This is a genomic window from Hyunsoonleella aquatilis (assembly GCF_014270105.1).
Classification (GTDB): domain Bacteria; phylum Bacteroidota; class Bacteroidia; order Flavobacteriales; family Flavobacteriaceae; genus Jejuia; species Jejuia aquatilis.
Window position 1 is genome coordinate 692056 of the sequence record NZ_JACNMF010000001.1, and the last position, 55808, is coordinate 747863.

A 55808-nucleotide genomic window follows, 5' to 3' on the forward strand; every position below is an offset into this window, starting at 1 on the left:
ACTAATCAAGGATTTTAGGGTTAAACCAATCATCTACCTTATCAAATAGTAATTCATATAAACTTCTGCGTGTTATAAAATAGTGCGTGGTTAATGTCATACCTTTTGAAATATTGGTTTTATAACCATTTTTAAGTGTTAACTGTTTTGAGTTTAAGCTAGAGCGTACTTTAAAAAATGCGGAATTGTCTTGTATGGTTATATTTTTATCTATGTCTATGACCTTTCCCTCTAGCATTCCCCATTGGTTATAGTTAAAGGCATCCAGTTGAAATTTTACATCCTGACCAATTTTTAACAAACCAATGTCTGTTGGAGAAACTGTGTTTTCTACGATTAAATTACTGTTTGGAGAAATTGTTGCAATAATTTGTGAAGCGTTAACAAATGAGCCTACTTGCAAGCCTAACACATTTTCTAAAGTTCCAGATATAGGTGCAGTAAGCACGTAGTTGTTGCTCTCTGATATAAATTGCTCTTTTTTGCTCATAAGATTTCTTATTTGGGTTTCTATCTCACGTTTTTTAGATTGCCATTGTGCCCGTTGTTGTTTAATAAAGCTATTAAGCGCTTCCTTGGCGAATTTTAAACCGTACAAATAGGTTTCGTATTCTGATTGGGCAACAATTTGTTTTTTAAATAGCTGTTCGTAACGATTAAAGTTGATTTTTGCTTGTTGTACTTTGCTTACCAACTCTTGTTTCTGAAATAAATAGCGTTCATAGTCATCAATTATGATGTTATCCTTTATTAGTTTTGGTTTATTATTGATTAAATTTATGTAATCTATAAACTTTATTTCTGCTTGTTTTAACAAGGAATCATTAAGTGTTTTCTGTGCTTTTATATTATCTGTGGTAATGATTAATAAGGTGTCTCCCTTGTAAACCTGTTGGTTATTTTTTAAACGAACTTGGGTTAGCTTACCACTAACAATACTAATTAATGGGCTATTGTCTTGTTTTGCACGTATAATACCACGACTTTGTTTGCTAATATCTACTTTAATAATAGGCAAACATGCTAAAACACCAATAAGCGTTATAACTACCAGTAAATAAATAGAAATGCTTTTGGTTGTGTTTTTAGCAATAAGGTTTTCGAGGTTGTGTATTGGATCCGAACTGAAGTTCATAGTTTTTTAATGCAAATAAAGCGATAACAAGAAAAACTTTTTAGCTTTTATTTTTTAGCAATTTGATGTTGCATCTTAATATTATTAGATTTGTTTTAGTGTAATTTACTTAAAACTTATAACTGCGGTATCAGGTTGTATTAATTAAGAGAAATGATTAAAACAACATGCGCTCACTGATATAAACCATAAACGTCTGACTTTAGTAAATTTAATTACTTAAAAAAGTCAGACATTAGAAGCTTAATTCTTATGCTTAAGAAGTACGCGTATATATACTATAAGTCGAGTATAACAAGTGGACTCAAAGCAAGGATCCAAGCATGACTGTTAGGATCTGTCATTACACCCCAATAACTCTCCCAAAGTGACGGTTGTTCAGTACCACCAGATATTTCCATTAATTCCTCAGTTTGCATTTCTTGCAAATTTAATTTTTGTAAATTCATAAAATTTAAAATTTTTACGGCACCCAATATAAGTACCAAGTTATATAATATTATTTTGAACGAATATACATAAAACATATTGAAAGAATATACGTAATGTTATTTTTAAGCGAAATATAATAGAAAAAATCTCACTTCTTTTATGACGCAAGATCTAACATAGGTTTTTGAACCAATATTTATCTTTTTCGAAAAATGATATTTCATCAAAACTAGGGAAACTTTTATATTCAACGAATAAAATAATTAAGGCTTCATATAGCTAAATGATCCAAAGAAATATACTAGTAAGATTAATGCCTGATAAACTTAAATGCCAGAGGCCAAGCTTATTTATCTCTGTCATATTCATGACTACTAAATCTGTACGAAACCATATTTTGAAAAAGAAATCAAGTTGTATAAAAGCTATGAACAGAATACAAACTTCGTTTGAAATTATAAACAATAGGGATGAACCCGATTATTAGTTTGCAAACTAAATATAAAAGAGAATTGTAGGTAAACAATCAATCACTACTAAGGAAATATTAATGTTGAAGCTATTTTATACTCTTAGTGGAAGCTAAGTTTTAAAGTATCTATTTGTCTCTGATTACTTCAGTAAGTAATTTTTTCGCCCTAAGCAATTTCACCTTTACATTATTTATGGGCTCATCCAGTTCTTCCGAAATTTCCTTATAGCTTAACTCTTGAAAATAGCGCAGATTGATTACTTTCTGATAGTGCGGCTTTAGCTTCTTGATATCTCGCAGCAATTTGGCAAGATGTTGTTCCGTAATCAATTTATCTTCGGCGGATGGTGATTCGTCTAATATTTGAAGAACGGTTTTATCGTCTTTGGACATCACGTGTTTAATGGAATTTTTTTCCTTCCGCAATAAATCAATATGGATATTCTTTGAAATGGTAATCAGCCAGGTCTTGAAGGTATAATTTTCGTCAAAAGTTTCTATCCTGTCAAATGCCCGGGAAAAGGTTTGGATGGTTACGTCCTCGGCATCGTTTTCATTATGGATGCGCTTCAACTGAAACCCATAAACATGGTCCCAGTACAAATCCAGCAAGTAATTAAAGGCCTTTTGGTCGTTCTTTTTGGCGCGAGAGATCGCTTCGTTTATTTCCAATGGTTGGGCTTTGAAATGATATTTGTTATAAATATAGCCATTTGAAAGATAATTAGGAAGATTTCCAGAAATGGTAGCATCCAAAGGACATCTTTTTCGCCTAATTTTTTTGTTGAGCCTATGTAAATTAGATATTGGATACTTACTCTAAAAGCTATCAAGCCAATTACGAATTGCGGTAGATGGGATATGGCTAAAAGCAAAAAGGACAATACCCAAAATAGTACATTCGTGATATAGAAAAGTGCCAGTGCAAATTTGTGTTCTTTTTTGTAGTAAGGTGCCGTAGAAATGTGCCGTCGTTTTTGAAGCGCCCAGTCCTTGAACGAAGTTTTAGGAGGCGAGGTGGTAAAACTGTTTGTTGAAATACAAATGGCTGTATTCGTTTTTGTGGACGACTGATTTACGAAAAGATCATCATCACCAGACCGAATGTTCATATGCCCCATAAAACCTTTGGACTCAAAAAACTGGGTTTTGGTATAAGCCATATTTCTGCCTACCCCCATATAGGCGAATCCCATTTTGGCAAACGAAAAATAGGAAATGGCCGTGGCCAGTGTTTCAAAACGAATCAACTTATTCAATAATGAATTTTTGATTTTCGAATAGGCACCATAGCCTAGGACAATGGATTTTTCAGAGCTGAACTTGGAGGCCATTTCAGATATCCAGTGCTCTGAAACAGGTTGGCAATCCGCGTCGGTAAACAATAAAAGGCCGTGCTTTGAAGCTTTTATTCCTAATGTTAAAGGATATTTTTTATTGCCCCAAAAAGTTTCGACAGGTTTTACATCAACCACCTTAATTTTAGGATTGGAAGACGCAAAAGTTTTCATAACTTCTAGGGTGTCGTCCTTTGAGCCGTCATTTATTAAAACCACCTGAAAATCAGGATAGTTCTGCCTTAAAATAGATGGCAAAAATGTTTTAAGGTTATCCTCTTCGTTTTTGGCACAAATAATTACCGATACTGGAGTTTTTTGGGATGTTTTGTTGTTTTCAACTTTAAGGAAAGCAAACTTTCCGAAGACATACAGGTAATAAATGACTTGAATAAGTACAACGCCAATGAAGAAAAATAGCGCAAAATCCAGAAAAGTCATTTATTATTTTGAATGTTGTGGTTCGTTACATTCGCTAAATTGATCTGGGGTTTTGCCACAAAATCCACAGGCTTCCCCCTCTTGATTTAACATGGGATTTTGACTGGCACAGGTACCGGCAAATTTCCCGTCTTTTTTTGCCCAGATTTTGATGGCTATGCCAGCAACACCAAGGCCCAAAAGCAGTAAAGTGATTAAGAGAAGTTTCATGGAAAGTAATTTGTGCAAAGATACTGATTTTGTTAAAATTTATAAGAAATAGAATTCAATAATTATATTGTAGTGACCTTTATGTTTTTTAGGTGTCTCATTGTTAATGCCTTACATTTTTTAATACTAACCAATTAAATACATATCAATTATGAAAAAATTATTTGCTGAATTTTTTGGAACGTTTTGGCTTGTTTTTGGAGGTTGTGGAAGTGCTATTTTTGCAGCCGCTTTTCCTGAGGTGGGTATCGGTTTACTGGGAGTTTCCTTGGCGTTTGGACTTACTGTTTTAACCATGGCTTATGCCGTTGGACATGTTTCTGGAGCACATTTTAATCCAGCTGTATCCTTGGGACTTTGGGCTGGAGGGAAGTTTGAAGCCAAAGAGCTTGTCGGTTACATTATTGCCCAAGTTATTGGTGCCATTGCTGCGGCCGGAGTACTTTATTTGATAGTTTCTGGAAAAGGTGATTTTACAGGTATCGGCGGATTTGCCGCTAACGGCTACGGAGAATTGTCGCCTGGAGGTTATAGTTTGATGTCCGTGCTAATTACGGAGTTTGTACTCACGATGTTTTTTCTGTTGATAATTTTAGGGAGCACTTATCCAAAAGCACCAAAAGGTTTTGCAGGAATAGCCATTGGTTTGGCACTGACTTTAATTCACTTGATAAGCATCCCAATTTCAAATACTTCAGTGAATCCAGCCCGTTCCACAAGCCAAGCTTTGTTTGCAGGTGGTGATTTTACTGCACAATTATGGCTATTTTGGTTGGCGCCCATTGCCGGAGCAGTGGTGGCTGGCTTTATTCACAAAGCATTTTTCGATAAGACATAAAAAAATAACCTTGAATAAGAGTTATTAATAGCGACGAAAAAGCCTCTTCTATTACAGAAGAGGCTTTTCAATTTTTGGATGCTATTATTTATAATAACGTTTATTGCAAACTAATTTCTGCAACAGTATTTTCGACGGAAGCAATATGATTACCTCCTTTGGGCTCTATTGTGATATTCAATTTAAGCGCATTTTCCGTAAACGGAATTCTTCTCAACTGCCTGTCAGATTCCGTTAAAATTCCTAAACTCACCATACGGTCCTGAAGTTCGGCCCAAATTTGATAGCACTGTTCTTCAGGTAGTTGAGGTAGAGATACCACATCAATCATGGATGTTTTTTCCTTTGGATTGATATAGGCTACCGTTTTCAGGTTTCTGGCTCTATTGTTGCCCTGCATAATGTATTTATAAGTGTCAGGGTTATTTAGTTGCATAAACTGTTGCATCACCGCATCCAGCTTTTTATTGTTCATTTCAATATCACTTCTTAAATCAAATATTTCATCAACCACCACCTGATTTTCGTCGTTCAGCTTTTGGTTTTGATTGTAAAACAAATAAGAAGTTCCCGCAAAAATTAGCGCCGCAATACTGGCCGCCACACTAAATTGATACCATTTTTTATACCTTTTACTTGGCTTTAATGCTATTACAGGGGTGTCGTCCAACTCCTCTAAAATATTGTCTAGAATGTTTTTAGGGGCTTCCACAGCACTGCTTTTGGCAACAATTTCCAAATTGTGCTGCAGGGTGTTGTAGGCATTCTGAACCTCTGGATATTTTGAAATGTAAGCTTCAACTTCCTGGGTTTCCATAAAGTTGGTGTTGCCTATCAGATATTTTTCCAAAAGGCCAGAATTCAAAAAAGTAGTTATTTTCTCATTCATGACTTGGTTTAATTAAGGATCGTAAATCTTTTTCAATTCCCTCAATCCAATTTTTAATCTTGATTTTATTGTCCCCAACGGGATATCCAGTTCTTCACTAGCCTCCTGTTGTGTCATACCTTCAAAAAATAGTGCATTAATCACTATCTGATACTTCTCGTCCAAGCTGCCCAGATGCTTTTTTATATCCATCACATCTTGGTTCAAAGAGTTCGTGGTAATCTTATATACGCTAGAACTTTCAATTTGGACTTCCTTTTCGGTTTTATTTTTCAAGGAACGCACTTTGTCAATGGCCGTATTATAGGTGATACGATAAAGCCAGGTGAACAATTTTGCCTTTTCAGGGTCGTATTTTTTGGCGTACCTCCAGATTTTTACAAAACTTTCCTGAAGCACGTCCTGCGCCGTATCATCATCCACAATAATTTTTTTCACCACACCGTATAGCGCATCCGCATAATACTCATATAGCAAAGAAATAGCGCGTTTATCGCTATTTTTAAGTAGCCCTACAATTTCTTTTTCTATGTCTGAAATCAATTTAGTTGGTGTTTTTCTATCAATTGATACTCAATAGGGTCAAAAGTACATGAATTTTTTCATTTGAAAATTAACGAAAACCAAATGAAAAAATTACTTGGGCTTATAAAGCGCTTTCTGAAGTGGAACTAAATTTCTAATTTTTCTTTTTGAAAAAACTTAGTTTTCGCCGAAGAGATTTGCCGTTTTATTCTATTAAAGAATGTTTACCTCCGCCTCAATGGAAATATCGAATAGACGTTTGACGGTTTTTTGGATAAGCCGCGAAAGTTTCAAAATATCCGAACCCTTTGCGCCACCGTAGTTCACAAGTACCAGTGCCTGTTTTTTATGAACGCCGTAGTTCCCAAAGGTTTTGCCCTTAAATCCAGCTGTTTCGATTAGCCAACCCGCTGGGACTTTTACTTCACTATCAGAAACTGGATAGCTCGGAATCGCTTCAAAATTCAATTTTAGTTTTTCAAAATGCACTTTTGAAATCACCGGATTTTTGAAGAAACTACCGCTATTGCCAATTTCTTTTGGGTTGGGTAATTTACTTTCCCGGATATTGATAACTGCTTTTGAAATATCCTGAATCGTAGGGTTTAGAATGCCCATGTTTTGTAATTCAGAAGTGATGGCGCCGTATGAAGTATATAATCGATGATTCCGTTTGGTTAGCTTAAAAACCACACTTGTAATGATATATTTCCCCTTGACCTTTTGTTTGAATATGGAATTCCTATAACCAAATTGGCAATCTTCTTTAGTAAAAGTTTTTACCTTTTGCGAAGCAATTTCAATAGTATCACACGACACAAAGGTATCTTTAAGCTCCACCCCATAAGCTCCTATATTTTGAATAGGTGCGGTCCCCACATTTCCAGGAATCAGGGAAAGATTTTCCAATCCGCCATAATCACGCTCCAAACACCAAAGCACAAAATCATGCCAGTTTTCACCGGCACAGGCTTTTACCAGTACATAATCCTCAGTTTCACTTTCAACTGAAACTCCTTTTAAATTGACGTGAATCACCAATTTATCCTGATTTTTGGTCAACAGCATATTGCTCCCTCCACCTAAAATCAGTTTTTCAGGGTAATCTTCTTGAGCAAGAACATCCTTGAGTTCATCTTCGTCGGATACCGATACATAATGTTTCGCATTGATATCAATGCCAAAAGTGTTATATTTTTTTAAGGATATGTTTTCTGCAATTTGCATATTAGTCCTCCTTGTACACTTTTAGGGCTTCCTTGATGATTTGGACTGCCTTTTTAAGGCGTTCGCTATGAAGCACATAGGCAATCCTGATTTGGTTCAGTCCAATACCAGGAGTGGAATAAAATCCACCGGCTGGAGCAACCATCACAGTTTCATTTTCCACATGGAAAGATTCCAAAAGCCATTGTGCAAAACGGTCCGAATTTTTAACCGGCAACTCCGCGATGCAGTAAAACGCTCCTTTTGGGGTGGCAACCTTTACGCCTTCAATCTTATTGAGCTCTTCCATCAAGACATTCCTACGTTTTATATACTCATTTTTAATATTTACAAAATAAGAAGATGGAGTGTCAAGCGCGGCCTCACTGGCAATCTGTGCATAAGTGGGCGGGCTCAAGCGTGCTTGGGCAAATTTTAATACGGTCTGAATTAAGGTTTTGTTTCGAGAAACGAGGCAACCAATACGTGCACCACACATGCTGTAACGCTTGGATACCGAATCGATCATAATGGTATGCTCGTCAAGTCCCTCTAGTTCCATGACCGAATGGTGCGAATGCCCATCATATGTAAACTCACGATAGACTTCATCTGAAATCAAAAACAGGTCGTGTCTTTTAACCAAATCTGCCAATTGGTCAATCTCTTCTTTGGAATAAAGATATCCAGTGGGATTACCTGGATTACAAATCATAATAGCTTTAGTCTTTCCGGTAATCAGTTTTTCAAATTCCGAAATAGGTGGGAGAGCAAAATTATCTTCAATTCTGGAAATAATGGGTTTTACTTTGACGCTAGCCGCTGTAGCGAAAGCAATGTAGTTTGCGTAAAAAGGCTCACAGATTATCACCTCGTCATTAGGATCCATGATGCTTCCAAACAAAAAAGCAATGGCCTCGCTAGCCCCTGTTGTTACTATGATATCCGTATGGGATACTCTAATATCATGCTCTGCATAATAGTCTGCAATCTTTTTTCTATACGTATCGGAACCCTCGGAACGCGAGTAGGATAGTACTTCCACATCATTTTCGCGTACCGCACGAAGTGCCACTTCGGGGGTTTTAATATCGGGTTGTCCAATATTTAGGTAATAGATGTGTTTCCCTTCTGCCTCCGCTTGTTCAGCATAGGGCACCAGTTTGCGTATAGGCGATTCGGGCATATTGCGCCCTTTTTTTGATATTGACGGCATTTTAGTTTAAATGGTCTGCAAAGTTGAGAAAATTATCTTAAAATTATTTTAAAAAATAAGCTTAAATTCAAGGTGCTCAACAAAGATTTGTAAATTGAAAACTAGAATTCCCTTAGATTTCACAATGAAAAAACTCCTTTGTTTTGCTCTTTTTCTTTTGTCATTCATAAATATTTGCCTGGCCCAAAAGGATAGATTTATCATCCAAAATAAAAAAGGGGAAACAAAGGTAAGGTTTAAACTCATTAATAATTTGATAGTATTTCCAGTTGAGGTCAATGGTATTGAGCTGTCCTTCATATTGGACACAGGAATTACCAAGCCAATGATTTTTAACATCGTAAACATGTCCGATAGTTTAATGGTAAAAAATCCGGAAACTACCATATTAAGAGGGCTTGGTGAAGGTGAATCGGTTGAAGCATTGAAGTCCGATGGGAATGTGATAAAAATTGGTGATGCCCTAAAACTAGACCAGGATTTATATGCCATTTACGATTCTCGCTTGAATTTTGCTCCAAAGCTTGGCGTACCAATTAATGGCATCATCGGTTATGATATTTTAAAGGATTTTGTTGTGGAAATAAACTATTCCAGTAGGTTTTTGAAGTTTTACAATGCTGAAATTTACGAGTATAAAACCTGCAATTCTTGCGAGGTATTGGGTTTAGGGTTTTATAACAACAAACCCTTTATTCATGCCAACGTCACGGTAAACAAAAAAATATTTCCCGTAAAAATGCTTGTTGATTCCGGAGGAAGCGATGCCATTTGGTTGTTTGAAAATGATAGTTTGGGAATCAAATGTGGCATGAATTACTTTCGGGATTTCTTGGGATACGGGTTAAGCGGAAGTGTGTATGGGAGACGTTCCAAAATTGATTGTTTTAGTTTGAATAGTTTCATTATGAAAGATGTGAATGTGGCCTACCCCGATTCCACGTCGATTAGTTATGATAGGATAATGGAAGGCAGAAACGGCACTATAGCGGGTGAAATTTTAAAGCGTTTTAACATCATTCTTGATTATAAACAGCAACGTATCACTTTTAGGAAAAATGGGTATTTCCGAAATAAATTTTTCTATAATAAGTCCGGTATTGTTTTGGAATATGGGGGGTACAGGTATGTCAGGGAAAAAGATAATAACGACAATAGTGTAACATATGGCAATAACTCCAGGGCGAGTAGTGCCAAGGTTGTCCTTAACACCAAATATAAACTGAATTTAAAACCGGCTTATACCATTGTTGAATTGAGAGAGGGGTCCCCTGGAGCTTTGGCGGGTTTAAAGTTGGGTGATATTATCTTAAAAATTAATGGCAAATTAGCACATAACTATACTTTACAAGAAATTACCCAAATGTTTCACGATGACAACGGAAAGTTCATCAGGCTTCTGGTGGAACGCAAAGGGAAGAAGTTTGAGCACAGTTTTAAGTTAAAGGATATACTACTGAACTAAAAAAGCCCAAACACTTGGTCAGGGCTTTAATTTTGTCAAAGTATAAAAAGTGACTCTTATTTCTCCACCAAACTTTTGGTTTTCTTTTCTAAAACATTGTTTTTGCTGGGGTCAACCACCAAACCTTTAATTTTTAAGGCTACTGTTGGGGTTTCGGCGTTAGACATCACAGTGATGGTCTTTCTGATAGGATTTACTCTGTTCGTATCATATTTTACTTCAATTTGTCCTGTTTTGCCCGGCATAATGGGGTCTTCAGGTTTTTTGGGGATGGTACATCCACAACTTGAAGTTACTTTTGATATGATCAATGGTGCGTCCCCGGTATTGGTAAATTCAAATACTCTCACGCCATTTGATCCTTTTTCAATTGTGCCATAATCAATAGTAGTTTCCTTAAACTCAATCTTGGCAACCTTGCCTTGAGCATTAAAAGAAAAGCTAATTAACCCTACAAATAGAATAGTAATAAGATGTTTCATCTGCTTGTTTTTTGGTTATTATTTAATGTAAACATAGGTACTTTTTCCACAACCTGCAAAATTAATAGACAAACGGTATAAAACTTAACATTCTTAATAATACCATAACCAGCCATCAACTTTCACAGAAAAAGAAATATAAGTACTTTTGCACATCTAAAGTCAAAAACTGTTCCAAAGTATGCAAATCCCATCAAAATACGATGCTAGCAAGGTAGAAAGCAAGTGGTATGATTACTGGATGAAACACGATTATTTTCATTCTGAACCCGATGAAAGAGAGCCCTATACCATCGTGATTCCCCCACCAAATGTGACAGGGGTTTTGCACATGGGGCATATGCTGAATAATACCATTCAGGATGTATTGATTCGTCGTGCGCGTTTGCAGGGCAAAAACGCCTGCTGGGTGCCCGGAACGGACCATGCTTCTATTGCCACTGAGGCCAAAGTGGTAGCTAAATTAAAAGAACAGGGTATTGATAAAAACGACTTGACTCGAGAAGAGTTTTTAAAGCACGCTTGGGATTGGACGTACGAATACGGTGGCGTAATTTTAGAGCAGTTGAAGAAATTGGGCTGTTCCTGCGATTGGGACCGCACAAAATTCACGATGGATGACGATATGTCAGAAGCTGTCATCAAAGTTTTTGTGGATTTGCACAATAAAGGACTGATTTATAGAGGGTATCGCATGGTTAACTGGGATCCCGAAGCCAAAACCACCCTTTCTGATGAAGAAGTGGAATATGTGGATAAACAAGGGAAGTTATATCATGTTAAGTATCGAATCGAAGGTTCCGACCAGACTTTAACTATTGCCACCACCCGGCCTGAAACCATTTTAGGCGATACCGCGATTTGTATCAACCCAAATGATGACAGACATGTTAATCTAAAAGGGAAAAAAGCCATAGTTCCAATTGCCAATCGCGTTATTCCGATTATTGAAGATGAATATGTGGATTTGGAATTTGGGACGGGATGCCTAAAAGTGACGCCTGCCCATGATGAAAATGACAAGGTTTTAGGCGATAAGCATAATTTAGAGGTGATTGACATCTTTAATGAAGATGCCACATTGAATAGTTATGGCTTGCATTACAAAGGCAAAGACCGCTTTGAGGTGAGAAAAGCGATTGTAAAAGAACTTGAAAGTCTCGGATTGATTGCTAAAATCGAAGATTATAACAACCGTGTCGGTATTTCCGAACGCACCAAAGCGATTATTGAGCCTCGATTATCTGATCAATGGTTTTTAAAAATGGAGGATTTGGTAAAACCTGCCATTAATTCCGTATTGAAGGATGGCGATGTTAAATTGTTTCCAAAGAAATTTGAAAACACCTACCGCCATTGGATGGAAAATATCCGCGATTGGAATATTTCACGACAATTGTTGTGGGGGCAACAGATACCGGCCTATTTCTATGGTGATGGCAAAGACGATTTTGTGGTGGCTGAAACCCTTGAAGAAGCCTTGGAATTGGCAAATGAAAAACGAAATGTCACGCTGAGCGCTCCCGATAGCTATCGGGACGAAGCGCCTTTAACGTTGAAAGACTTACGCCAAGAATCCGACGTGGTCGATACCTGGTTTTCCTCATGGTTATGGCCCATGTCAGTGTTTGACGGCATTCGCAATCCTGAAAATGCGGATATAAAATACTATTATCCCACCAATGATTTAGTAACTGGGCCGGATATCTTGTTTTTCTGGGTGGCACGAATGATTATTGCGGGGTACGAATTTAAAGGTGAAAAGCCTTTTGAAAATGTATACCTCACTGGGTTGGTACGTGATAAGCAACGCCGAAAGATGGCTAAATCCTTGGGGAATTCACCTGATGCTTTGAAATTGATCGAGGAATATGGTGCCGATGGAATCCGCGTGGGTTTATTATTAAGTTCTGCGGCAGGGAATGATTTGTTGTTCGATGAAGCATTGTGCCAACAAGGCAAAGCGTTTGGAAATAAGATATGGAATACGTTTAGATTGGTGCAAGGTTGGGAAATCGACCAAAACTTAGAACAACCCGAAACGGCAAAAGTGGGGCTGGAATGGTACCAATCCAAATTCCAAAAAGCATTGGCCGAGATTGAAGACCATTTTAGCAAATACCGCTTAAGCGATGCTTTAATGACGATTTACAAGCTCATCATGGATGATTTTTCTTCATGGCTATTGGAAATTGTAAAGCCTGGCTATCAGCAACCGATTGATGCCAAAACCTACACTGCGGTAATCGATGCGTTGGAGAATAACCTAAAGATTTTACATCCTTTTATGCCGTTTTTAACGGAAGAAATTTGGCAGTTTATTGCAGAACGTACCACTGAAGGGGCTTTAATTATTGCCAAATGGCCCGAAGCTAAAGCCATAAATGAATCTTTGATTTCAGAATTTGAATTTGCCACCGAAGTCATTTCCGGTATCAGAAATATCAGAAAGCAAAAGAATATAGCCTTTAAAGATGCGATTGCGTTTTCAATGATTAACAATGAAAATACAGCTTCAACTTTTGATGCGGTAATAACGAAATTGGGGAATCTGGAAGCTATCGATTATGTCAATGAAACTGTGGATGGCGCATTAACCTTCCGTGTGAAATCCAACGAATATTTTATCCCAATGTCCGGAGCCATTGATGTAGAGGCCGAAATCAAAAAACTCACCGAGGAACTGAATTATACCGAAGGCTTCCTTAAATCCGTACAGAAAAAACTGTCCAACGAACGTTTTGTCAGCAACGCCCCCGAGCAGGTAGTAGCCAGCGAAAAGAAAAAGGAAAGTGATGCTTTGGCCAAGATTGAAACACTGAAGGCTAGTTTGGCTAGTTTGGGGTAGGTTTTTAGTTCTTGTTAGACGTCTATCTCCCATAATTTGTAGGGCGAAGGTTTTTCAAAAAGGACAGTTGGTTTGTGGATGTAGTTTCTGTTATTTGCTGTTTTTATTTAAAATCAAAGTTTTTTCAATATAAATTCCTTTTTATTTTCTTTAAAAGTGAATTTAGTATAATCTATTTCGCCGTCTTCGTTTCTTGGAAAAATTATCGAAATATTCATTGGTTTGAAACTAAACTTAGCATTATTTATTGGGATTAAGGGCAGTGGATTTTTTCCTTCTGCTTTAAAGTATAAGAGATTTCTTTTGCCTTCTAATATCATGGTATATGGAAGGTCTGAAGAGTAATACTTTCCTTCACATAATTTTAAGGAAGCATTATTGATTACAAAAGTCTCTTCTACTGGTCGAATGCCTAGGCTCTTGTTGGTATAATCAATCAACAAATTAAAGCGTTCCAATTCTTTTAAGCCAATATGTCCTTCTCTATACTTATCGCGAGAATGCCCAGTGGACGAAAACCTAACTGGCATTGCCCAATTTGTGAATCCAGCAATTTCCAAACTATGAACAGGCCATGAAGTGCCCATCATTGGTTTACCATCTATTCCCATGCCTATCACTTGTTCTTTACGCTTTACTGGGGCAGTTATGTTTTTGTTCTGATTAGTTTTTACCCACATATAGTTCATGTTTCCTAAATCAAAATGTACTTTTATTGGAATTTTTTCGTCTTCAGGCTTAATACGTAAATTGATATTGCAATAAGGCTTGTTGTTTATAAACTCAAAATCCGAATAGACCCAATCGTGTTGGGGAATATCCTCCTCTGGATTATGCAATGTCAAGGTTTTGCTTTCTTGGTTAATTTCTAACACCACAAACCTCAAAAGATCATAACCTATAATGCCGTCATATGGTACGTTATCATAAAAGGTGTTTTTGAAAAACATTTCTGGTGGCCACAACCCTACAGATAGATTTTTAAGAAAAATATTATCATTCAATTTAAGATGTAATCCATCAATAAATTTCACGGGTTTTTCCATATAGATTTGTGTATGTGAGCCAATTTTATCATGTTCACCCAAAGGGTCTTGAAATCCAATGGCTCTATCAGATTCAAAAATACAGGTGATGGGAGCGCCTGTATCTAAAACAAAGTTTAACTGTTTTGAATTATTTATTTGAAGTTTAATAACAATTAATCCGTTAATGATCTTGTAAGGAAGTGTTACTGGGCTTTCTAGTTTGTTGACCATAACTAACTCTTTAGTACTTTTCCCATTAGGATTGCAAGAGTAAAGTAATATTATGATCACTATGATTATGTGTAGTTTCATTCTCGATAAGAATTGTAGGTTTTTAATTTTCTTAATAACGTTCATCTTACGAATCTGAGGGAATGTGTTCTAATATATCTCCAGGTTGACATTCCAATATTTCACAAATACTATTCAAGGTGTTAAACCTTATACCTTTTACCTTGCCAGTTTTCAGTAAAGAAAGATTGGTTTCCGATATGCCAATAATCTCAGCTAATTCTTTTAGTTTCATTTTACGTTTGGCCAACATAACGTCTAGGTTTACAACTATACTCATATCATGGCATCCTTATCCTCCTGCAGGAGTTGTCCTTCTTTAAAAACTTCGCTCAAACTGAGACTAAATAGAGCAAAAACTAACTCGCTAAAAGGCAACCCTATTTCTAAACCAATACCATGCTGTCCCTCATCAATAAAATTTACCGTTCCAAAAACGGCAAGTACTAAGGTGTATTTGGCTATTTGTCTAAAATACAACGTGTTTTTGCTATGGAACGTTTTATAGTCTCTAACCGATTTCAAAATTTTAATCATTTTATGAATGCATAATATAATCAGAAATACTCTTGCAGATTCTCTGAGAAGAATCCATAGTTTCATTCCCGGGCCAATCTCGGTAAAGAGGGTACTGCTTGTTTTGATATCACATTCGGTGCATATGTGAAAGGTTGAGAGATTCCCATCATTCAATATTTTCAAATCAGAATAAGTTTCTGGAAAAATGTAAACATAACTTAGTCCAAAAACGAATACAGTTACTAAGGCTATCAAAAGCCAAAAAGTGAACCTGTTGATGGCTATCGTGGCTCCAATTATTTTATTTCGTTTCATGAATATTAAATTTTTATTTGATACAAACATAAAAAAATTTATGTAAAACATAAAATAATTTTCATAAAATATAATTTTTTAGATACACGTGGTATTCATAATATAATACAATTTTGGGGTAATGTGCTGTTTTAGTACTCAAGCAAATTCAGCCAATGTGACCCATATCTGATAGTACCGAATTAAGTCGATATTATTTACGAAGTCAAGAAAGAGGTTGCCAAATCTCCTCCCATAAGTTTTTGGGAAATGACATTAAGTTCATAGGTATCACCCGAAAAATGATACACACGATGCAAATGTGCTTAGGTGCTTTTAAGCTACTCCCGATACAAAAAGTAAGTATTCACCAAATCAATATAGGCTTGTTTGGCCTCTTCTTCGGTTACGTTTCTTACCTGGAATAGTGCATTGGTTTTAAAGGCGTTGATGATGGGCTTTTTGCCACGCGGTTTGCCATAGTCATTTGTGGCTTTTTTGTAGTAGGCGTAAAGTTTCAGAAGCACGTCAGCAGGAAAGGGGTCAGTGTAGGCATTAACGCGAGCTACCGCTTCCTCAAACTCCTTATCTAAAACCTCGTTACGCATTGCTTTCAGCTATCACACTTTCGCCTCCGCGAACTTTTTGGTTTAATTCCACTTTTATTTTGGTATCCAAAGGCAAAAATAAGTCCACTCTGGAACCAAATTTTATAAATCCAGAATCCGCCCCTTGTTGGGCTTTATCGTCTGCTTTCGCATAATTTACAATCCGTTTGGCCAAAGCGCCTGCAATTTGTCTATACAACACTTTGCCGTATGTAGAATTTTCAACCACCACCGTGGTTCTTTCGTTTTCCTCACTGGCCTTGGGGTGCCATGCTACCAAATATTTCCCCGGATGGTACTTGCTAAAAAGTACCTTGCCACCAATTGGGTATCGCGTCACATGGACATTTAAAGGCGACATAAATACACTCACCTGCAAGCGTTTGTCGTTAAAATATTCTTTTTCAAACACCTCTTCAATAACCACTACTTTGCCATCAACGGGCGACACAACTTGGTTGTCATTCGCTTGGGTATTGCGCTTTGGGTTCCTGAAGAATTGTAAAATAAGAATCAAAAACACCAATAGCGCTATTAAAATCAATGTCCTCAACCAATTAATTGCAATAAATTGATCCACCAGCAAAAAACAGGCAACGACTATTACCAAGGTGATGAATATGATTTTATGGCCTTCTTTATGAAACATACTGCAAAATTCTTAAAAATAAATAAATAAATGGTGATGCGAAAATCATACTGTCCAGACGGTCCAACAAACCGCCATGGCCTGGCATGATAGCACCGCTGTCTTTTACGCCGGCCTGCCTTTTGAATTTGGATTCAATCAAATCGCCCAAAGTCCCAAAAACACTGATGATAATGCTCAAAATCAACCAACTATTAAAGGTAAAATTGGGCGTATCCGTAAATCTCGAAATAAAATAACTGGCTATGCAGGCAAAAAATAGCCCGCCCAAAAAGCCTTCAACGGTCTTTTTCGGTGAAATTTTTTCAAACAGTTTCTGCTTTCCAAAGTTCTTTCCGATTAAATAGGCGAAGGTATCATTCACCCAAACCAAAATAAAGGACCCCAAAAGTATTTCGGGGTTATAGGGTTCGTGAAAATTCCCGATAAGCACCAAAAACACAAAGCCGCTGGATAGATAAAATGTGGTTATGATGTAGCGTTTTGTTATAAAAAGAGGGATGGTTTTATGGGAAAACAGGTCCTTAATCAAAAGCAACTCCACGAAAATTGTCAAAACCATCAATATTTGTGTAGCTTCTTTAAGGCCGGTAGTCGAATTTAATACGAGTTGCCAATACCCAAACACAAAATAAAGAATGGCAAAAATAAAATAAGGGGCAATACTATTAAATTGGATCAGTTTTTTAAATTCGATAAGAGATACTATACCGAAAACGAAGAAAAGGGCAAATAGTGCATGCTGAGATCCTGAGGTAAGCACAAAAATCAATAAAACTACATAGAGCAAACCCGACAAAGAGCGCAATAGTATATCCTTCATTTGCTACAAATGCTTAAATTATAAATCCTCTAACAGTAGCAAATATAAGTTTTTCGCACTACTTCCGTAGCTCAAAAAATCTTTTTCGTCTGAGGATTTGAAGTGTTTGATAGTAGTAATATTAGTGGGGATTTTTTGTCTGTTCTTTGATTTGATGCCTCTGAGGCCTTCACCAATGTTATCCGCAATTTGGCTTGTCGTTGCAAATACAATGAAGTTAAAGGGCAATTCAGGTAATTTTTTACCGGCAATTTGATTGGAACTGATTAAAAGCGATCCATCGGTTGCAATAAGGTTTTCGCAGGTGGTCAAAAAATAAGTTGCCTCGCTTAACCGCTTTGTGGGGAGTATATTGGTAGATTTAAACTTGTCGACCAAGTTGTCATCAATGATTAACACGGGTTTTTCTTCCCAATCGTTTTCCCGTAATATATGCTGAAAATTTTCAAAAACCTCGTTCAAGTTATCGCAATACAAAAACTTACCACCATTAGCCTTAAAATTTATAGTGAATTTTTCATCTATCGGTAGTTTCAGTTCGGGCATATATTTACCCCTGTCTTCAGATTTTATTTCCTTTTCGGAGCGATCAGATTTCGATCCGAAAATTTTCTTAAAAAGATTCATGCAGGTATTTGCTATTAACCTAGTTTTCGAGAGTTTTTCAAATATAGAAAATCTTAAATTATTACTTAATGCAATTCAGGTTTTTTACCAAAAGCTTAACGAAATCGGGCTATTTATCCAAATTTTCACGTTCTTCCTTCTCAAAAGGCCTTTTTCCAAAGATTTTTTCCAAATTATCCTTAAAGATGACTTCCTTCTCTAAAAGAACTTCGGCCAGTTCAGTTAATTTGTCCTTATTGTCTTCCAAAAGTTTTACGGCACGTTGGTATTGTTCTTCAACGATATCAGAGATTTCCCTGTCAATCAATTCTGCCGTTTTTTCGCTGTAAGGCTTCGTAAAACCATATTCACTTTGTCCGGAAGAATCGTAATAGGTCAAGTTGCCCACTTTATCACTCAAACCGTAAATAGTCACCATTGCCCGAGCTTGTTTGGTTACTTTTTCCAAATCACTCAAAGCACCTGTTGAAATCTTATCGAAAATCACTTTTTCGGCAGCACGGCCACCAAGAGCGGCGCACATTTCATCAAGCATTTGCTCGGGACGCACAATCAAGCGTTCTTCTGGCAAATACCAAGCCGCACCCAATGAACGGCCCCGTGGCACGATAGTTACTTTTACCAATGGTGCAGCATGTTCCAACATCCAACTTACGGTGGCATGGCCTGCTTCATGGTAGGCTACAGCTTTCTTTTCACTTGGGGTGATGATTTTATTTTTCTTTTCCAGTCCGCCAATAATTCTATCTACGGCATCAAGGAAATCCTGTTTGTCAACGGCTTTTTTCCCATTTCTTGCGGCAATCAGAGCAGCTTCGTTACACACATTGGCTATATCTGCACCCGAAAACCCTGGGGTTTGTTTGGCCAGAAAATCAGTGTCTAAGTCTTTAGACTTTTTTAGAGGTCTTAAATGCACCTCAAAAATTTCTTTGCGTTCACGTAAATCAGGAAGATCCACGAAAATCTGTCTATCAAACCGCCCAGCACGCATCAACGCCTTGTCCAAAATATCAGCGCGGTTGGTAGCTGCCATCACAATTACGTTAGTATTGGTGCCAAAACCGTCCATTTCGGTTAACAACTGATTCAGCGTATTTTCGCGCTCATCATTACTGCCAGACATGGCATTTTTTCCACGTGCCCGGCCGATGGCATCAATCTCGTCTATGAAAATAATTGATGGTGATTTTTCCTTGGCTTGCTTAAATAGGTCACGTACACGAGAAGCACCGACACCTACAAACATTTCCACAAAATCCGAACCGGATAGAGAGAAGAAAGGTACTTTTGCTTCACCTGCAACGGCCCTTGCTAAAAGGGTTTTTCCGGTTCCCGGAGGGCCTACCAATAGGGCGCCTTTCGGAATTTTTCCACCAAGTGTGGTATATTTTTCAGGGAACTTCAAAAAGTCCACAATTTCTTGAACTTCTTCTTTTGCACCTTCCAAGCCGGCAACATCCTTAAATGAAGTTTTTACCTCCGTATTTTGGTCGAAAAGCTTTGCCTTGGATTTTCCAATATTAAAAATTTGCCCTCCGGCACCACCACCAGCACCTCCGGACATACGACGCATGATAAAAATCCAAACACCAATCAACAGAACAAAAGGCAGAATACCTAACAGGAAATCTGCCAAATGATTTTCCTCCGTGACATAAATTGGCTCTAAATCAAGGTTTTGCTCCTCGATGATTTTATTCAGTTTATTTTGGAATATTTCCAACTCCCCAAACTCAAATTTGTAATTTGGAACGGGCGTGGTTGACGGCATAAAGCTCGTGGGCTTTGACTTTTTATGAATCTCCATTTGGGAGGCTTCTTTGGTCAAATACACCTTTGCCAGCCTTCTGTTTACGATTTCAACCTTTGCTACATCACCATTTTCCACAAACTTAAAAAACTGTGTGGGGTTGGTCATTTTTCCATCTTGATAGCCACTATTGTTGAATAATGTAAACACCAAAAAGAGGGACAGTATGATGCCATAAATCCAATACGGGCTGAACTTAGGCTTCTTTTCTTTTATGTTTTTCTTGTCGTTTGCCATGTGTTTTTTTTAGTAACTAGTTTCAATTACCGTAGTTTTCGCATCGCCCCAAAGGCTCTCGATGTCATAGTATTCCCTGATATGCTTTTGGAATACATGTACAGCAATGTTAACATAGTCCAGCAACACCCATTCTGCATTTTCGGCACCTTCAATATGCCATGGGTGATCCTTTAGTTCTTTACTTACTTTTTTTCTGATGGAGTTTACAATAGCGTTTACCTGTGTGTTTGAAGTCCCTTCACAAATAATAAAATAATCGCAAACCGTATTTTCAATTTCCCTTAAATCTAAAATGCTTATTTCTTTTCCTTTAACATCCTCAATCCCACTAATGATAACCGATATTAACTGATCTGCGCTTATTTTTTCTTTCGCCATTAATTTTATTTAATTTGTGCAAAGTTATTATTTTTTTGGTTCTTTATCCTTTAAAATTTTCACAACATTTCAAAGCCATAAAACAACTTCTAAATGCCTTTAATCAAACTTGATGCCATCAACTCAACCAATAGTTTTTTAAAGGAGCTTATCGGCAATCAGCAGGTTGAAAACTTTACGGTAGTCACGGCAAAGCATCAAACCAATGGGCGAGGGCAAATGGGGGCAACTTGGATGTCGGAACCTTCCAAAAACTTGATGTTTAGTGTCTTTGTAGATACTTCCGGCTATCCTTTGGAGTTTCCGTTTTACCTAAGCATCGCCACGTCACTAGCTTTAAGGAAGGCCCTTTTTGAGCTCACAATCCCCAAATTGATGGTAAAATGGCCAAACGACATTTTGTCACATAATTCGAAAATCTGTGGGGTTTTGATCGAAAATGTCATAAAGAATGGCAACGTCAACGCATCGATAATTGGGATTGGGATTAATGTTAATCAAACAGAATTCAAAGGTTTGCCTAAAGCATCTTCATTAAAATTGATAACTGGTAGAATTTACGATTTGGATGAAGTTCTGGATGCAGTATTGTCCAATTTGAAACACTATTTTTCACTTTTGAAACAGGGAGCGTTTGGAGCATTAAAAACGGAATACCAATCCTATTTATTTCGCAAAAATAAACCCTCGACTTTTAAGGATAGAGAAGGGAATTTATTTTCAGGATACATTCAAGATGTATTGGAAACAGGGGATTTGCAGGTGCTTTTAGAAGATGATGTTACTAAAGCTTTCGCCCTAAAAGATATCGAACTACTGTATTAAACGGTCTTTGGTAAATTGGTCGCCAAAGTCTCAATAAATTTATTGATGGGCCCTTTAATCATCATGCTCATCATAGGGTTAAAATCACCACTGAACACTAACTGTACACCACTTTCAGAGTCGTTTTCATCTGAAATATTTGCCACCAATGAAAAGTCAATTTTTCCGCCAGCAGCGCCAAACTCTATACGACTATGTGCCGTGGCGTCCTTTTTTTTCAATACGATTTCTGGCATGCCTTTTAATGCGAAAACGAAAGTGTCTTCACTCAATACCTCAAATTTACTCGTGTTTTCAGGCATTAAAGCCTCGAAATTATTGATGTCCGATAGGAAATCAAAAATCTCTTTCGAACTTTTGGGAGCGCTTACTTTTGGAGATTCTAAATTCATGTTTGTTGTTCGTTGTTAAGTTGTTGGTCGTTAAGTCGCACTTGGCGTTACATCTTAACGCCTTTACGTTCATATCAAATAACGTTCCATTCACTGGGGTTGATGTTCCATTCCTTCAAAGTTTTTAATTCCTTGCTGGAAATGTAATTGGTCTGTAAAGCCTGATCCAAAAGACTTTCGTAATTACTGAGGGTATAAAGGGTCACATTTTCCTTTTCAAAATTTTCTTTTGAAATTTCAAAACCGTAGGTAAAAATAGCAATCATTCCTTTTACATTTATTCCTCCATCTCGCAAGGCTTTAACTGCGTTTAAACTGCTTTTTCCGGTGCTAATCAAGTCTTCAACTACTACCGCATTCTGACCTCTTTCAATAAAACCTTCAATCTGGTTTTTTCGCCCATGACCTTTGGCATCCGGTCTCACGTAAATAAAGGGTAAATTCAAATATTCGGCAACCAACATACCTATACCGATGGCTCCTGTAGCAACACCAGCAATAGCGTCCGGTCTGCCATATTGCCTTTCAATATGTTTGGCCATTGTTTCCCGAACATAATTCCGAATAGGAGGGAAAGATAGGATAATTCGATTGTCACAATAAATTGGTGATTTCCAGCCCGATGCCCAAGTAAAAGGGGCCTGTGGACTGAGTTTTATTGCATTTACTTGCAACAAAACTTCGGCGGTTTTTTTGGCGGTGTGTTTATTGAAAATCATAATCGCAAAATTACACATATATTTATTTTTTTATGGCTGGAATCCACGTAATAAAATATTTTTTTCAACAATGAACAGTTTCAGCTTAAAAATGATATTTTTACCGCGTTGTATTCAGTAAATCATCCGTATGCATAAAATATTCGTAGGCGACAAACCCATCATTTTGACCACAACTTTTGAGGAAAAGGAAGGGCGCAAAAATTACAGATTAAACAGGGTGGTTTTAAGTAGGGTGATTCGAAAAATGAATGCTTCCAATTCCATAGCGGAAGTTTGCCTTGTCCATAAAAACGAAAAAAAACTCTTAAAAAAATTTCTGAAAAAATTGCCCAATGTTGAAGCCGGAGGTGGAAAAGTATATAATGACAAAGGTAAGATCCTATTTATTTTTCGAAACGGAAAGTGGGACTTGCCAAAGGGGAAGATTGAAAAAAAGGAAGGAATTGAAGAAGCTGCCATCCGGGAGGTAGAAGAAGAAACTGGGGTAGAAGGACTAAAAATAGTAAAGCCGCTAGAAACAACGTATCATATTTTTAAACGCAATGGACGCTATAAAATTAAGGTGACTTACTGGTTTGAAATGAAAACTTCTTACGATGGAGAACTAAGCCCCGAAAAAAAGGAAGGCATTACTAAAGCCAAGTGGTTAGGCAAAAAGAAAACGAAAAAAGCTCTTGAAAATTCTTATGCTAATATTAGGGCATTAATTTAAAAAATCACTAAATTAGTTTTAAATTGCTGTTATAGATAGTTGACTTTCTCTCAAAGTAAAACGTTTTGCTATGAAAGAATATAAACTGTCGTTTGGTACTATTATCATCTTAAAAGATAATTTGGCCGAGGTTATTATCAATGAAGGTGTTGTGATGAATGAAGTTATGGTAGATCTTTATCATGATTTTTTATTGAGCTATTTAAAAGCACCTTTCTCGTTATTGATCAATAAGAAAAATTCCTACTCCTATACATTTGAGGCACAAAAAATGATTGCTAACTTGAAGGAAATACATGTTATGGCGGTTGTTGTGGGTACAAGCGGTGCCTTGATGTCCACAAGAACTTTGATTAAAATTAACGAGGAAAACGACTGGAATATAAAGTTATTCCATACCAGGCCCGAAGCTTTGGAATGGATTGAAAGTCACTACGTTTATTCCATGGCGGAGTAATAGCAATTTGCTAAGCCACAATTTGTTCATTCTATATTTGCGCATCCCTTTTTAAACAGTAAATTTGCACCTTCAAAAACCAAACCATGACTGCATTTTTCAGAAAGCGCACCAAAAACGCCAAAAACGATATTTTAAGTGGATTAACCGTAGCCTTGGCCTTAGTGCCAGAGGCTGTCGCCTTTGCTTTTGTAGCAGGGGTTGACCCGTTAGTTGGGCTATATGCCGCGTTTATGATTGGTTTTATCACTGCCGTTTTCGGTGGACGTCCGGGAATGATTAGTGGCGCCACAGGTGCTTTGGCCGTAGTGATGGTAAGTTTAGTAGCTGAAGGAAATGCCATGGGAGAACCATCGGAGCAATTGGGTTTGTATTATCTCTTTGCAACTGTGATTTTGATGGGCATTATCCAAATGTTGGCGGGTATGTTTAAGCTAGGTAAGTTTGTACGCTTAATTCCGCACCCCGTGATGATGGGCTTTGTGAATGGTTTGGCGATTGTGATTTTCCTGTCGCAACTAAATATGTTTAAGGATGCCAATGGCGATTGGTTTACAGGACCACAAATGTGGATTATGCTCGGGCTAGTTGGACTTACCATGGGTATTATGTTTGGACTTCCTAAGCTGACAAAAAAATTGCCTGAAGCCTTAATAGCCATTTTGGTAGTCTCGGCCATTGTTATATTCGGAAATTTAGATGTGGCTACTGTTGGAAGTTTTATTCGTGATGGTGGAGGTGAAGGTTTAAAAGGCGGTTTACCAACATTTCAAACGGATATTTTTAGCAAAGTGCCTTTCAATTGGCAAACTATAAAGTTCATTGGCCCGTATGCGGTTATTCTGGCTGCTATTGGACTGATCGAGTCCCTGATGACGTTGAATTTGGTAGATGAAATTACCGAAACCCGAGGTAATGCCAACAGGGAATGTATGGCACAGGGTGGAGCCAATATCGTAACGGGGTTCTTTGGTGGTATGGGTGGTTGTGCCATGATTGGACAATCTTTGATCAATATTAAAAGTGGTGGCCGTGGGCGTTTATCAGGTATTGTGGCGGCCTCTGCATTATTGATGTTTATTTTGTTTGCTTCAAGTTATATCGAACAGGTACCTATCGCAGCATTGGTTGGTGTGATGTTTATGGTTGTAATTGGAACATTTGCATGGAGTAGTTTTAGGATTCTTAGAAAAATCCCTTTGAGCGATGCCATTGTTTTAATTGCTGTGTCGTTGATAACCGTTTGGAAAGATTTGGCCGTAGCCGTAATTGCAGGCGTAATTATAAGCGCATTGGTCTTTGCATGGGAAAATGCAAAAAGAATTAGAGCCAGAAAACGAATGAAAGATGACGGTACCAAGGTTTATGAAATTTGGGGGCCATTGTTTTTTGGTTCTATTATAGCGTTTAATGAAAAGTTTGATGTGAAAAATGATCCGGATAAGGTTGAGATTGATTTTGTAGAATCTCGCGTAAGTGACCATTCTGCACTGGAGGCTATTTTCAATTTAGTTGAAAAGTACGAAGCAGCAGGAAAGTCTATCAAACTAAAGCATTTAAGTGAAGATTGTAAAGTGTTGCTGTACAAGTCCAACCCCAAATTTAGGGAGGTCGTTGTTGAAGACATTGACGACCCCCGTTATCATTTGGCGGAAAACCCCGAGGCCTTTACAAAGCCACTTTCGGAGTACAAACTTTAGATTTTTGGAGATTTTTGTTTGGGCGTTACTACTCCCGATAGCTATCGGGAGGTCGGGCTTTCACTACTCAATCTTTTTAAAACCTCTTATTCAAACGTCATTGCGAACAAAGTGAAGCAATCTCCTAATCCAAGAAGATTACTTCGTCGCATACTCCTCGTAATGACGGTTCATTTGTTTAGGTTTTAAAAAGGATTTCAAACATGCCGTTCAATCCCTAACGCAGAACTACCGTATCGGTCGCTTCAATTGCTCCTTAACCCGCTCAAAAGACTTTTTGCTCGCCCTTTCCCAACGATAAATATTGTGTTTTTTGCCCTTGTTGGCTTCTTGTTTCTCAGCTTTATCACGAATTGCTTTTACCCAATTAAAGCGTTTACTGGTAATGGAAACTATCATGCTATCATCACAGCCCAAAGCCTCCAATGCATTTAATGCGGCAATGGACACGTTTTGAACTTTGTCGTTCATGGCATGCATTAAGGCAGGCACGGAGGAACATTTTCCAGCATGCTCCAAAGCCTCGGCAGCTAACTTTCTTATTTTGTAGTTGCCGTGCTTTAACGCATATTCCAATTTGGGTACATCTTTGGTGTCCATCCAAAAATCTATTGTGTTTTCGGAAGGCTGACACAAGTTCCATTTGAAGAAAAAGTATGTGAGGTGGTGTAACATGGTTGTAAGCGAACTATTTATATGTAGCTTATTTCAACAAAATGTTACATTGATTTATGGTTTGAATAGTTGGACGGTGTAGTCCAAAAGCTCTGGCTCTCCGCTTTTACCATGACCTGGAATTACAATTTTTAAATTGGGGTATGTTTCCTTGATTAATGCAACCGTATTTGACCATTCTGAAGTATTGGCATCGCCCAAATAGCCTTTACCTGCTTTAAGACTTTTTATGAGGCATCCTCCAAATAATGTTTTTTCATTCGGGATATAGCCCACCACATTGTCAACAGTGTGGCCTTCTCCAAAATGTTTTGTAATTGCGATTTGATTTCCAACCTTCAATTCCAATTTATTTTTGAAACCAATCTTAGGTAAAACTGCGCTATCGTTCTTTGCTAGTATGATAGTCTGTTCATTGGCATGGGAAGAGATGTTGTTTTTGTGAAATTCATTTAAACCACCCAAACAATCGTTATGGAAATGGGTGATGACAACGGCCATGATTTTCTTTCGATATGTTTTTGTGATCCATTCGATAAGTACTTTGGAAGCCTCATCATCCACTGGAGTGTCAAAAACAATAGCTTCATCTTCATTAAAGTAAACCATGCCATTACAGGCCACTTTTCCGAAATCATTCGTTTGGATATATGAAATATGACGGAATATATTGTCATTAATCTTTTCGATTTTCAAAATGTCGGATTCAAAACTTTGGATGTGTTTTGGGGCCGATTTACAGCTAATTAAAAAAAAGAGAAGAAAAAGGGCGATAAAAGTCCTCATGAAATAAAGTACGGGTTGCGGTTATTTTACCCTAACGCTATCGGGCACCAACAAGGTATAATCCCCATTATTTCTAATAACATCCCGTACGATAGAAGAAGCGATGTAGGAAGTTTGGGCAGAGGTCAATAAGAAAATGGTCTCTATTGGCGCCAAATCCCTATTGGTGTGGGCGATGGCCTTTTCGAATTCAAAATCTGCTGGATTTCGTAAACCTCTTAAAATAAATTCTACATCATTTTTTACACAAAAATCCACCGTTAAGCCTTCGTAGCTGACTACGGATACTTTAGGTTCGTCCTTAAAAGCCTCCACAATAAATTGTTTGCGCTCTTCAAGGGAAAACATGTATTTCTTTTCGGCATTGATACCAATGGCCACAATGATTTCATCAAAAAGGCGAACGCCACGTTTGATGATGTCATAGTGTCCTAAAGTCAGTGGGTCAAAAGACCCGGGGAAAATTGCGCGTTTCATTCTTGATGTGGACTCAAGATTATTTGAATCAAGAGACAAGATAGTCAATTATCCAATTTATCGATAAAGTTAGAGATTTTTTGTTGGATTTTTTTGATTCTTGTTTCAAATTCATCAAACTTATCTTCAGGGATGAATTTTAGATTTTTGCAAACGATGATTTGAGTTTCCCATTCAAAAGCTGACCCAAGACTATCTTCTAAAAACTTTATAAAATGTTTGTCACTTCTTTTGCTACTGCCCTCGGCGATATTTGACGCAATGGAAACACAACATCTGTTTAACTGACTTCGCAGACCGAATTTTTCATAGTCCGGTAGAGTAGAAGTGAATTTATAATTATCGGTAATTAATTCAACGCTTTCTTGCCAAATTTGCAGATTTTTAAAATTATGCCTTTTCATTCTTTTCGTTATATCTTGTTTCCTGTTTCCAAAAATCTTGTTTCAATTCATTTAAGTGCTTCTTGTATCGCATTATCAAACAATTCCGCCAGAGAAATTCCTGCCACTTGGGCTTGTTGTGGCAGGATACTTTCTTTGGTCAATCCAGGGACGGTATTGATTTCCAAAAGGTGCGGTTCGCCGTCCTTAAAAATATATTCGCTTCTGGAAAAGCCTTTCAATTTTAGAATTTCATATACTTTTTTTGCTAAAACAGTGACTTTTATTTCCTCTTCGGCAGTCAATCTGGCGGGGGTAATTTCTTGGGATTTTCCCAGATATTTGGCTTCATAATCGAAAAAATCATTCTCTGAAACGATTTCGGTGATGGGCAATACTTTGGTTTCGCCTTTGTAGGTGATGACTCCAACGGAAACTTCGGTGCCGTCTAAAAACGATTCGATAATAATTTCATCGTCTTCCTTGAATGCCACGTTAATGGCATTTTGTAAATCTTCTTTTTTGTGGACTTTGGTCACACCAAAACTGCTTCCGGCTTTATTGGCCTTTACAAAACAGGGTAAGCCAACTGTTTTTATAATTGCAGATTCATCGACTGTATCGCCCAAATTCAAATAATAGGATTCTGCGGTTTTGATGCCGTAGGGTTTTAAAATGCTTAAACAATCCCGCTTGTTGAATGTTACGGATGCTTGGTACATGGGGCAACTGGTGTGGGGAATGCCCAACAGTTCAAAATAGCCTTGCATAAAACCGTCTTCACCGGGGGAACCATGGATGGCGTTGAATACACAGTCAAAAGTGATGTTGAAGCTATCCACATTTATGGAAAAATCGTTTTTGTCAATAGGGTACTCCATATCATCCTCGTCCACATACACCCATTTATCCTTAAAAATATGGACGCGATAGGGGTTGTATTTATTTCTGTCGAGAGTTTGGTAAACCACGTTTCCGCTGGTTAATGAGATTTGGTATTCGCTGGAATAGCCTCCCATGATGATGGCTATGTTTTTTTTCATTTATAGTCGTTTAATACGCGTTAAAGCTTGAATGATTGTTCGGTGGCTTCTTGGAACGTTCTGCACCCGCGTTAGGGATTGAACGGTTTGTTTGAAATCCCCGACGCAGGAGGGATTGAGCAGTGAAAGCCCGACCTCCCGATAGCTATCGGGAGTAGTAACGCCCAAATAATTGACATTAAAAAAACGAATGTTGCTTGCTACAACCAAACTGGAACAATAACTCGTACTTATTTATAGTTAAGCTAAAGTATCATATAAATCGCAAAAGAAAAAACTGTTGTTTATATTTGCCTAATCCAAAAATCGACAAATGAGTTTCTTTAAGTTTTTGTTCAGTAAAACGTTTTTAAAGCAGTTAGGTTTGGCCATTGTGGCCTTGGTGGTGCTGTGTTTTATCATGTTGAAGTGGTTAAAATCTACGACCAATCATGGTGAGTTTGAGACTGTTCCGGATTTAACGGGGAAATCGTTGAGTGTGGCGGAAATAGAACTGGACGAGAATAATTTGGTGATGCAGATACAGGATTCGGCGAATTTTAATCCGGATTACCCGAAATTTTCTGTGATTGAACAGGAGCCTGTTGCCGGCACTAAAGTGAAGGAAGACCGGAAAATATACTTGACATTAAACCCGTCTGGCTATAGAAAAGTGGAGGTGCCTGATTTAAAGGAGCGCACCTTTAGACAGGCTAAACCGCACTTGGAAGCGCTTGGGTTTAGTGTTGGGAAAATCACCTATGTGGATAATTTGGGGAAGGACATTGTGTTGCAGTTAAAGTATGACGGGAAAACGCTGAACCCGGGTGAAAAACTGTCAAAAACTTCAAAAATTGATGTGGTTTTGGGTAACGGAAGGCGTCCGTAAAACCGTCTTTAAACTGATGCATTGCCATGGAAGATTTCGGCCCGCAATTACCTGAAGAGGATAACCTTCACGAACATTACACTTTTACAGTAGGTAAGGGGCAATCGCCTTTACGTGTTGATAAGTATTTGATTGATCGCATCGAAAACATGACGCGCAACAAAATCCAAAATACGGCCAAAAATGAAGGTGTTTTGGTGAACGGCACGCCCGTGAAATCTAATTATAAGGTGAGGCCGAATGACCAGATACAGGTCATGTTTGCGCACCCCACTTACGAAGGATTGTTGGTGGGCGAAGATATTCCTTTGGATATTGTTTATGAAGATGAGGAAGTGCTTGTGGTGAACAAACCTGCAGGCATGGTGGTGCATCCGGGGCATGGTAATTACTCGGGGACTTTAATTAATGCGTTGATTCATCGTTTTGAAAATTTGCCGAATAATTCTAGTGAACGCCCAGGTTTAGTGCATCGAATTGATAAAGATACTAGCGGACTTTTGGTGGTTGCCAAAACTGAACATGCGATGGCGCATTTGTCTTTACAATTTGCTGAAAAAACTAGTGAGCGCGAATATGTAGCCTTGGTTTGGGGTAATGTTGATGCCGATGAAGGCAGGGTAGAAGGCAATATTGGTCGCCACCCAAAAAACCGATTGCAAAACACCGTGTTTTCAGAGGATGACGCCGAAAAGGGCAAACCCGCTGTAACGCATTATAAAGTATTGGAGCGTTTGGGCTATGTTACTTTGGTGGCCTGTAAATTAGAAACGGGACGTACGCATCAAATCCGTGTTCATATGAAACATATTGGGCATACGCTTTTTAATGATGACCGGTATGGTGGCAATGCTATTCTTAAAGGCACTACGTTTACGAAGTACAAACAGTTTGTAGAGAATTGTTTTAAGGTTTTACCTCGACAAGCGCTTCACGCCAAAACTCTTGGTTTTGAGCATCCAAAAACTGGTGAGTTTATGCGTTTTGAAACACCTGTTCCTGAGGATATGGAAAGATGTATTGAGAAGTGGCGCAACTATTCCACGTATCAATCAAATACCTAACTACTTTTTAATTAACTCTTCAACGGTATAGGTAATTATAGGTTTAGATTTGCCTTTTACCATGGCAGGTTTCATTTTTTTAAGGATAAATCTTTCGTCAAGTTCTTTTTTGATGTCTTCCGTAATTAAAATATCAGATTGGAATTCTCGAGTGAGTGCCTCTACCCGTGCTGCCACATTTATAGGGTCGCCCACTACACCAAATTTGCTTAATTCATAATTGCCCATTACGCCTGCCAATACTTTTCCTTTGTGGATTCCTATGCCAAATGAAAGTTCGGGGAATGATTTGGCGCGAAGCTCTTTGTTATATTCTTTTAAGGCTTCTCTCATTTCCAAAGCAGCTTTAACAGCATCCTGACTTTGCCACGGATTGTTTTTAAGGGCTCCAAAAAGGGACAGAATGCCGTCTCCAATTAATTCGGTTACCTGCCCGTGATGTTTTGTTAGCACCTTGCTCATACATCTAAAATACCCGTTAAGGACAGTGACCACAACCGTGGGGTCCATTTCTTCACACATTTTTGTAAAACCTTTCAGGTCAGCGAAGAGGACCGTAACCGGTCTGTTGGTCGGCTTAAATACATCGTTGGAATCACTTAAATGCTCAATAACTTCTTCTGGGGTAAACCTGCCAAAATGAACTTGAAGCCTTTCCAATTTTTGATTGGTATGGTCCAACAGCTTTTCTAGCTTTTTGTTTTTTTTTCTCTGGCGTAATATTATGGAAATGAAAACGGCAATTAGTGCAGTCGGGATCAAGATGTAGTATAGCATATTCATTAGCCGAGTAATACTGCAAGTCTCACTGTTGAATTTGCTAGCGATGCCACACCGATGGCTTCCAGCATCTTGGTTTCTCCAACCTCATTGGCCAGCTCCCTCACCCGAGATTGCATTGGTCCATTTTGAAAGTGAATGGTCTCTCTGGTCCATGATAATATTTTTTCTTCATTTTCATCTAAATATGGTGATGATAAAGTGGATAAAGCCATATTAAATTCGTCCTCGGTAAAACCGCATGCCAATGCCATTGAGTGCGTTTCAGCCATGCAAAACTCACACTCCAAACTGTTGGCCACAACGGCAAACATTAAAACTTTTAGTTTGTCGGATAATACCTCTGAGTCGAGGGCGCCTTGTAACGCATCATTCATGGCTTTTGCCGCAGGTAGTCCAATTAATTTTTGCACCACCCCGGGAAAGGAATTTGGGTCACCATCAAGTTTGCCAGTTTCTGTCCATCCAATACTGCGTAGCTTCCAGCCAAAAAGGGGTCTTAGTAATTTGCCCAGAAAAGATGAAGGTAATCGCTCTAAGCCATTCATCGGAGGTATGGCAATGAAAGTAGAAACTCTGTTCATGAAGCAATGGTTGGTTATCAAATACGCCATTTCGGCCACTTGCAGTTTAGTATATCCCAAACGGAGCAATTCATCCCGGTCTTTTTTGGGCGGTTTGGGGTTGGACCTAGCGAGGTTTCTGCAAAACCGAATAAAAACCTTTTCCTTTTCATCAAGCTCCGCCATCTGGGCATTCCGTTCAATATTACTTATCATTTTTTCGGAATACCCCCAAAGGCGCAACCAAGATCTGGCAACGCCATAGCAGTATCTACAGGCATTCTCCTGAGCGGCAACCAATCCACATATGTCAGCAAGTTTTCTCGGAAAAGCCTGCGCTTCATACCGTGGCCATTTTAAAACTACCTCTCTTAGCCATGGGCTTCTGGAAGTGCGCATGTGAATGTCCATCACCCGGCCTAAATCAGCCTTTACTGCCTTTTCCCATTCGGTATCGCGAAAAACTGCTAAGGTAGGTTCGCTCCATTCAATGTCATCTAATACTTCTGCCATAGAGACGAATTTAGCCAAATTTTGTCATCAAATCAAACTGGGGACTTTTATGGCCAAAATTTATGGATGAGTTTATTATACCGTTAATAAGTCTGCTTAGTTTTTTAAAAGATGCATAACAGGGGCTGAACTTCTCTAATTATTTAGGTGTTTTAACAATGCTTTTATCCCAAATTCAGGACTCGTAAATACTCCTTTGTCAATATCTTTCAAATAGCCTTTTGCCCCGGCCATGGATGCCTGAGCTAAAAAAAACACATCGGCCTCCGCTACTTTGGCCTCAATAGTTTCCGCAATGCCTCTTTCATAGCTTTCTAAGTTTCCTTCCTCAAAATGTGTCCAGAATCTGGAGCAATCGCAGTTTACTATTTCAATGTCCTTGTGTTTTTCATTGGCAATTTTGATCATCAGGTCCTCGCTGACCGTTTTGGTGGAATTGGCAGTATAAACCAGCCCAATTTTTGTGTAATTATCCACCAAATATTCTATGATAGGCTTATCGATTCTAAAAACATCTGGGAATTTATCACTTTCGGCCCCATAGGTAGAGCAGGTGCAGATGATAATTGAGGGGTTGTCCTTTTTAATGGATTCAATTTCCTTTTCAAATTGTAAAGTATCTGTAATCCCAGTTTCCAAGGCGCTATCCAAAATATCTTTGTTTACATAATGCTTTATCTTCAACGATTTATCTTGAGCCCGAACTAAGGCTTCAAAGTTAGAAATATGAGCTTTATTGGTATGTAAAAATGCTATCATTTGCGAGTTTCAATTATTGAATAACAAATCTAATCCAAAACCTTCAAAGTATCAATTCAGCCTATAACTTCATTATAAATATTTTTGATGTTGCATTTATAAAATGAGCAGGTAATTGTAAATTTGAAAAAATGAAAAATAAAACTGCATGAAACTTGTTATTTCACCGGCTAAGTCCCTGGATTTTGAAACTGAGTTGCCCACAGAAAGATACACCGAACCTAGGTTTTTAAAACAATCGGAACGTTTAAATAAGCTGTTAAAGAAAAAATCGGCAAAAAGCTTATCAAAATTGATGAGCATTTCTGATGCATTGGGGCAGTTGAATTATGAGCGTAACCAATCCTGGGAATTGCCCTTTACCCAAAACAATGCGCGGCCTGCTATATTTGCATTTAACGGGGACGTATACCGTGGTTTGGATGCCTACACTATTCCTGAGGAGAAATTAGATGTGATGGAAGATAGTGTACGTATTCTGTCAGGTTTATATGGATTGCTAAAACCAACAGATTTAATTCAGCCCTATCGATTGGAAATGGGTACAAGAATGCCCGTTGGTGTAAAAAAGAATCTCTACGAATTCTGGAAAAAAGACATCACTACTGCTCTAAACGACGAATTGGAAGACGGCGAGCTATTTCTGAATCTTGCAAGTAACGAATACTTCAAGGCCATTGATGAAAAAGCACTTAAAGAGCCAGTGATTACTGCAAATTTTAAAGATTTTAAAAACGGACAGTATAAGGTCATCTCGTTCTTTGCTAAAGAAGCGCGCGGTGCCATGGCCAGATATATAATAGATACGAATGCCCAAACCATCGAAGATGTAAAAGGTTTTAATTATATGGGTTACGGGTTTAGTGCGGAGATGTCTTCAGATACCGATTTGGTTTTTATAAGATAGGTTTAAATTTAAGAAGCTCCCATGTCAACTAGGAAAGAAAAGACATCTGAAAATAAACAGTTTTCACTAAGTTTGATTTTAATCTAAGCTTGTTTATGTGGTATTACTTAATTATAGCTCTCCAAGGATTTTGTATTTATCACGCCATCAAAAATAGAAGTCCTTTCTACTGGATATTCATTATATTTTTCCTGTCCTTAATTGGATGTATAATATACATTATTACCCAAGTTTATAACAAACGGGATGCTGAAAAAATCACTTCGGAAATCACCCACATCATCAACCCCACGAAAAAGATTAAGGAATTAGAAAGGCAGTTGGCGTTTTCAGATTCCTATCAAAATAGGGTGAATCTTGCGGATGCACATTTAGAAAATAATGATTTTCAAAATGCCATAAAACATTATAAAGAAGCATTGGATGGTAACTTCCAAAATGATTTTTATGTGATCAAAAATATGATAGAAGCCTTTCATCAAATGGAAGATTATAAAAATGTGGTCAATTACGGTGAACAGATTGCATCACATCCAGAGTTTGCAAAATCGAGGACACAGTTTTTATATGGTTTGGCATTGGAAAAAGAAGGTGATTTAGCTGAAGCTGAAGAAAATCTTAGTGCCATCGATATTCGATTCTCTTTTTATAAGGAAAGGTTAGTTTATGCCAATTTTTTGTTGAAGCATAACAAAACAGAACAGGCAAAAGAAATCTTGGAGGACTTAATTTCAGAAGGCCAGCACATGACAAAACCCAATAAAAGGCTTTACGGTAATACCATTGCCGAGGCTTCTAAAGTGCTTAAGGAATTGTAGTTATTTAGGTTTTGCCTTGTTGCCAACACTTATTTTTTGTTCCACGCTTGGTTTCTTCTTAATTCGAGGTCGTCTTGCACCAAAAGTGCCCCTGTTAATTTTACCGCGCTTTGTTTTTTTATCACCTTTTCCCATAATTTCTTTTATTTTAGTCTGAAAAGAATATAATAATTTAAGCACTTAAAGTCAAGTTTTTTGTTTCTCCATCGGCACCCATATCCGCCTTTTATTCAGAATATTACCAAAAAGCTAATCGTTGGCACCTTACCACCACCAAGATTTTCAACAGGTGAACTTTTGGATAAGGATGTTGATTTTTGCTATGGGAGTTATTACAATTCACTTTGGCTGTATATTGATAAAATCCATGATTTGAATTTACGTTTTGACAATTCTATGGAGGCCGTTCAACAGCGAAAGGATTTTCTAATCCAACATAAAATAGGTGTTTGCGATATTGTTGAAAGTGCAGAACGTGATAAAATTGATGCCTCGGATTTGGGAATGACCAATATTACACTGCGTGATGTGATCGGTTACTTGAAACAATATCCAAGTATTGAAACGATTTTATTTACGGGAGGCAACAGTAAAAACGGACCCGAATATTTCTTTAGAAAACACATAAAAGATTACGGGATAAAACTAGAATTGTTGTCAAATGAAATTCCAAGAATTCATCAGTTTATAATTTGTCATTCAGAACGAAGTGAAGAATCTCGAATTATCAAAACCGTATCACTAACCTCTCCATCGGGTTCTGCAAATCGGGCTATAGGCAGTATTCCATTGTACAAACAATTAAAAGCTAAAAACCCAAAATTTACTACGTTTGATTTTAGGGTAATACAGTATCGTGAGTTTTTTTTGTAATTGTGAGCGCTACAACTACGCCTCTTAATTAGTAAACACCTCTTATATGTTCATGAACTTTTTCATTATAAAAATGCTTTAAATCTTGCACTAATTGCTCGGGAAGAGAAGGCAAACTACTTGTTTTTGAGTTTTGAATAACATGTTTTGTAGAGCTCGCCCCTGGAATAATGGTTGTTACTTCTTTATGATCCAAAATCCATCTAAGCGATAGTTCTGCTAAAGTCATACCATCCGGACAAAAGCTTTTTAGGTCTTCTGATAAGGTAACACCAGTTTCAAAAGGCAAACCGGCAAATGTTTCACCTACATTAAAAGCTTCTCCATTTTTGTTATAATTTCTATGATCATCTTTTGGGAATTGTGTGTTTGCATTAAACTTACCACTTAGCAAACCACTTGCCAATGGCAAGCGAACAATTATACCAACCCCTTTTTTGGAGGATTCTGGCAATAATTCTGTAACCAATTTTTGTCTGAAAATATTAAAGATAACCTGTAGCGATTGGAGTTCGTCTTGATCCAAACAAATCAGTCCTTGTTTAACACTTTCTACACTTGCGCCAAAATGAGCTATTTTGCCCTCTTTTTTTAATACTCTTAACCAATCAAAAATAGCACCATTTTCTAGAGCTTCGGTTGGTATACAATGTAGCTGTAGAAGATCTATGCACTCAATATTTAAACGTTTTAAGGCGTTTTCAACAGAGTTTCTCAGTGCCTTTTCTGTATAATTATTAGGAAAAACATTTGCACTTCGCCCAAATTTAGTTGCAATTTTTACATTTCTAGAAGATGATTTAAGAAATTCTCCAATCAAAGTTTCACTTCTTCCATCGCCATACACATCGGCAGTATCAAAAAAATTAACCCCATTATTTATGGCTTCATCCAGAATATCAAATGCTTTTGTTTTATCTATTGCAGTGCCCCAATCTGCACCTAATTGCCAGCATCCTAACCCGACTTCACTTACATTAAATCCATCATTTCCTAACTGTCTTTGTTTCATGAAGTGTTTTATCTTTTTTGCAAATTTAAGTATTCACAATTAATCTTAAAATTAGATGTACCTTTGCACCTTTAATTAGAAGGGGATAGAATGCACTATGTTTTGTTATCTCAAACGTCCATTTGGACCTTCGTAAACACAATATATGTCATTTCAATCTTTAGGCTTATCCGAAGCCTTGCTAAAAGCAGTTAGCAAAAAAGGATATACTGCCCCCAGTCCAATTCAACAAAAAGCAATTCCACCAGTTTTAGAAGGTAAAGATGTATTAGCATCAGCGCAAACAGGAACAGGAAAAACAGCAGGTTTTACTTTACCATTATTGCATTTGCTTTCTGAAAATCCTAAACAGAAATACAGACCCATTCGTGCTTTAATTTTAACACCAACGCGAGAATTGGCAGCGCAAGTTTATGCGAATGTTAAGGAATATAGTGAGTTTTTAAATTTACGTTCGGCGGTTATTTTTGGAGGTGTCAATCAAAAACCACAGGTAGCAACTATGCGAAGAGGCGTGGATGTTTTAGTGGCAACACCAGGACGTTTATTAGATTTACAAAATCAAGGATTGCTATCTATAAAACGCATAGAGATTTTTGTTTTGGATGAAGCCGATAGAATGTTGGATATGGGCTTTTTAAGAGATATTGAAAAGGTTATTAGTTTGATGCCCGATAGACGCCAAAACTTGATGTTTTCAGCAACCTTCTCAAGGGATATCAAGAAATTGGCCCATGGTATTTTAAACAGTCCTGTACAAGTTGAAGCAACTCCTGAGAATACTACGGTAGAAGCTATTGCCCAAAAAGTATATCGTGTTGCTAAAGGCAAAAAAACAGGATTGATTATTAAGTTGATTTCTGAAGGTAACTGGAAACAGGTTTTAGTGTTTACACGAACTAAACACGGTGCGAATAGACTGTGTGAGAAAATGGTAAAAGCGGGCATTACGGCGGCAGCCATCCATGGCAATAAAAGTCAGGGTGCAAGAACAAAGGCATTGGCTGGTTTTAAAAATGGGCACGTCCGTGTTTTGGTGGCTACTGATATTGCCGCTCGTGGACTGGATATTCCATTATTGCCACATGTTATAAATTTTGAATTGCCTAATATCTCCGAAGATTACGTACATAGAATTGGTAGAACGGGCAGGGCAGGAGCAAGTGGTGAAGCCTTATCGTTGGTGAGTGCCGATGAAACCACTTTCTTAAGGGATATTGAAAAGTTGATTGAAATGAAATTGCCAGTTCAAATTATTGAAGGATTTGAACCCGATCCTAATGCATCAACAGCACCAATAAAACAAGGACAAGGACGGCAAAACCGAAATCGTAGAAATTCAAATAATTCAAGGAATTCTAACAGGAATAACAAATCTAGACGCCCAAAACGTAACAACGATAGACGGAATTAAACTTTTATGCAGAAGGTTTTAAAAGATAAGATTATTGAAGTCTGTGATAAAAAGATAGCTTTAAAAGATGAAAATGTGGGCGTTTCATTTTATGCGTTTTTCAAAAACGAAAATGACAACCCCGAGTTATTAATGGAAGTAGCTACTTGGTGGATTAAGACCCATAAGTTAAATCATTTTGAAAAGGCTGTGAAGATTAAAGCACTTGTGGAAAAACTATAATGGAATCTCAACCGAATAATCCACTTCACGGTATTAAACTCGAACAAATTATTAATGATTTGGTGGAACGCTATGGTTGGGAATATATGGGCCATACCATAAAAATTAGATGCTTTACAGATAATCCCTCCGTTAAATCGAGTTTAAAGTTTTTGCGTCGCACACCATGGGCCAGGGCTAAAGTAGAAAATATGTATCTAAACATGTTAAACAGCAGGAGATAAAAATAGAAAAGCTCAAGCGTATGCTTGAGCTTTTCTATATAGTGAAGAGAAAAGATTCTTATTTATTTTTCTTGCCCTTTCCTTTGCCCCAGTTTTCTTTTAATTCCTCTAGAGTTAAAGCGCCGTTTCCGTCAGCATCTAATTTTGCATAATTTTTTTCCAAACGATCAACGGGCACTTCCTTTTTTCTTTTGGCCGATTTAAACTCTTCTAAAGAGATTGATCCATTTTTATCGGCATCAAATCTTTTAAACATTTTCTCAAAGTTTGGCCCTTGTTTTTCTTGGGCAGATGTTGTAAAAGAAATGGATAAGAAACCCAGAGTTAAAACAGATAATTTTAAGGTGTTAAATTTCATTTTATGAATTTTAAATTAATTGTAATACCTATGACTATGTTTTTTCAAAAAGGTTTAATTAAAGGCATAATTATTTTAAAATTGAATGCACGAAATCTTTAATAGCTTTTGGTCCGTTTGCTTTAAGAAACTTTACAAAAGCACTACCAATAATAGCGCCTTTGGCGTGTTTAGTAGCTTGAGTAAAAGTATCATTGTTACTAATGCCGAAACCGATAACCTGAGGGTTTTTTAAATTCATTTTGGCAATGCGTTCGAAATACTCGGTTTGTTCATCACCAAAACCAGATTTCGCTCCAGTGGTACTCGCACTGCTCACCATATAGATGAATCCGTTTGAAATGGAATCGATATATCGAATACGTTCATCGCTGGTTTGTGGGGTAATTAAAAAGACATTAATCAGTCCGTATTTTTCAAAAATAGATTGGTAATTTTCATGATACACATCCACAGGTAAATCGGGAATAATCAAGCCGTCAATGCCCAACTCCTGACACTTTTTACAAAATGCCTCCACGCCATATTGAAACATCGGGTTAAAATACCCCATAATAATTAATGGAATAGATACGGTTTTGCGGATATCCTTTAACTGGTTAAACAGCACCTCAGAAGTCATCCCGTTTTTTAGGGCAGCAGTGGAACTATCTTGAATGGTTGGGCCATCGGCTAATGGGTCGCTAAACGGTAGCCCAATTTCAATCATATCTACCCCATTTTTTTCCAAATCTTGAATGATTGGAACAGTATCATCAATATTTGGATATCCTGCTGTGAAATATATAGATAAAAGTTTTTTGTTTTCCTGTAACTTACTTTGAATACGATTCATCATAATTTTATTTGGGCGTTACCCACAAGGGGTCGGGCTTTCGCGAGTCGCTCTCTGCGAGGAGCTCCAACAATCGCTCAATCCCTAACGCATACGTCTGTAATTTAAATTTTGAAATACTCAATATAATTTTCTAAATCCTTATCGCCACGGCCAGACAAACTAACCACAATGACGTCATCTGGTTTAAATGTGCGCTGTTCAAAAATGGCAAGCGCATGCGAACTTTCAATAGCTGGAATGACGCCCTCCAATTTACAAAGCTCCAAACCAGCATTCATGGCCTGGTCATCGGTAATGGACATAAATTCTGCACGGCCGGTTTTACATAAATGCGCATGCATAGGGCCAACACCAGGATAATCCAATCCGGCCGAAATGGAATAAGGCTCGGTAATTTGTCCGTCTTTAGTTTGCATCAAAAGCGTTTTACAACCGTGGATGATACCTTCTTTTCCAAGCACAGAAGTGGCAGCACTTTCACCAGAATCTACGCCTAAACCAGCGGCTTCAACAGCAATAATGCCAACATCAGGTTCATGTAAATAATGGTAATAGGTGCCTGCTGCATTGCTGCCACCACCAATACAAGCTACTAAGTAGTCTGGGTTTTCTCTTCCTTCCTGCTCTCTTAATTGCCATTTGATTTCTTCTGAGACAACGGCCTGAAACCTGGTGACCATATCCGGATACGGATGCGGACCAATGGCCGAACCAATAATATAATGGGTGTTTACTGGGTTATTTATCCAATCGCGAATGGCTTCATTTGTAGCATCTTTTAAGGTACGACTTCCAGATAAAGCTGGTACCACTTTGGCGCCAAGCATTTTCATTCTGGCTACATTCGGGGCCTGTCTTGCAATGTCAATTTCTCCCATGTAAACGATACATTCCAATCCCATTAATGCACAAACGGTAGCCGTGGCCACACCATGTTGCCCGGCACCAGTTTCGGCAATAATTCGGGTTTTGCCCAAACGTTTCGCCATTAAAATCTGACCGATGGTGTTGTTGATTTTGTGGGCACCAGTGTGGTTTAAATCCTCTCGTTTTAAATAGATTTTTGCATTGTATTTTTCTGAAAGGCGTTTTGCAAAATAAAGAGGCGAAGGCCGTCCCACATAATCTTTTAAAAGTTGGTCAAACTCCTTTTGGAAATCTGGTTCGGCCATAACTTTAAGGTAGTTTTGGCGTAATTCTTCTACATTAGGATAAAGCATTTCTGGAATGAATGCACCCCCAAATTCGCCGTAGTAGCCTTTTTCATCTACATTATAATTCATTGTTTTTCTGTTCTTCAATTTATTAACGAACTCTCTTAAATTTGAAACACTTTTTAGCCCGGGTTCGGTTTCAAATTTACTATTTACATCAATGGCGTAGCAGTATTTTGAGGCGTCGCTTGTTTGAAATTTTTTGATATCCTCCATTTGGTCCAATCCAATACCGCCACTTAAAAAGAAGGATTTTGTCGATGGATAATCGTTTAAAACACTCCAGTCGAATTGATAACCATTGCCTCCGGGAAGTTTGCCTTTGGTGTCAAATAAGAAGTAATCGCAAATATTTTCATAATCCTCTAAAACACCAAAATTAAATTCATCTTTTATTGAAAATACCTTAATGATTTCGACAGGTTTTGAAAGCATCTTTGTAGACCTCAAAATACTGCAATAATAAGGTGATTCTTCCCCATGCAACTGCACAGCGTCCAATTTAAATTCATTTACCTTTTCAACAACTTTGGTAAGTTCCTCATTTACAAAAACCCCAACTTTTTTAATGTCTTTAGAAATCTCAGGAATTTTTGTGTCAAAGTGGCGAGGCGAATCTTCATAAAAAATAAAACCCATATAATCAGGTTGCAACCCAGCAACCTGTTGGATGTTATCTTCGTATTTCATACCGCATACTTTAATCCTCACCCTAGCCCTCTCCTGAGGAGAGGGAACCTGTTGCGTTGTATTTTGTTTTTCTTTATTCATAACTATTTTCATTTTCCGTTTGAGTAAGCATCCTCACCCTTTGGGGGAGCCTGCCTGCCGGCAGGCAGGTTAGAGGGGGCTTTAGCTAGAGGAGGCTTTTTATAAATTCTGTTGCGCTTTCTCCCGGATTATCTGTTTTCATAAAGTTTTCGCCAATTAAAAACCCTTGGTAGCCGTATGGGCGTAATTCCTTAATGGCTTCAATATTGCTTATGCCACTTTCAGAAACTTTTACAAAATCATCTGGTATGATTGAACTTAAGCTTTTACTGGTTTCCAAACTCACTTCAAAGGTTTTTAAGTTTCGATTATTTACGCCCAACATATCTAAACTTGGCATTACAGATTTGTACAATTCTTCCTCATTGTGGACTTCTAAAAGGACATCCAAATTCAGGCCCTTTGCAAATTCTGAAAACAACTTGATTTCATCTCTTGAAAGTATGGCCGCAATAAGTAAAATAACATCTGCACCATGCGCTTTAGCTTCCAAGATTTGGTATTCGTCAATGATGAATTCTTTTCTCAGCAATGGTAAATTGCAGCTGGCCCGGGCAGTAAGTAAGTCGTCCAACGAACCACCAAAATATTTGCCATCAGTTAAGACAGACATGCCACAAACCCCAGCGTCCTCATATCCCTTGGCCACATCCTGAACGTTCAATCCGTTATTGATGACTGATTTTGATGGCGATCGTCTTTTGTGCTCGGCAATGATTCCAGATTTGCTATGGCGTAAATTGTTTACTAGAGAAATTGTTTGTCTTTCAAATAAAACGGATTGTTCTAATTGAGATGTTGGAATTAGGCTTTTCCTAAGGGTAACCTCGTTTCTTTTATCTAGCGTTATTTTATCTAATATATTCATGTTTTTCTTTTATGTTCATTTTGCCTTGATGCAAAACGAACCAAAAAATCAAATCAATCTGAGGAAATTGCTAAAGCACCATTCGCTTTCGAAACTCCATGCCTGAAGCTCCGCTTCGCACTTCCGTTTTTTCGCTCATTATTTCTGCAGATTGATGATTCCGATTGCATCGGAACTTGGGACTTGACTTTCTGCTATTTTATTTTTTACTTTCAAATTAATCTTAAATCTTCATAACTCATAACTCATAACTTCTATCGACTAAGTTCTATCAACTTATCTAAACATACTTTTGCCTTTCCTGAGGCTAATGACTCTTTCGCCATTTCAAAACCTTCCTGATGCGAAATTTGCTTTGCAGTCGCAATCGCTAATCCAGCGTTGGCACAAACCACATTATTTTGTGATTCGGTGCCTTTTCCTGAAATGATGTCAACGAATATTTTCGATGCATCTTGAACGGTGTCACCACCGTAAATGGCGTCTTGTTTTACCTTAGGAAGTCCTATGTCTTCAGGTGAAAACAGTTTTTCGGAATGATTTGAAACAATTTTTGCTTTTCCTGTTAAAGAGATTTCATCATAGCCATCCAAGGCATAAACGATGCTATAATTCATATCTGTATTTTGATAGATAAAACTATAGAGGCGCAACAATTCTAAACTAAAAACACCTAAAGATTGATGCTTTGGAAATGAGGGGTTTACCATAGGCCCCAACATGTTAAAAAATGTTTTTACACCGAGTTCTCTTCTAATAGGCGCAACATTTTTCATGGCGGGATGGAACAAGGGGGCATGCAAAATGCAAATCCCCGCTTTATCTAAACATTGCTTTAAAAAATCCTCATCGTTAGAAAATTTCACACCCAAGTTCTCCATCACATTTGATGAGCCAGAAGTTGATGATACGCCATAATTTCCATGCTTTGAAACATTAACCCCGGCTCCTGCAGTTACAAAAGATGATAGGGTAGATATATTAAAGGTGTTTTTTCCATCACCGCCTGTTCCCACAATATCGATGGCGTTATAGTCTTTTAAATCTACTGCAACACAAAGTTCTAACAGGGCATTTCTGAAACCCGTTAATTCTTCAATAGTAATGCTTCGCATCATATACACCGAAAGAAAACATGCAATTTGGCTGGGGTTGTACATATCGTTAGATATGTTTACAATAACCTGTTTAGCCTCTTCGGTTGTGATAGTTTCGTGGTCGATGAGTCTGTTTAAAATGTCTTTCATAAGCCTCTCCCTAACCCTCTCCAAAAGAGAGGGAATTGTTACTGTTATCTTTTTTATATGTTTGAGTAAGCACTGCTTACTGCCACTGCAAACTGCTTACTAATTATTTACCCAATTCTCTAAAATTTTCTTCCCATCTGGTGTTAAAACCGATTCTGGATGGTACTGCACACCTCTTACATCGTACTCCTTGTGACGCAGTGACATTACTTGTCCGTTAGCATCAAAGGAAGTAGCTTCCAAACTACTTGGTAAATCCGGACTTACCACCCAAGAATGGTAACGGCCAACTTCAATATCCTTCTTCAAACCCTTGAAAATATATTCGTCGTCAACACTAATGGTAACGTTTGTGGCAACGCCGTGATAGACTTCATCCAAGTTCACCAATTTGCCACCAAAAACTTCACCAATGGCCTGCTGGCCCAAACACACGCCAAAAATGCTTTTTGTGGAAGCATATTTTTCAATTATTGCCTTTAATAAACCCGCTTCATCAGGAATGCCCGGACCTGGAGACAATACTATTTTGTCATACGGCTCAACATCCTCTAGAACTAATTTATCGTTTCGAACAACGGTTACATCACAATTTAAATCTTCTAAATAGTGTACCAAATTATAGGTGAAACTGTCGTAATTATCAATGACTAATACTTTTTTCATAATTAAATGTCTTCTGCTAACTGAATAGCTTTCGTTAAAGCCCCCAACTTATTATAAACTTCCTGCAATTCGTCTTCCTTGTTCGATTTTGAAACCAAACCGGCACCAGCCTGCCAAAACAATTTATAGTCTTTGCTCAAGAAGGTACGAATCATAATGGCATGATTAAAATTGCCATCAAAATCCATAAATCCTATCGCGCCCCCGTAAAATGCACGACTAGTTTTTTCATAATCTTCAATCAGTTGCATAGCCCTGTGTTTTGGGGCACCACTTAACGTTCCTGCAGGAAACGTATCGGCCACAACCTGCATGGTTGAGGTGGTGCTATGCTTCTGCCCAGTTACTTTGCTCACTAAGTGAATCACATGTGAAAAGAACTGAACTTCACGATAGGTTTCCACTTTTACTTGACTGCCATGACGACTTAAGTCGTTTCGCGCCAAATCCACGAGCATCACATGTTCGGCATTTTCCTTATCGTCATTTTTAAGCTTTTCGGCTAAAATTTCGTCTTTTTCATAATCGCCTGTTCTTTTATAAGTACCAGCGATAGGATGGATTTCTGCCAGTCCTTCAGTAACAATCAATTGTGCTTCCGGTGAACTTCCAAAGATTTTAAAATCACCATAATCAAAATAGAATAAGTAAGGGGATGGGTTAATGCTCCGCAAGGCGCGATAAATATTAAAATCATCACCAGTAAATTCTTGTGAAAAACGTCTGGATAAAACCAGTTGGAACACATCCCCGCGTTGGCAGTGTTTTTTAGCGATTTCTACGTGCTCCTTAAATTCCTCATCGGTCAAGTTGGACTGTATATCTCCTTTTGAATTAAAACCAAAAGACGCAAAATTTTGGACGTTAATCAGTTTGTCAATCTCATCAATATTATTTTCAACACCCTCAAAACAATGCGCGAAAATATAAGCCTCACTTTTAAAATGATTAATGGCAATAATATTTTGATACACCGCATAATAAATATCGGGAATGACAACGGAATCATTCTTTTTCCCTATTTCAATATCCTCAAAATAACGCACCGCATCATATGCCGAATATCCAAAAATACCATTGTTGATAAACTTGAAATTTTCCTCGGAAGATACATCAAACCGCTTGGTGAAATTGTAGATTTCTTCAACAACATCAACATTACCATCGATATCTATAGATCGAGAACTTCCATCGGGAAAAGTCTCTGAAATCACTTCGTTTTCAACTTTTATTGACGCAATAGGGTTGAAGCAGATATATGAAAAGTTTTTATGATTCCTGTGGTAATCCCCGCTTTCCAATAGGATACTGTTAGGGTATTTGTCACGAATCTTATAATAAACCGTAACGGGAGTAATTGTATCGGTTAGGATACGTTTATGATGTGTATAAAGACTAAATTTTTCCATGTTTCATTTTTAGATTCCGAACGGTGCCGGAATTCAAAGAAAAAGGCTTGTCGTGAATTGACAAGCCTTTTCGATATTTTAAGTGTTAAATATACTAGGGTGTTACTTCACGAATGTTAGTTTCGAGAGCACCACCACCAAGCGTTATTTATTGTTTTTTTCATTATTAATTGAATTGAGTGTCAAATATAAAGATGAAAATATAATTACGCAATGGTTTGCTGAATTTTTTAGATAGGACTCAGGTCCAAAACTGTATAAAACAAAAAACTACCATACTTGTATGGTAGTTTCAGTCGATTATCGGACGTTGAGAGAGAGTTAGTTTGCTATTAACCTAAGTTTGCCCAATAATCTGATCAATTCGGTAGCCTCTTCGTCAGACAAAGCGCTTACCATTTGTACTTCTTTGCTATCAATCAATGTATCAATATCGTTCAAGAAGCTCAATCCCTCAGCTGTGATGCTGATATCAATCTTTCTTCTATTGGCTTTGTTGGTTTTTTTTTCAACCAAGCCTTTTTTTATGAGTTTGTCTACCAATCTCGTGGTATTGCTCATCTTATTAATCATTCTGTCCTGCACAACATTTAGCTCTGCGGGCTTCCCTTTTTGACCTCTTAGAATACGCAATACATTAAACTGTTGTATTGAAATATCAAAAGGTTTTAGGACTTTGTTCAACTCGCCATTAACTATCCCATAGGTATATAAAAGGTTGACAATTACACTTTTCTGTAGCGGAATGTCAGCTTTAAGTTTCAGGATGTCCTCAATCCGCATACTTAACTGTTGTATAGACAAATGTATGTAAAATTTACTATTTATTATCATTTTGTTAAAAAAAATGTTAAACCGTAATAACTTTGGGTTGCAATGCTTAATTTTAGAAGATTAAATCCGCCTATGAGATTCAAATTTTTACTTTTAATTGTGTGTATTGTGTTGTCCTGTAAGGGCAAAAAAGACGCAGATGTTGTTGAAAATGTTAAGGTTTCTGAAGAAGTTGAAGTGCAAGCGGACGTTGATTTGGAAGTGTATGATTTTGAAGGTTTCCAGAAGTTTTTAAACCGATCGGACGACAAAACTTATGTAATTAATTTCTGGGCCACATGGTGTGCTCCCTGTATTAAAGAATTGCCCTATTTTGAAAAGCTGAACGCCGATTACCAGAATGTTGAGGTGGTTTTGGTGAGCTTGGATTTTCCGCATGTGTATGATAAAAAATTAAAGCCTTTCATTATAAAGAAGGAGTTAAAAAGTAAAGTGATTGCTCTTAATGATCCAAACGAAAATGAATGGATTAATAAGATAGATGAATCGTGGTCTGGTTCGATTCCCGCGACGATTATTTATAAAAAGGATAATAGAAAATTTTTTGAAAGGTCATTTACTTTTGAAGAACTTGAAAACGAAGTAAAACAATTTTAAAACATATGATTATGAAAAGATTAATTAAAGGAATTGCCGTTACGGCTTTAGTGTTTGCGATAAGTGCATTTGCAATATCGAAGGAGGAGCACAGTGGTTACAAAATTGGTGACGTTGTGGATGAAATATCCTTAATGGGCACGGATAAAAAACTAGTCTCCTTTGCAGATTTTGAGGATGCAAAAGGGTTTATCGTGACTTTTACATGCAATACCTGTCCATTTGCTATCGCTTATGAAGACCGTATTATTGCCCTGGATAAGAAATATGCCCCAAAAGGCTATCCCGTTATTGCCATAAATCCAAATAACCCGAATACTAAACCAGGGGATAGCTTTGAGGCCATGCAACAAAGGGCAAAAGAAAAAGGCTTTACTTTTCCTTACTTGGTGGACGAAGGGCAAAAGGTATACCCGAAATTTGGTGCCACAAAAACACCACATAATTACGTGCTTCAAAAAACAGAAGTAGGCTTAGTTGTTGAATACATCGGTGCAATTGACGACAGTTCCAGAAACCCAGAGGCAGTGAAAGAAACCTATGTTGAGGATGCAGTTGATGCCTTGTTGGATGGCAAAGAAGTAAAGGTAAAGGAAACCAAGGCTATTGGGTGTTCCATCAAGGTATAATTGTTGATAAATTTTGAAATCCGGAGGTGCAATACTTCGGATTTTTTTGCGTCTATATATATAAGATGTATTAATTTTGTGAAAATTAAATTAAAATAATGGAAGATTTAACACAAGACGAATGGGCTGATCAATTATCAAATGATGAGAATGCGGTCATTTTGGATGTAAGAACAGATGAGGAAACTGCGGAGGGCATTATTCCCAAAGCTATCCATATTGATATTTATAGAGGTCAGGATTTTATAAATGAACTGGAAGATTTAGATAAGGATAAAAACTATTATGTGTATTGCCGATCAGGTAATAGGAGTGGGCAAGCTTGCCGGATTATGGATGAGCTGGGCTTTGAGCACGCCTACAATCTTGAAGGTGGTATTTTAGAATGGGAAGGTGAGTTGGTTCAGATGGAGTCTTAATCCATGATGAAACAGCTTTCCTTTTTAGGGATTTTCATGTTGGTTTCAATAACCTCTGGATGTCAGATGAATTCTGGGAATTCAGAGGTTTTGAAACCTTCAGTTTTTAAGGACTCTATCTCCAAAGAGAATATTCAACTTGTTGACGTCCGAAAGCCGAAAGAGTTTAAAGAATTTCATATTCCAGGAGCTATAAATATTAATTATTTTTCTGATTACTTTTTAGATAGCTTAATGGTTTTAGATCCTGAGTGCTCGGTTTTTATTTATTGCCGTTCTGGTAAGCGAAGTTCCAAAAGTGTAGAACAATTTGAAAAAGCCGGTTTTGAAAAAATTTATCAATTGGAAGGCGGGCTTTTGGAATGGAAAAGCAATGCCTTTCCGACGGTTTCCGAATAACCGTTTTTTTTGCAGTTGATACGAAGGCTAATCAAGTTTAAAAACGTTCATCACTTTTTTTAGGTACTTCACCTTTTTTATTTTTTAGAAGTTGCAAGTTTTTCCTATTTTTATTGAGAATTTGACAAAATCAATAAGATTTAAAAAGTCAAAATAGAATTCAACCTCAAATTTTAAGTTAATTATGGAGAATGGTTTGCTCATTTTAGGATTAATCCTTTTGCTATTTGTTGCCATGTATGGATATGCATATGGCACAGTGGCCTGGGAAAAAATGCAATTTAAGAAGCAAGAAGAGGAGATAAAAAGATTGGAAGCTATTCGGCAGGAAGAACGTGCTCAAAAACAAAAGGAGAGGGACGAAAAGCTTGAAAAGCTAAGAAAAAGAAGCGAAGAAATACGTATGGAGCTCAATCGTTTGGAAAAAGTAAATCTTCAAAGGGCTACTGCGGATCAAAAGAAAGTTGAAAAAATGAAGAAGCGTATCGAGGAAAAGCAAAAGGCTAGTTAATCGATAGAAACGTAATACGCAAAAGCACTTTCCGGAGTGCTTTTTTTTATGGCTTATTTTGGAGCAAAGTCAGCTTTGGAGCAGACTAACGGGATATATTTGCTAGCTTTAAGTTTCTGTTAGAAGACGCCCTTACGATAAGTTCGGGTTTCAGAATCATTTTATTCAAGCTAACTTCTTCCTGCGGAAGATCAACTCTTTTCAAAAATGTTTCTGCTGCCAATCTACCTATTTCTTCAGAATGTTGTTCAACCGAGGAGATGCCTGGTGTTACGATTTCGGAAAAAGGTTCGTTGGTAAACCCCACCAAAGCCACATCCTCAGGTATTTTAATGTTTTGCGACTGCATCACTCCAAGGGCTCCTAATGCGGCATAATCACCTGCAACATAAACCCCGTCGGGCCGTTTAGGTAGCTCTAGCAGCTTTTTCATAATTTCCCTGCCGTCGGACTTTCTCAAATTACATTCATAAATCAGATCAGATTCAAATGGCAGATTATATTTCTCAAGAGCGTCCTTATACCCGCGTATTCGGTTTTTGTAAATTCTGGTATGGCTAAAACCTCCTATATGCGCAATACGCTTGCAACCTTGTTCTACTAAATGGTCAATCACCATATGACTACTCAAGTAGTCGTCAATTCCAACATAGTCCACGTTTAAATCATTTTCACCACGGTCAAAAAGTATCAAGGGTATCCCCTTTTGTTTTATCTTATTGTAATAATCCAGCTTTACCGTTTCATTGGCCATTGAGGCTATTATGCCATCAACCTGCGTAAATAAAAGTGCCTCTATGCTCTTGCACTCCTTTTCGTAGGATTCATTGGATTGGGCAATGATCACGTTGTAGCCTCGATCATTTAAGACCTCTTCTATTTTTTCGATAACCGAAGAAAAAAAGTTGCTACTAGCGCGTGGAATGATAACCCCAACCAAATTACTTTTGCCTTTGCGCAGTGCACTGGCCAGATGGTTGGGCTGGTAGTTCAGATTTTCGGCTACCTGAAGTACGGCGTCCTTGGTTTGTTGGCTTATCCGAGGATGATTGTTCAATGCTTTGGATACCGCAGAAGGGGTAATCCCCAAAACGTTTGCAATATCTTTTATCGTGGATTTTTTTTTATTTGCCAATTTTTATATACTTTTGTTCCAACGTTTGAACAAAGATATAATTTTTTATCAAGTTCAATAATAAACCAACTAAAAACATCTTCAATAAATACTTTTGATCTCTATCTATAAAAACGTTTGACGTTTTGGATTACGAAAGTAAATTGCATATTGTTTTATTGGTTTTAAAAATTGTTCCAACGTTGTAACACATTGAAAAGGTATTTAAGCTGAACTGGTGTCGAATGATTTTCGAGCCACTTTAGAAGATGAATTAATAACAATAATTAAATTTTAATTGAATTAAGCAATGGCAAGAGTAGTAACATTTGGGGAAATCATGTTGAGATTAGCTCCGCAAGGATTTTTAAGATTCTCACAAGCAAATAACTTCGATGCAATTTATGGCGGTGGCGAATCCAACGTAGCCGTTTCATTGGCCAACTATGGAGTTGATGTTGATTTTGTAACTCGTTTACCAAAAAATGACATTGGCGAGTGCGCCATGATGGAAATGCGAAAAAGAGGTGTTGGCGTTGATAAGATTGTTTGGGGTGGCGACCGTTTAGGGATTTACTTCCTAGAGACAGGGGCGGTTTCAAGAGGCTCCAAAGTAGTTTATGACAGAGCCCACTCTGCAATGAGCGAGATTGAATCAGGGATGGTAGACTGGGACGAGGTGTTTGATGGAGCAGAATGGTTCCATTGGACAGGAATTACACCAGCAATTTCACAAGGATCGGCAGACGTTTGCTTGGAAGCAGTAAAAGCTGCAAGTGCAAAAGGACTAACCATTTCTACCGATTTGAACTATCGTCAAAAATTATGGAAATATTGCGATAACGCACATCGGGAGGTTGTTATGACAGAATTGACATCTTACTGTGATATTATTTTGGGAAATGAGGAGGATGCAGAGAAGCATTTCAACATTAAACCTGAAGGGTTAGACATTACAACTCAAGGAGAGCAGGTCAAAGGCGATGCCTTTTTATCAGTATGTGACCAGATGATGAAGAAATTCCCAAGGGCCAAAAAAGTAATTACCACTTTAAGGGGATCTATCTCTGCTTCGCATAATACTTGGGCCGGTGTACTTTATGATGGAAAAACTTTGTTCCAAACGCGTCAGTACCAAATAACAGACATCGTGGATCGCGTTGGCGGTGGAGATTCATTTATGGGCGGATTGATCTATGGGTTGTTAAAATATCCAGAGGATGACCAAAATGCATTGGATTTTGCGGTAGCTGCATCTTGTTTAAAACATACTATCAAAGGAGATGCTAACTTGGTTACTGTTTCTGAGGTTGAGAAATTAATGGGAGGGGACGCCTCCGGTAGGGTAGCTAGATAAAAATAAGTGTTTAGTTGTTGAACTGTTGAATCGTTTAATCGGTTTTTCAGTTCAACAAATGCACGGATTAACAATTCAACATAAAAAAAATGGCACAATTTTCAAGAATAGAAGTAGCAACGGCAATGAAGGAAACGGGGATGATTCCCTTGTTTTTCCACAGTGACATTGAACTAAGTAAGAAGGTTTTAAAGGCCTGTTATGATGGAGGCGCACGTTTGATGGAGTTTACCGCTCGTGGCGATTTTGCCCACGAGGTTTTTGCCGAATTGACCAAATATGCAATTAAGGAATTGCCCGGTATGATTATGGGCGTTGGGTCTGTTACCGATGCGGGTCAGGCTTCCCTTTATATGTCTATTGGTGCAAACTTTATCGTAACACCAGTATTGCGCGAGGATATCGCTATCGTTTGCAATAGAAGAAAAGTACTTTGGTCACCTGGCTGTGGTACTTTGACCGAAATTACAAGAGCTGAGGAACTGGGTTGTGAAATCGTAAAATTATTCCCTGGGGATATTTATGGACCTCAATTCGTTAAAGGCATTAAAGGCCCACAACAGTGGACGTCCATTATGCCAACGGGCGGTGTTTCGCCAACAGAAGACAATTTAAAAGGTTGGTTTGATGCAGGGGTAACCTGTGTGGGCATGGGCTCCCAGTTAATTTCAAAAGACATTATTGCAAACAAGGATTACGCAAAGCTGGAACAGGATGTAAGGAATGCGCTTAATATCGTAAAGGCCGTAAGAAAGTAAAAAGCAAGTCCTTTTTCTAATATAGGGTATTAGTATTAAATCTCTTGAAATCTACATTTCAAGAGATTTTTTTATGGTGTTGATAGATACATCACGCCTTTGGTCTTAAATTTGTAACGATTTTAATTTGAAAATGTATATTAGTGACTTTATTATAAGAGTCTCTCAGGGTACGTTAAAAAAAATCAATGCATTACAATAAAAAATTTGGCGTATTTTACATAAGATATTCACCATAAGTAATGGAAATATAAATTAAAAGATAAGCACTAAACCCCAAATCACCTTAAATTACGACCGTATGAAAAACGTGTTACTATTTATTCTTCTGCTGGTTTCACAGAATAACTTCTCGCAGGAAGTAGCCATCAAAACAAGATTTATCGAGGGCGGAAGCCTTTATAAAGATGCCGGTGACATGTCGCAAGTTGTAGCCAGATTTAAAGTCAATGATAAATGCTTGGTTACTGGTTATATCGGAAGGAATATCTACGAAGTTATTTACAAAGAAGTGCCTGGTTTTGTTAGCGACGAGTTTCTGCTGATTAGTGATGATATGATGGATTTGTTCTATGATTATGAGGAACAGCAAATGCAAAAATTGATCGCGGCAGAAGAAGCCCGCCAAAAGAAAATCCAAGATATTGTTGAGGAAAAGAAAAAAAGAATACGGGATTCCATTGCCAAGGTTGAAGAGGAACAGCGACAGCGGGAGCTTGCTATACAGAGAGCTAAAGAACTTAAGGAAAAACAACGACGCGACTCAATAGCCAAAATAGAAGAGGAAAAACGGTTGAAAGAGTTGGAGCGCAAGCGATTGGAAGCCTTGAAAGAGCAACGACGCTTGGACTCCATTGCCAAGGTGCAGGAAGAATTGCGACGTATTGAACGCGAAAAGGAATTGGCACGGCAACGCGCAGCAGAGCTGAAAGAGAAGCGAAGGTTAGATTCCATTGCAAAAGCCAAAGAGGAAGAAAAGCGTCAAATTGAGCTGCAAAAAGAGCTAGAAAGAAAACGACAAGCTGCGTTGATGGAAAAGCGTCGATTAGATTCTATTGCCAAGGTGCAGGAGGAGTTGAGACAAATAGAAATCCAAAAGGAACTAGCACGAAAACAGGCCGAGGAATTCCGAAAGAAACGGATATCAGATTCTATTGCCAAGGTTGAGGCTGAACGGAGACGACAAATCGAATTACAAAAGGATTTGGAAAGAAAGCGTATGGAAGCTTTGAGAGAAAAACGTCGTTTGGATTCTATCGCCAAGGTTCAAGAAGATTTAAGACGAATCGAAAGAGAAAAGGAGCTGGCAAGGCAAAAAGTGGAAGAACTCGAAGAGAAACGAAGATTGGATTCCATTGCTAAGGCCAAGGAAGAAGAGAAACGTCAAATTGAATTGCAAAAAGAATTGACAAGGAAACGTGAAGCGGCCTTAAAGGAAAAGCAAAGATTGGATTCCATTGCCAAAGTTGAGGAGGAGTTAAGGCAGATTGAAATTCAAAAGGAGTTAGCACGGAAAAAAGTCGAAGAGATACGAAAAAAACGAGTTGCGGATTCTTTAGCCAAAGTTGAAGCCGAAAAGCGCAAGCAGATCGAACTCCAAAAAGAGCTGGAACGCAAGCGTAAGGAAGCTCTAAATGAGAAACTTAGATTGGATTCCATAGCGAAAGCTCAAGAAGAGTCCAAAAGAATTGAGCGCGAAAAAGAAGAGTCCAGAAAACGGACAGCGGAGTTAAAAGAACGAAAACGATTAGAAGCTATTGCAAAAGCCAAAGAAGAGGAAGAGAATCAAATGGCTTTGCAACGTGAGTTGGAACAAAAGCGCCAACTGGCCTTAAAAGAAAAATTACGTAACGATTCGATTTTAAAGGTTAGGGAAATTGAAAAGAAGCAGTTGGAAAGGGAAAAAGAACTTCTTGCCCAAAAAATGGCGGACTCCATCGCCAAAGTAAGGGAGGAAGAACGAAAAATAATGGAACGCGAAAAAGAATTGGCCAGACAAAGGGCCATCGCAGAGGTGAAGCAAAGAATGGCCGATTCAATAGCTGAGGTTAGGGTAGCTGAAAGAAAAAATTTGGAACTGGAAAAAGAACGTATCAGAAAACAGACCGAAGCTATGGTGCAGCAAAGAGTCAGAGATTCCATTTTAATGGCTCAAGAGAAAAAGAGTAAACTCTCGACTGTCAATTCAGAAGAAGACAGTGAGAAGGAAGCAGAGCGCAAGGCAATATTGGAGCGCTTGAAATTTAGAGATAGTTGTCATTACCAAATAAACGAGTATGATTCGTTTTATAACATGGAAACCAAAAGAACTGAACCTTATAATTTATCAGATAGGTTAACCGTGGAATTGTATAAACAGGGCAGGAAATTGAATGTGTTTTTTACCATGCCTGATGATTTAGGGTGCGTAAGTTACTTGTCCAATAATAGGTCTTTTGTAAAGGTAACCCTAGAGAATAACCAAACGGTTATGTTTTATCACTCCTGGGATTTGGAGTGTGGGCAGTTTTTGTTTAAAGGTAATTTGACTTCATCCCAAATAACAGTATTAAAAAAATCTCCCATAAAATCACTTTATCTTAAGGCAACAAAAGCATCCAAAACTATTGAGACTATCGATTACAAGGAATTTTTCATTGATAAGTTGAAGTGCATCGAGAATTAAATTGTGAATTATAGTCGTTGGACTAAGTAACGAATTCTTTAATTATAAGTTTTAAGAAATAACTCCTAAGAAGGTTTTATTGCGTCTGGTTTTGTCGACTTAAAACTATACAATTTATAATTTATAGCCATACAAATACAATACATTAAGCTGTTAAAGCCTTATTTTTATTAACTTAGCAACACAACATTATGTTTTA

Annotated in this window: 63 protein-coding genes and 1 pseudogene; 23 read left to right on the forward strand and 41 right to left on the reverse strand. The window is 37.8% G+C overall.

Going from position 1 to position 55808, the window contains the following annotated elements; all coding sequences use genetic code 11:
* Position 1 precedes the first annotated feature (1 nt).
* The 5 genes from H7U19_RS02940 to H7U19_RS02960 form a co-directional block, all read right to left on the reverse strand.
* Positions 2–1135, reverse strand: coding sequence for an HlyD family secretion protein (locus H7U19_RS02940; RefSeq protein ID WP_186558504.1), 1134 nt, complete (start codon positions 1133–1135; stop codon positions 2–4).
* 278 nt (positions 1136–1413) lie between these two features.
* Positions 1414–1584 carry a hypothetical protein gene (locus tag H7U19_RS02945; RefSeq protein WP_186558510.1) on the reverse strand — a complete coding sequence of 57 codons (171 nt, stop codon included), beginning with the start codon at positions 1582–1584 and terminating at the stop codon, positions 1414–1416.
* Between the two features lie 581 nt (positions 1585–2165).
* A complete protein-coding gene (locus H7U19_RS02950; RefSeq protein ID WP_186558512.1) occupies positions 2166–2711 on the reverse strand; it encodes an RNA polymerase sigma factor in 546 nt (181 codons plus the stop codon).
* On the reverse strand, positions 2702–3817 hold the full coding sequence (locus H7U19_RS02955; RefSeq protein ID WP_186558514.1) for a glycosyltransferase: 1116 nt from the start codon (positions 3815–3817) through the stop codon (positions 2702–2704). Before H7U19_RS02955 ends, H7U19_RS02950 begins: the two co-directional genes overlap by 10 nt.
* A 3-nt stretch (positions 3818–3820) precedes the next feature.
* The gene (locus tag H7U19_RS02960) at positions 3821–4027 is read right to left on the reverse strand and encodes a membrane or secreted protein (protein ID WP_186558532.1); all 207 of its coding nucleotides are present in this window, start codon (positions 4025–4027) and stop codon (positions 3821–3823) included.
* Positions 4028–4178: 151 nt separating this feature from the next.
* Between H7U19_RS02960 and aqpZ the strand changes: the two genes are divergently transcribed.
* A complete protein-coding gene (gene aqpZ, locus H7U19_RS02965; protein WP_186558534.1) occupies positions 4179–4865 on the forward strand; it encodes an aquaporin Z in 687 nt (228 codons plus the stop codon).
* 100 nt (positions 4866–4965) lie between these two features.
* On the opposite strand, the gene H7U19_RS02970 is transcribed toward aqpZ, so the two are convergent.
* The 4 genes from H7U19_RS02970 to H7U19_RS02985 form a co-directional block, all read right to left on the reverse strand.
* Entirely contained in the window at positions 4966–5754 is a 789-nt protein-coding gene (locus tag H7U19_RS02970) for an anti-sigma factor (RefSeq protein WP_186558535.1), read from the reverse strand.
* 12 nt (positions 5755–5766) lie between these two features.
* Positions 5767–6297, reverse strand: a complete 531-nt coding sequence (locus H7U19_RS02975; protein WP_186558537.1) for an RNA polymerase sigma factor — start codon at positions 6295–6297, stop codon at positions 5767–5769.
* A gap of 195 nt (positions 6298–6492) precedes the next feature.
* A complete protein-coding gene (murB, locus tag H7U19_RS02980; protein WP_186558544.1) occupies positions 6493–7506 on the reverse strand; it encodes a UDP-N-acetylmuramate dehydrogenase in 1014 nt (337 codons plus the stop codon).
* Between the two features lies 1 nt (position 7507).
* Positions 7508–8701 (reverse strand): pyridoxal phosphate-dependent aminotransferase, encoded by a 1194-nt coding sequence (locus tag H7U19_RS02985; protein WP_186558546.1) that lies wholly within the window; start codon positions 8699–8701, stop codon positions 7508–7510.
* 124 nt (positions 8702–8825) lie between these two features.
* Here H7U19_RS02985 and H7U19_RS02990 point away from each other — a divergent pair, with 124 nt between their 5' ends.
* Positions 8826–10166, forward strand: coding sequence for a PDZ domain-containing protein (locus tag H7U19_RS02990; RefSeq protein ID WP_186558548.1), 1341 nt, complete (start codon positions 8826–8828; stop codon positions 10164–10166).
* 56 nt (positions 10167–10222) lie between these two features.
* Here H7U19_RS02990 and H7U19_RS02995 read toward each other — a convergent pair whose 3' ends face one another.
* A complete protein-coding gene (locus H7U19_RS02995; protein ID WP_186558550.1) occupies positions 10223–10648 on the reverse strand; it encodes a DUF1573 domain-containing protein in 426 nt (141 codons plus the stop codon).
* 181 nt (positions 10649–10829) lie between these two features.
* Between H7U19_RS02995 and H7U19_RS03000 the strand changes: the two genes are divergently transcribed.
* Positions 10830–13496, forward strand: coding sequence for a valine--tRNA ligase (locus H7U19_RS03000; protein WP_186558558.1), 2667 nt, complete (start codon positions 10830–10832; stop codon positions 13494–13496).
* 113 nt (positions 13497–13609) lie between these two features.
* Here H7U19_RS03000 and H7U19_RS03005 read toward each other — a convergent pair whose 3' ends face one another.
* From H7U19_RS03005 to rsfS, 9 genes are all read right to left on the reverse strand, one after another.
* Positions 13610–14755: a pepsin/retropepsin-like aspartic protease family protein gene (locus H7U19_RS03005; RefSeq protein ID WP_186558560.1), complete on the reverse strand. Its 1146-nt coding sequence runs from the start codon at positions 14753–14755 to the stop codon at positions 13610–13612.
* 127 nt (positions 14756–14882) lie between these two features.
* The gene (locus H7U19_RS03010) at positions 14883–15095 is read right to left on the reverse strand and encodes a helix-turn-helix domain-containing protein (protein ID WP_186558562.1); all 213 of its coding nucleotides are present in this window, start codon (positions 15093–15095) and stop codon (positions 14883–14885) included.
* Positions 15092–15649 (reverse strand): DUF2975 domain-containing protein, encoded by a 558-nt coding sequence (locus H7U19_RS03015; protein ID WP_186558563.1) that lies wholly within the window; start codon positions 15647–15649, stop codon positions 15092–15094. Before H7U19_RS03015 ends, H7U19_RS03010 begins: the two co-directional genes overlap by 4 nt.
* Before the next feature lie 320 nt (positions 15650–15969).
* Positions 15970–16236, reverse strand: coding sequence for an acyl-CoA-binding protein (locus H7U19_RS03020; protein ID WP_186558565.1), 267 nt, complete (start codon positions 16234–16236; stop codon positions 15970–15972).
* Complete coding sequence (locus tag H7U19_RS03025) at positions 16229–16885, reverse strand: phosphatidylserine decarboxylase family protein (RefSeq protein ID WP_186558567.1); 657 nt, start codon at positions 16883–16885, stop codon at positions 16229–16231. The genes H7U19_RS03020 and H7U19_RS03025 overlap by 8 nt, the downstream gene beginning before the upstream one ends.
* Complete coding sequence (locus H7U19_RS03030) at positions 16875–17708, reverse strand: phosphatidate cytidylyltransferase (RefSeq protein ID WP_186558569.1); 834 nt, start codon at positions 17706–17708, stop codon at positions 16875–16877. Before H7U19_RS03030 ends, H7U19_RS03025 begins: the two co-directional genes overlap by 11 nt.
* Positions 17709–17726: 18 nt before the next feature.
* Positions 17727–18335 carry an LUD domain-containing protein gene (locus tag H7U19_RS03035; protein ID WP_186558578.1) on the reverse strand — a complete coding sequence of 203 codons (609 nt, stop codon included), beginning with the start codon at positions 18333–18335 and terminating at the stop codon, positions 17727–17729.
* 109 nt (positions 18336–18444) lie between these two features.
* Positions 18445–20385 carry an ATP-dependent zinc metalloprotease FtsH gene (gene ftsH, locus H7U19_RS03040; RefSeq protein WP_186558586.1) on the reverse strand — a complete coding sequence of 647 codons (1941 nt, stop codon included), beginning with the start codon at positions 20383–20385 and terminating at the stop codon, positions 18445–18447.
* A gap of 9 nt (positions 20386–20394) precedes the next feature.
* Positions 20395–20766, reverse strand: a complete 372-nt coding sequence (gene rsfS / locus H7U19_RS03045; RefSeq protein ID WP_186558594.1) for a ribosome silencing factor — start codon at positions 20764–20766, stop codon at positions 20395–20397.
* 93 nt (positions 20767–20859) lie between these two features.
* On the opposite strand from rsfS, the gene H7U19_RS03050 reads away from it, so the two are divergent.
* A complete protein-coding gene (locus H7U19_RS03050; RefSeq protein ID WP_186558596.1) occupies positions 20860–21591 on the forward strand; it encodes a biotin--[acetyl-CoA-carboxylase] ligase in 732 nt (243 codons plus the stop codon).
* On the opposite strand, the gene H7U19_RS03055 is transcribed toward H7U19_RS03050, so the two are convergent.
* Together H7U19_RS03055 and pyrE are read right to left on the reverse strand one after the other, a co-directional pair.
* A complete protein-coding gene (locus tag H7U19_RS03055) occupies positions 21588–21983 on the reverse strand; it encodes an SRPBCC family protein (protein ID WP_186558598.1) in 396 nt (131 codons plus the stop codon). The genes H7U19_RS03050 and H7U19_RS03055 overlap by 4 nt on opposite strands.
* 74 nt (positions 21984–22057) lie before the next feature.
* Positions 22058–22702 (reverse strand): orotate phosphoribosyltransferase, encoded by a 645-nt coding sequence (gene pyrE / locus H7U19_RS03060; RefSeq protein WP_186558600.1) that lies wholly within the window; start codon positions 22700–22702, stop codon positions 22058–22060.
* A gap of 130 nt (positions 22703–22832) precedes the next feature.
* Between pyrE and H7U19_RS03065 the strand changes: the two genes are divergently transcribed.
* From H7U19_RS03065 to H7U19_RS03075, 3 genes are all read left to right on the forward strand, one after another.
* Positions 22833–23417 (forward strand): NUDIX hydrolase, encoded by a 585-nt coding sequence (locus H7U19_RS03065; protein WP_186558602.1) that lies wholly within the window; start codon positions 22833–22835, stop codon positions 23415–23417.
* Between the two features lie 70 nt (positions 23418–23487).
* Positions 23488–23874 carry a hypothetical protein gene (locus H7U19_RS03070; RefSeq protein ID WP_186558604.1) on the forward strand — a complete coding sequence of 129 codons (387 nt, stop codon included), beginning with the start codon at positions 23488–23490 and terminating at the stop codon, positions 23872–23874.
* Between the two features lie 86 nt (positions 23875–23960).
* A complete protein-coding gene (locus tag H7U19_RS03075) occupies positions 23961–25574 on the forward strand; it encodes a SulP family inorganic anion transporter (RefSeq protein ID WP_186558605.1) in 1614 nt (537 codons plus the stop codon).
* A gap of 228 nt (positions 25575–25802) precedes the next feature.
* Here the strand turns inward: H7U19_RS03075 and H7U19_RS03080 are convergent, their stop codons facing one another.
* Genes H7U19_RS03080 through H7U19_RS03100 form a run of 5 tightly spaced genes read right to left on the reverse strand, consistent with a single transcriptional unit; the run spans position 25803 to position 28938 of the window.
* The gene (locus H7U19_RS03080) at positions 25803–26249 is read right to left on the reverse strand and encodes a HEAT repeat domain-containing protein (protein WP_186558607.1); all 447 of its coding nucleotides are present in this window, start codon (positions 26247–26249) and stop codon (positions 25803–25805) included.
* A 54-nt stretch (positions 26250–26303) separates the two neighbouring features.
* A complete protein-coding gene (gene bla / locus H7U19_RS03085; protein WP_186558609.1) occupies positions 26304–27035 on the reverse strand; it encodes a subclass B1 metallo-beta-lactamase in 732 nt (243 codons plus the stop codon).
* A gap of 21 nt (positions 27036–27056) precedes the next feature.
* Complete coding sequence (coaD, locus tag H7U19_RS03090; RefSeq protein WP_186558623.1) at positions 27057–27512, reverse strand: pantetheine-phosphate adenylyltransferase; 456 nt, start codon at positions 27510–27512, stop codon at positions 27057–27059.
* A gap of 44 nt (positions 27513–27556) precedes the next feature.
* Complete coding sequence (locus tag H7U19_RS03095) at positions 27557–27916, reverse strand: four helix bundle protein (RefSeq protein ID WP_186558626.1); 360 nt, start codon at positions 27914–27916, stop codon at positions 27557–27559.
* Between the two features lie 47 nt (positions 27917–27963).
* Positions 27964–28938 carry a D-alanine--D-alanine ligase gene (locus tag H7U19_RS03100; protein WP_186558629.1) on the reverse strand — a complete coding sequence of 325 codons (975 nt, stop codon included), beginning with the start codon at positions 28936–28938 and terminating at the stop codon, positions 27964–27966.
* A 313-nt stretch (positions 28939–29251) separates the two neighbouring features.
* On the opposite strand from H7U19_RS03100, the gene H7U19_RS03105 reads away from it, so the two are divergent.
* Together H7U19_RS03105 and H7U19_RS03110 are read left to right on the forward strand one after the other, a co-directional pair.
* Positions 29252–29806 carry a PASTA domain-containing protein gene (locus tag H7U19_RS03105; protein WP_186558643.1) on the forward strand — a complete coding sequence of 185 codons (555 nt, stop codon included), beginning with the start codon at positions 29252–29254 and terminating at the stop codon, positions 29804–29806.
* Positions 29807–29832: 26 nt separating this feature from the next.
* On the forward strand, positions 29833–30870 hold the full coding sequence (locus tag H7U19_RS03110; protein ID WP_186558645.1) for an RluA family pseudouridine synthase: 1038 nt from the start codon (positions 29833–29835) through the stop codon (positions 30868–30870).
* Here H7U19_RS03110 and H7U19_RS03115 read toward each other — a convergent pair whose 3' ends face one another.
* The 3 genes from H7U19_RS03115 to H7U19_RS03125 form a co-directional block, all read right to left on the reverse strand.
* Positions 30871–31647 (reverse strand): adenylate/guanylate cyclase domain-containing protein, encoded by a 777-nt coding sequence (locus H7U19_RS03115; RefSeq protein WP_186558648.1) that lies wholly within the window; start codon positions 31645–31647, stop codon positions 30871–30873. It lies immediately after the preceding gene.
* Positions 31648–31652: 5 nt separating this feature from the next.
* Positions 31653–32726, reverse strand: coding sequence for a carboxymuconolactone decarboxylase family protein (locus tag H7U19_RS03120; RefSeq protein ID WP_186558651.1), 1074 nt, complete (start codon positions 32724–32726; stop codon positions 31653–31655).
* A 135-nt stretch (positions 32727–32861) separates the two neighbouring features.
* Entirely contained in the window at positions 32862–33485 is a 624-nt protein-coding gene (locus H7U19_RS03125; RefSeq protein WP_186558653.1) for a hypothetical protein, read from the reverse strand.
* Positions 33486–33633: 148 nt separating this feature from the next.
* Between H7U19_RS03125 and yaaA the strand changes: the two genes are divergently transcribed.
* Together yaaA and H7U19_RS03135 are read left to right on the forward strand one after the other, a co-directional pair.
* A complete protein-coding gene (yaaA, locus tag H7U19_RS03130; RefSeq protein WP_186558655.1) occupies positions 33634–34392 on the forward strand; it encodes a peroxide stress protein YaaA in 759 nt (252 codons plus the stop codon).
* A gap of 95 nt (positions 34393–34487) precedes the next feature.
* Positions 34488–35210 (forward strand): hypothetical protein, encoded by a 723-nt coding sequence (locus H7U19_RS03135; RefSeq protein ID WP_186558657.1) that lies wholly within the window; start codon positions 34488–34490, stop codon positions 35208–35210.
* Here the strand turns inward: H7U19_RS03135 and H7U19_RS03140 are convergent, their stop codons facing one another.
* A complete protein-coding gene (locus H7U19_RS03140) occupies positions 35211–35345 on the reverse strand; it encodes a 30S ribosomal protein THX (RefSeq protein ID WP_186558660.1) in 135 nt (44 codons plus the stop codon).
* A 60-nt stretch (positions 35346–35405) separates the two neighbouring features.
* On the opposite strand from H7U19_RS03140, the gene H7U19_RS03145 reads away from it, so the two are divergent.
* Positions 35406–36083, forward strand: a complete 678-nt coding sequence (locus H7U19_RS03145; RefSeq protein WP_186558663.1) for a uracil-DNA glycosylase family protein — start codon at positions 35406–35408, stop codon at positions 36081–36083.
* A gap of 28 nt (positions 36084–36111) precedes the next feature.
* Here H7U19_RS03145 and H7U19_RS03150 read toward each other — a convergent pair whose 3' ends face one another.
* Positions 36112–37095 carry an aldo/keto reductase gene (locus tag H7U19_RS03150; protein ID WP_186558666.1) on the reverse strand — a complete coding sequence of 328 codons (984 nt, stop codon included), beginning with the start codon at positions 37093–37095 and terminating at the stop codon, positions 36112–36114.
* A 145-nt stretch (positions 37096–37240) separates the two neighbouring features.
* On the opposite strand from H7U19_RS03150, the gene H7U19_RS03155 reads away from it, so the two are divergent.
* The 3 genes from H7U19_RS03155 to H7U19_RS03165 are packed head-to-tail and all read left to right on the forward strand — an operon-like array spanning position 37241 to position 38955.
* Positions 37241–38509: a DEAD/DEAH box helicase gene (locus H7U19_RS03155; RefSeq protein WP_186558681.1), complete on the forward strand. Its 1269-nt coding sequence runs from the start codon at positions 37241–37243 to the stop codon at positions 38507–38509.
* A 6-nt stretch (positions 38510–38515) separates the two neighbouring features.
* A complete protein-coding gene (locus H7U19_RS03160; RefSeq protein ID WP_186558684.1) occupies positions 38516–38731 on the forward strand; it encodes a DUF6500 family protein in 216 nt (71 codons plus the stop codon).
* A complete protein-coding gene (locus tag H7U19_RS03165; RefSeq protein WP_186558687.1) occupies positions 38731–38955 on the forward strand; it encodes a VF530 family protein in 225 nt (74 codons plus the stop codon). The genes H7U19_RS03160 and H7U19_RS03165 overlap by 1 nt, the downstream gene beginning before the upstream one ends.
* A 58-nt stretch (positions 38956–39013) precedes the next feature.
* Here H7U19_RS03165 and H7U19_RS03170 read toward each other — a convergent pair whose 3' ends face one another.
* The 9 genes and pseudogenes from H7U19_RS03170 to H7U19_RS03205 form a co-directional block, all read right to left on the reverse strand.
* A complete protein-coding gene (locus H7U19_RS03170) occupies positions 39014–39313 on the reverse strand; it encodes an EF-hand domain-containing protein (protein WP_186558690.1) in 300 nt (99 codons plus the stop codon).
* Positions 39314–39383: 70 nt separating this feature from the next.
* On the reverse strand, positions 39384–40148 hold the full coding sequence (trpA, locus tag H7U19_RS03175; RefSeq protein WP_186559876.1) for a tryptophan synthase subunit alpha: 765 nt from the start codon (positions 40146–40148) through the stop codon (positions 39384–39386).
* 104 nt (positions 40149–40252) lie between these two features.
* Positions 40253–41434, reverse strand: a complete 1182-nt coding sequence (gene trpB, locus H7U19_RS17025) for a tryptophan synthase subunit beta (protein ID WP_343069075.1) — start codon at positions 41432–41434, stop codon at positions 40253–40255.
* Positions 41435–41467: 33 nt separating this feature from the next.
* Positions 41468–42148, reverse strand: a pseudogene (locus H7U19_RS17030) (phosphoribosylanthranilate isomerase); the annotation flags it as partial.
* 73 nt (positions 42149–42221) lie between these two features.
* Positions 42222–43004: an indole-3-glycerol phosphate synthase TrpC gene (gene trpC, locus H7U19_RS03185; protein WP_186558692.1), complete on the reverse strand. Its 783-nt coding sequence runs from the start codon at positions 43002–43004 to the stop codon at positions 42222–42224.
* Positions 43005–43258: 254 nt separating this feature from the next.
* Positions 43259–44251 (reverse strand): anthranilate phosphoribosyltransferase, encoded by a 993-nt coding sequence (gene trpD, locus H7U19_RS03190; protein ID WP_186558695.1) that lies wholly within the window; start codon positions 44249–44251, stop codon positions 43259–43261.
* A gap of 99 nt (positions 44252–44350) precedes the next feature.
* Positions 44351–44917 carry an anthranilate synthase component II gene (locus tag H7U19_RS03195; RefSeq protein WP_186558698.1) on the reverse strand — a complete coding sequence of 189 codons (567 nt, stop codon included), beginning with the start codon at positions 44915–44917 and terminating at the stop codon, positions 44351–44353.
* 2 nt (positions 44918–44919) lie between these two features.
* On the reverse strand, positions 44920–46326 hold the full coding sequence (locus H7U19_RS03200; RefSeq protein ID WP_186558701.1) for an anthranilate synthase component I family protein: 1407 nt from the start codon (positions 46324–46326) through the stop codon (positions 44920–44922).
* A 321-nt stretch (positions 46327–46647) separates the two neighbouring features.
* Positions 46648–47130, reverse strand: coding sequence for a MarR family winged helix-turn-helix transcriptional regulator (locus H7U19_RS03205; RefSeq protein ID WP_246454580.1), 483 nt, complete (start codon positions 47128–47130; stop codon positions 46648–46650).
* A gap of 102 nt (positions 47131–47232) precedes the next feature.
* On the opposite strand from H7U19_RS03205, the gene H7U19_RS03210 reads away from it, so the two are divergent.
* The 5 genes from H7U19_RS03210 to H7U19_RS03230 all read left to right on the forward strand — a co-directional run bounded on the left by H7U19_RS03210 (position 47233) and on the right by H7U19_RS03230 (position 49715).
* On the forward strand, positions 47233–47757 hold the full coding sequence (locus tag H7U19_RS03210) for a TlpA family protein disulfide reductase (RefSeq protein WP_186558702.1): 525 nt from the start codon (positions 47233–47235) through the stop codon (positions 47755–47757).
* An 11-nt stretch (positions 47758–47768) separates the two neighbouring features.
* Complete coding sequence (locus tag H7U19_RS03215; RefSeq protein WP_186558704.1) at positions 47769–48386, forward strand: thioredoxin family protein; 618 nt, start codon at positions 47769–47771, stop codon at positions 48384–48386.
* A 98-nt stretch (positions 48387–48484) separates the two neighbouring features.
* Positions 48485–48805 carry a rhodanese-like domain-containing protein gene (locus tag H7U19_RS03220; protein WP_186558706.1) on the forward strand — a complete coding sequence of 107 codons (321 nt, stop codon included), beginning with the start codon at positions 48485–48487 and terminating at the stop codon, positions 48803–48805.
* A 3-nt stretch (positions 48806–48808) separates the two neighbouring features.
* Positions 48809–49204, forward strand: coding sequence for a rhodanese-like domain-containing protein (locus tag H7U19_RS03225; protein WP_186558709.1), 396 nt, complete (start codon positions 48809–48811; stop codon positions 49202–49204).
* Positions 49205–49388: 184 nt separating this feature from the next.
* Positions 49389–49715: a hypothetical protein gene (locus H7U19_RS03230; RefSeq protein ID WP_186558712.1), complete on the forward strand. Its 327-nt coding sequence runs from the start codon at positions 49389–49391 to the stop codon at positions 49713–49715.
* Between the two features lie 85 nt (positions 49716–49800).
* Here the strand turns inward: H7U19_RS03230 and H7U19_RS03235 are convergent, their stop codons facing one another.
* Entirely contained in the window at positions 49801–50850 is a 1050-nt protein-coding gene (locus tag H7U19_RS03235) for a LacI family DNA-binding transcriptional regulator (RefSeq protein ID WP_186558715.1), read from the reverse strand.
* Positions 50851–51139: 289 nt separating this feature from the next.
* On the opposite strand from H7U19_RS03235, the gene H7U19_RS03240 reads away from it, so the two are divergent.
* From H7U19_RS03240 to H7U19_RS03250, 3 genes are all read left to right on the forward strand, one after another.
* Positions 51140–52186 carry a sugar kinase gene (locus tag H7U19_RS03240; RefSeq protein WP_186558718.1) on the forward strand — a complete coding sequence of 349 codons (1047 nt, stop codon included), beginning with the start codon at positions 51140–51142 and terminating at the stop codon, positions 52184–52186.
* Between the two features lie 89 nt (positions 52187–52275).
* Entirely contained in the window at positions 52276–52944 is a 669-nt protein-coding gene (locus H7U19_RS03245; protein ID WP_186558721.1) for a bifunctional 4-hydroxy-2-oxoglutarate aldolase/2-dehydro-3-deoxy-phosphogluconate aldolase, read from the forward strand.
* A gap of 301 nt (positions 52945–53245) precedes the next feature.
* Positions 53246–55609, forward strand: a complete 2364-nt coding sequence (locus H7U19_RS03250; protein WP_186558724.1) for a hypothetical protein — start codon at positions 53246–53248, stop codon at positions 55607–55609.
* Positions 55610–55808: the final 199 nt, after the last annotated feature.

Excerpts from the sequence above, each read along its gene's own strand:
- H7U19_RS02940 (WP_186558504.1), bottom strand. The coding sequence starts at position 1,135 with ATGAACTTCAGTTCGGATCCAATACACAACCTCGAAAACCTTATTGCT.
- H7U19_RS02945 (WP_186558510.1), bottom strand. The coding sequence starts at position 1,584 with ATGAATTTACAAAAATTAAATTTGCAAGAAATGCAAACTGAGGAATTA.
- H7U19_RS02955 (WP_186558514.1), bottom strand. The coding sequence starts at position 3,817 with ATGACTTTTCTGGATTTTGCGCTATTTTTCTTCATTGGCGTTGTACTT.
- H7U19_RS02960 (WP_186558532.1), bottom strand. The coding sequence starts at position 4,027 with ATGAAACTTCTCTTAATCACTTTACTGCTTTTGGGCCTTGGTGTTGCT.
- aqpZ (WP_186558534.1), top strand. The coding sequence starts at position 4,179 with ATGAAAAAATTATTTGCTGAATTTTTTGGAACGTTTTGGCTTGTTTTT.
- H7U19_RS02970 (WP_186558535.1), bottom strand. The coding sequence starts at position 5,754 with ATGAATGAGAAAATAACTACTTTTTTGAATTCTGGCCTTTTGGAAAAA.
- murB (WP_186558544.1), bottom strand. The coding sequence starts at position 7,506 with ATGCAAATTGCAGAAAACATATCCTTAAAAAAATATAACACTTTTGGC.
- H7U19_RS02985 (WP_186558546.1), bottom strand. The coding sequence starts at position 8,701 with ATGCCGTCAATATCAAAAAAAGGGCGCAATATGCCCGAATCGCCTATA.
- H7U19_RS02990 (WP_186558548.1), top strand. The coding sequence starts at position 8,826 with ATGAAAAAACTCCTTTGTTTTGCTCTTTTTCTTTTGTCATTCATAAAT.
- H7U19_RS02995 (WP_186558550.1), bottom strand. The coding sequence starts at position 10,648 with ATGAAACATCTTATTACTATTCTATTTGTAGGGTTAATTAGCTTTTCT.
- H7U19_RS03000 (WP_186558558.1), top strand. The coding sequence starts at position 10,830 with ATGCAAATCCCATCAAAATACGATGCTAGCAAGGTAGAAAGCAAGTGG.
- H7U19_RS03005 (WP_186558560.1), bottom strand. The coding sequence starts at position 14,755 with ATGGTCAACAAACTAGAAAGCCCAGTAACACTTCCTTACAAGATCATT.
- H7U19_RS03010 (WP_186558562.1), bottom strand. The coding sequence starts at position 15,095 with ATGAGTATAGTTGTAAACCTAGACGTTATGTTGGCCAAACGTAAAATG.
- H7U19_RS03015 (WP_186558563.1), bottom strand. The coding sequence starts at position 15,649 with ATGAAACGAAATAAAATAATTGGAGCCACGATAGCCATCAACAGGTTC.
- H7U19_RS03020 (WP_186558565.1), bottom strand. The coding sequence starts at position 16,236 with ATGCGTAACGAGGTTTTAGATAAGGAGTTTGAGGAAGCGGTAGCTCGC.
- H7U19_RS03025 (WP_186558567.1), bottom strand. The coding sequence starts at position 16,885 with ATGTTTCATAAAGAAGGCCATAAAATCATATTCATCACCTTGGTAATA.
- H7U19_RS03030 (WP_186558569.1), bottom strand. The coding sequence starts at position 17,708 with ATGAAGGATATACTATTGCGCTCTTTGTCGGGTTTGCTCTATGTAGTT.
- H7U19_RS03035 (WP_186558578.1), bottom strand. The coding sequence starts at position 18,335 with ATGAATCTTTTTAAGAAAATTTTCGGATCGAAATCTGATCGCTCCGAA.
- ftsH (WP_186558586.1), bottom strand. The coding sequence starts at position 20,385 with ATGGCAAACGACAAGAAAAACATAAAAGAAAAGAAGCCTAAGTTCAGC.
- rsfS (WP_186558594.1), bottom strand. The coding sequence starts at position 20,766 with ATGGCGAAAGAAAAAATAAGCGCAGATCAGTTAATATCGGTTATCATT.
- H7U19_RS03050 (WP_186558596.1), top strand. The coding sequence starts at position 20,860 with ATGCCTTTAATCAAACTTGATGCCATCAACTCAACCAATAGTTTTTTA.
- H7U19_RS03055 (WP_186558598.1), bottom strand. The coding sequence starts at position 21,983 with ATGAATTTAGAATCTCCAAAAGTAAGCGCTCCCAAAAGTTCGAAAGAG.
- pyrE (WP_186558600.1), bottom strand. The coding sequence starts at position 22,702 with ATGATTTTCAATAAACACACCGCCAAAAAAACCGCCGAAGTTTTGTTG.
- H7U19_RS03065 (WP_186558602.1), top strand. The coding sequence starts at position 22,833 with ATGCATAAAATATTCGTAGGCGACAAACCCATCATTTTGACCACAACT.
- H7U19_RS03070 (WP_186558604.1), top strand. The coding sequence starts at position 23,488 with ATGAAAGAATATAAACTGTCGTTTGGTACTATTATCATCTTAAAAGAT.
- H7U19_RS03075 (WP_186558605.1), top strand. The coding sequence starts at position 23,961 with ATGACTGCATTTTTCAGAAAGCGCACCAAAAACGCCAAAAACGATATT.
- H7U19_RS03080 (WP_186558607.1), bottom strand. The coding sequence starts at position 26,249 with ATGTTACACCACCTCACATACTTTTTCTTCAAATGGAACTTGTGTCAG.
- bla (WP_186558609.1), bottom strand. The coding sequence starts at position 27,035 with ATGAGGACTTTTATCGCCCTTTTTCTTCTCTTTTTTTTAATTAGCTGT.
- coaD (WP_186558623.1), bottom strand. The coding sequence starts at position 27,512 with ATGAAACGCGCAATTTTCCCCGGGTCTTTTGACCCACTGACTTTAGGA.
- H7U19_RS03095 (WP_186558626.1), bottom strand. The coding sequence starts at position 27,916 with ATGAAAAGGCATAATTTTAAAAATCTGCAAATTTGGCAAGAAAGCGTT.
- H7U19_RS03100 (WP_186558629.1), bottom strand. The coding sequence starts at position 28,938 with ATGAAAAAAAACATAGCCATCATCATGGGAGGCTATTCCAGCGAATAC.
- H7U19_RS03105 (WP_186558643.1), top strand. The coding sequence starts at position 29,252 with ATGAGTTTCTTTAAGTTTTTGTTCAGTAAAACGTTTTTAAAGCAGTTA.
- H7U19_RS03110 (WP_186558645.1), top strand. The coding sequence starts at position 29,833 with ATGGAAGATTTCGGCCCGCAATTACCTGAAGAGGATAACCTTCACGAA.
- H7U19_RS03115 (WP_186558648.1), bottom strand. The coding sequence starts at position 31,647 with ATGCTATACTACATCTTGATCCCGACTGCACTAATTGCCGTTTTCATT.
- H7U19_RS03120 (WP_186558651.1), bottom strand. The coding sequence starts at position 32,726 with ATGGCAGAAGTATTAGATGACATTGAATGGAGCGAACCTACCTTAGCA.
- H7U19_RS03125 (WP_186558653.1), bottom strand. The coding sequence starts at position 33,485 with ATGATAGCATTTTTACATACCAATAAAGCTCATATTTCTAACTTTGAA.
- yaaA (WP_186558655.1), top strand. The coding sequence starts at position 33,634 with ATGAAACTTGTTATTTCACCGGCTAAGTCCCTGGATTTTGAAACTGAG.
- H7U19_RS03135 (WP_186558657.1), top strand. The coding sequence starts at position 34,488 with ATGTGGTATTACTTAATTATAGCTCTCCAAGGATTTTGTATTTATCAC.
- H7U19_RS03140 (WP_186558660.1), bottom strand. The coding sequence starts at position 35,345 with ATGGGAAAAGGTGATAAAAAAACAAAGCGCGGTAAAATTAACAGGGGC.
- H7U19_RS03150 (WP_186558666.1), bottom strand. The coding sequence starts at position 37,095 with ATGAAACAAAGACAGTTAGGAAATGATGGATTTAATGTAAGTGAAGTC.
- H7U19_RS03155 (WP_186558681.1), top strand. The coding sequence starts at position 37,241 with ATGTCATTTCAATCTTTAGGCTTATCCGAAGCCTTGCTAAAAGCAGTT.
- H7U19_RS03160 (WP_186558684.1), top strand. The coding sequence starts at position 38,516 with ATGCAGAAGGTTTTAAAAGATAAGATTATTGAAGTCTGTGATAAAAAG.
- H7U19_RS03165 (WP_186558687.1), top strand. The coding sequence starts at position 38,731 with ATGGAATCTCAACCGAATAATCCACTTCACGGTATTAAACTCGAACAA.
- H7U19_RS03170 (WP_186558690.1), bottom strand. The coding sequence starts at position 39,313 with ATGAAATTTAACACCTTAAAATTATCTGTTTTAACTCTGGGTTTCTTA.
- trpA (WP_186559876.1), bottom strand. The coding sequence starts at position 40,148 with ATGAATCGTATTCAAAGTAAGTTACAGGAAAACAAAAAACTTTTATCT.
- trpB (WP_343069075.1), bottom strand. The coding sequence starts at position 41,434 with ATGAATTATAATGTAGATGAAAAAGGCTACTACGGCGAATTTGGGGGT.
- trpC (WP_186558692.1), bottom strand. The coding sequence starts at position 43,004 with ATGAATATATTAGATAAAATAACGCTAGATAAAAGAAACGAGGTTACC.
- trpD (WP_186558695.1), bottom strand. The coding sequence starts at position 44,251 with ATGAAAGACATTTTAAACAGACTCATCGACCACGAAACTATCACAACC.
- H7U19_RS03195 (WP_186558698.1), bottom strand. The coding sequence starts at position 44,917 with ATGAAAAAAGTATTAGTCATTGATAATTACGACAGTTTCACCTATAAT.
- H7U19_RS03200 (WP_186558701.1), bottom strand. The coding sequence starts at position 46,326 with ATGGAAAAATTTAGTCTTTATACACATCATAAACGTATCCTAACCGAT.
- H7U19_RS03210 (WP_186558702.1), top strand. The coding sequence starts at position 47,233 with ATGAGATTCAAATTTTTACTTTTAATTGTGTGTATTGTGTTGTCCTGT.
- H7U19_RS03215 (WP_186558704.1), top strand. The coding sequence starts at position 47,769 with ATGAAAAGATTAATTAAAGGAATTGCCGTTACGGCTTTAGTGTTTGCG.
- H7U19_RS03220 (WP_186558706.1), top strand. The coding sequence starts at position 48,485 with ATGGAAGATTTAACACAAGACGAATGGGCTGATCAATTATCAAATGAT.
- H7U19_RS03225 (WP_186558709.1), top strand. The coding sequence starts at position 48,809 with ATGATGAAACAGCTTTCCTTTTTAGGGATTTTCATGTTGGTTTCAATA.
- H7U19_RS03230 (WP_186558712.1), top strand. The coding sequence starts at position 49,389 with ATGGAGAATGGTTTGCTCATTTTAGGATTAATCCTTTTGCTATTTGTT.
- H7U19_RS03240 (WP_186558718.1), top strand. The coding sequence starts at position 51,140 with ATGGCAAGAGTAGTAACATTTGGGGAAATCATGTTGAGATTAGCTCCG.
- H7U19_RS03245 (WP_186558721.1), top strand. The coding sequence starts at position 52,276 with ATGGCACAATTTTCAAGAATAGAAGTAGCAACGGCAATGAAGGAAACG.
- H7U19_RS03250 (WP_186558724.1), top strand. The coding sequence starts at position 53,246 with ATGAAAAACGTGTTACTATTTATTCTTCTGCTGGTTTCACAGAATAAC.